The sequence below is a fragment of the Ornithinibacillus halotolerans genome (genome assembly GCF_014637405.1).
In the GTDB taxonomy this organism is placed as follows: Bacteria; Bacillota; Bacilli; order Bacillales; family Amphibacillaceae; genus Ornithinibacillus; species Ornithinibacillus halotolerans.
In genome coordinates, this window is record NZ_BMEY01000002.1 from 230,686 (window position 1) to 288,356 (window position 57,671).

The 57,671-nt window shown below is 36.0% G+C and carries 60 protein-coding genes (2 of these 60 only partly in view); 46 read left to right on the forward strand and 14 right to left on the reverse strand.

Translation table 11 applies throughout. The features are described from left to right. On the forward strand, window positions 1-622 hold the 3' portion of the coding sequence (locus tag IEV35_RS02905) for a hypothetical protein (RefSeq protein WP_188383191.1). The gene continues 140 nt to the left of window position 1, outside the view; 622 of the gene's 762 nt are visible here — the last part of the coding sequence; its start codon lies beyond the left edge, outside the window; it ends in the stop codon at window positions 620-622. A gap of 383 nt (window positions 623-1,005) precedes the next feature. Here IEV35_RS02905 and IEV35_RS02910 read toward each other — a convergent pair whose 3' ends face one another. The 3 genes from IEV35_RS02910 to tagD all read right to left on the reverse strand — a co-directional run bounded on the left by IEV35_RS02910 (window position 1,006) and on the right by tagD (window position 3,728). Beyond that, entirely contained in the window at window positions 1,006-1,980 is a 975-nt protein-coding gene (locus IEV35_RS02910; protein ID WP_188383192.1) for an LCP family protein, read from the reverse strand. 179 nt (window positions 1,981-2,159) lie between these two features. Further along, complete coding sequence (locus tag IEV35_RS02915) at window positions 2,160-3,200, reverse strand: LCP family protein (protein WP_188383193.1); 1,041 nt, start codon at window positions 3,198-3,200, stop codon at window positions 2,160-2,162. Window positions 3,201-3,335: 135 nt separating this feature from the next. Then, the gene (tagD, locus tag IEV35_RS02920) at window positions 3,336-3,728 is read right to left on the reverse strand and encodes a glycerol-3-phosphate cytidylyltransferase (RefSeq protein ID WP_188383194.1); all 393 of its coding nucleotides are present in this window, start codon (window positions 3,726-3,728) and stop codon (window positions 3,336-3,338) included. Window positions 3,729-3,927: 199 nt separating this feature from the next. Between tagD and IEV35_RS02925 the strand changes: the two genes are divergently transcribed. From IEV35_RS02925 to IEV35_RS02950, 6 genes are all read left to right on the forward strand, one after another. Continuing rightward, window positions 3,928-5,094 (forward strand): nucleotide sugar dehydrogenase, encoded by a 1,167-nt coding sequence (locus tag IEV35_RS02925; protein ID WP_188383195.1) that lies wholly within the window; start codon window positions 3,928-3,930, stop codon window positions 5,092-5,094. 147 nt (window positions 5,095-5,241) lie between these two features. Beyond that, complete coding sequence (locus IEV35_RS02930) at window positions 5,242-5,469, forward strand: DUF1659 domain-containing protein (RefSeq protein ID WP_188383196.1); 228 nt, start codon at window positions 5,242-5,244, stop codon at window positions 5,467-5,469. A gap of 87 nt (window positions 5,470-5,556) precedes the next feature. Continuing rightward, window positions 5,557-5,772, forward strand: a complete 216-nt coding sequence (locus IEV35_RS02935) for a DUF2922 domain-containing protein (protein ID WP_188383197.1) — start codon at window positions 5,557-5,559, stop codon at window positions 5,770-5,772. A 69-nt stretch (window positions 5,773-5,841) separates the two neighbouring features. Then, window positions 5,842-5,979 carry a YvrJ family protein gene (locus tag IEV35_RS02940; RefSeq protein WP_188383198.1) on the forward strand — a complete coding sequence of 46 codons (138 nt, stop codon included), beginning with the start codon at window positions 5,842-5,844 and terminating at the stop codon, window positions 5,977-5,979. Window positions 5,980-6,671: 692 nt separating this feature from the next. After that, on the forward strand, window positions 6,672-7,091 hold the full coding sequence (locus IEV35_RS02945) for a hypothetical protein (protein WP_188383199.1): 420 nt from the start codon (window positions 6,672-6,674) through the stop codon (window positions 7,089-7,091). 173 nt (window positions 7,092-7,264) lie between these two features. After that, the gene (locus tag IEV35_RS02950) at window positions 7,265-8,500 is read left to right on the forward strand and encodes a hypothetical protein (RefSeq protein WP_188383200.1); all 1,236 of its coding nucleotides are present in this window, start codon (window positions 7,265-7,267) and stop codon (window positions 8,498-8,500) included. Between the two features lie 67 nt (window positions 8,501-8,567). On the opposite strand, the gene IEV35_RS20050 is transcribed toward IEV35_RS02950, so the two are convergent. After that, the gene (locus IEV35_RS20050; protein WP_229740617.1) at window positions 8,568-9,638 is read right to left on the reverse strand and encodes a D-alanyl-D-alanine carboxypeptidase family protein; all 1,071 of its coding nucleotides are present in this window, start codon (window positions 9,636-9,638) and stop codon (window positions 8,568-8,570) included. A gap of 264 nt (window positions 9,639-9,902) precedes the next feature. On the opposite strand from IEV35_RS20050, the gene IEV35_RS02960 reads away from it, so the two are divergent. Together IEV35_RS02960 and IEV35_RS02965 are read left to right on the forward strand one after the other, a co-directional pair. Then, window positions 9,903-10,694 carry a CPBP family intramembrane glutamic endopeptidase gene (locus tag IEV35_RS02960; RefSeq protein WP_229740618.1) on the forward strand — a complete coding sequence of 264 codons (792 nt, stop codon included), beginning with the start codon at window positions 9,903-9,905 and terminating at the stop codon, window positions 10,692-10,694. Between the two features lie 39 nt (window positions 10,695-10,733). Further along, window positions 10,734-10,901: a hypothetical protein gene (locus tag IEV35_RS02965; RefSeq protein ID WP_188383202.1), complete on the forward strand. Its 168-nt coding sequence runs from the start codon at window positions 10,734-10,736 to the stop codon at window positions 10,899-10,901. A gap of 95 nt (window positions 10,902-10,996) precedes the next feature. Here the strand turns inward: IEV35_RS02965 and IEV35_RS02970 are convergent, their stop codons facing one another. Both IEV35_RS02970 and IEV35_RS02975 read right to left on the reverse strand, forming a co-directional pair. Further along, entirely contained in the window at window positions 10,997-11,974 is a 978-nt protein-coding gene (locus IEV35_RS02970; RefSeq protein WP_308419759.1) for an ABC transporter ATP-binding protein, read from the reverse strand. Beyond that, a complete protein-coding gene (locus tag IEV35_RS02975) occupies window positions 11,967-12,989 on the reverse strand; it encodes an ABC transporter ATP-binding protein (RefSeq protein WP_188383203.1) in 1,023 nt (340 codons plus the stop codon). Before IEV35_RS02975 ends, IEV35_RS02970 begins: the two co-directional genes overlap by 8 nt. Window positions 12,990-13,537: 548 nt before the next feature. Between IEV35_RS02975 and IEV35_RS02980 the strand changes: the two genes are divergently transcribed. The 3 genes from IEV35_RS02980 to IEV35_RS02990 are packed head-to-tail and all read left to right on the forward strand — an operon-like array spanning window position 13,538 to window position 16,868. Beyond that, complete coding sequence (locus tag IEV35_RS02980; RefSeq protein WP_188383204.1) at window positions 13,538-15,079, forward strand: ABC transporter substrate-binding protein; 1,542 nt, start codon at window positions 13,538-13,540, stop codon at window positions 15,077-15,079. A 15-nt stretch (window positions 15,080-15,094) separates the two neighbouring features. After that, a complete protein-coding gene (locus tag IEV35_RS02985; RefSeq protein ID WP_188383205.1) occupies window positions 15,095-16,036 on the forward strand; it encodes an ABC transporter permease in 942 nt (313 codons plus the stop codon). A gap of 10 nt (window positions 16,037-16,046) precedes the next feature. Continuing rightward, entirely contained in the window at window positions 16,047-16,868 is an 822-nt protein-coding gene (locus IEV35_RS02990) for an ABC transporter permease (protein WP_188383206.1), read from the forward strand. Between the two features lie 58 nt (window positions 16,869-16,926). On the opposite strand, the gene IEV35_RS02995 is transcribed toward IEV35_RS02990, so the two are convergent. Then, window positions 16,927-17,070: a hypothetical protein gene (locus tag IEV35_RS02995; protein WP_229740619.1), complete on the reverse strand. Its 144-nt coding sequence runs from the start codon at window positions 17,068-17,070 to the stop codon at window positions 16,927-16,929. Window positions 17,071-17,335: 265 nt separating this feature from the next. On the opposite strand from IEV35_RS02995, the gene IEV35_RS03000 reads away from it, so the two are divergent. The 25 genes from IEV35_RS03000 to IEV35_RS03120 all read left to right on the forward strand — a co-directional run bounded on the left by IEV35_RS03000 (window position 17,336) and on the right by IEV35_RS03120 (window position 43,452). Then, window positions 17,336-17,917 carry an REP-associated tyrosine transposase gene (locus IEV35_RS03000; protein ID WP_229740620.1) on the forward strand — a complete coding sequence of 194 codons (582 nt, stop codon included), beginning with the start codon at window positions 17,336-17,338 and terminating at the stop codon, window positions 17,915-17,917. Between the two features lie 252 nt (window positions 17,918-18,169). Continuing rightward, window positions 18,170-19,120 (forward strand): LCP family glycopolymer transferase, encoded by a 951-nt coding sequence (locus IEV35_RS03005; protein WP_188383208.1) that lies wholly within the window; start codon window positions 18,170-18,172, stop codon window positions 19,118-19,120. A gap of 184 nt (window positions 19,121-19,304) precedes the next feature. Beyond that, window positions 19,305-20,048 carry a YveK family protein gene (locus IEV35_RS03010; RefSeq protein ID WP_188383209.1) on the forward strand — a complete coding sequence of 248 codons (744 nt, stop codon included), beginning with the start codon at window positions 19,305-19,307 and terminating at the stop codon, window positions 20,046-20,048. A gap of 2 nt (window positions 20,049-20,050) precedes the next feature. After that, window positions 20,051-20,749 (forward strand): CpsD/CapB family tyrosine-protein kinase, encoded by a 699-nt coding sequence (locus tag IEV35_RS03015; protein ID WP_188383210.1) that lies wholly within the window; start codon window positions 20,051-20,053, stop codon window positions 20,747-20,749. A gap of 184 nt (window positions 20,750-20,933) precedes the next feature. Continuing rightward, window positions 20,934-21,710 carry a tyrosine-protein phosphatase gene (locus IEV35_RS03020; protein WP_188383211.1) on the forward strand — a complete coding sequence of 259 codons (777 nt, stop codon included), beginning with the start codon at window positions 20,934-20,936 and terminating at the stop codon, window positions 21,708-21,710. Window positions 21,711-21,953: 243 nt separating this feature from the next. Next, on the forward strand, window positions 21,954-22,721 hold the full coding sequence (locus IEV35_RS03025; protein WP_188383264.1) for a tyrosine-protein phosphatase: 768 nt from the start codon (window positions 21,954-21,956) through the stop codon (window positions 22,719-22,721). Window positions 22,722-23,050: 329 nt separating this feature from the next. Further along, complete coding sequence (locus IEV35_RS03030; protein ID WP_188383212.1) at window positions 23,051-23,713, forward strand: response regulator; 663 nt, start codon at window positions 23,051-23,053, stop codon at window positions 23,711-23,713. Window positions 23,714-23,859: 146 nt separating this feature from the next. Continuing rightward, window positions 23,860-24,477: a helix-turn-helix transcriptional regulator gene (locus IEV35_RS03035; RefSeq protein WP_188383213.1), complete on the forward strand. Its 618-nt coding sequence runs from the start codon at window positions 23,860-23,862 to the stop codon at window positions 24,475-24,477. 6 nt (window positions 24,478-24,483) lie between these two features. Further along, a complete protein-coding gene (locus IEV35_RS03040; RefSeq protein WP_188383214.1) occupies window positions 24,484-26,307 on the forward strand; it encodes a polysaccharide biosynthesis protein in 1,824 nt (607 codons plus the stop codon). Window positions 26,308-26,327: 20 nt separating this feature from the next. Beyond that, a complete protein-coding gene (galU, locus tag IEV35_RS03045; RefSeq protein WP_188383215.1) occupies window positions 26,328-27,209 on the forward strand; it encodes a UTP--glucose-1-phosphate uridylyltransferase GalU in 882 nt (293 codons plus the stop codon). 160 nt (window positions 27,210-27,369) lie between these two features. Next, the gene (locus IEV35_RS03050; RefSeq protein ID WP_188383216.1) at window positions 27,370-28,500 is read left to right on the forward strand and encodes a DegT/DnrJ/EryC1/StrS family aminotransferase; all 1,131 of its coding nucleotides are present in this window, start codon (window positions 27,370-27,372) and stop codon (window positions 28,498-28,500) included. 2 nt (window positions 28,501-28,502) lie between these two features. Continuing rightward, entirely contained in the window at window positions 28,503-29,147 is a 645-nt protein-coding gene (locus tag IEV35_RS03055) for a sugar transferase (RefSeq protein WP_188383217.1), read from the forward strand. After that, window positions 29,144-29,764 (forward strand): acetyltransferase, encoded by a 621-nt coding sequence (locus IEV35_RS03060; protein WP_188383218.1) that lies wholly within the window; start codon window positions 29,144-29,146, stop codon window positions 29,762-29,764. Before IEV35_RS03055 ends, IEV35_RS03060 begins: the two co-directional genes overlap by 4 nt. 24 nt (window positions 29,765-29,788) lie before the next feature. Beyond that, the gene (locus IEV35_RS03065) at window positions 29,789-30,898 is read left to right on the forward strand and encodes a glycosyltransferase family 4 protein (RefSeq protein WP_188383219.1); all 1,110 of its coding nucleotides are present in this window, start codon (window positions 29,789-29,791) and stop codon (window positions 30,896-30,898) included. 85 nt (window positions 30,899-30,983) lie between these two features. Further along, on the forward strand, window positions 30,984-32,126 hold the full coding sequence (locus IEV35_RS03070; RefSeq protein ID WP_188383220.1) for a glycosyltransferase family 4 protein: 1,143 nt from the start codon (window positions 30,984-30,986) through the stop codon (window positions 32,124-32,126). 140 nt (window positions 32,127-32,266) lie between these two features. Then, window positions 32,267-32,674 carry an acyltransferase gene (locus IEV35_RS03075; protein ID WP_188383221.1) on the forward strand — a complete coding sequence of 136 codons (408 nt, stop codon included), beginning with the start codon at window positions 32,267-32,269 and terminating at the stop codon, window positions 32,672-32,674. 1 nt (window position 32,675) lies between these two features. After that, window positions 32,676-33,746 carry a glycosyltransferase family 4 protein gene (locus tag IEV35_RS03080; protein ID WP_188383222.1) on the forward strand — a complete coding sequence of 357 codons (1,071 nt, stop codon included), beginning with the start codon at window positions 32,676-32,678 and terminating at the stop codon, window positions 33,744-33,746. A 33-nt stretch (window positions 33,747-33,779) separates the two neighbouring features. After that, complete coding sequence (locus IEV35_RS03085; protein WP_188383223.1) at window positions 33,780-35,168, forward strand: O-antigen polymerase; 1,389 nt, start codon at window positions 33,780-33,782, stop codon at window positions 35,166-35,168. Continuing rightward, on the forward strand, window positions 35,158-36,552 hold the full coding sequence (locus IEV35_RS03090; protein ID WP_188383224.1) for a lipopolysaccharide biosynthesis protein: 1,395 nt from the start codon (window positions 35,158-35,160) through the stop codon (window positions 36,550-36,552). The genes IEV35_RS03085 and IEV35_RS03090 overlap by 11 nt, the downstream gene beginning before the upstream one ends. 11 nt (window positions 36,553-36,563) lie before the next feature. Then, entirely contained in the window at window positions 36,564-37,106 is a 543-nt protein-coding gene (locus tag IEV35_RS20380; RefSeq protein WP_308419760.1) for an acyltransferase, read from the forward strand. Window positions 37,107-37,278: 172 nt separating this feature from the next. Then, complete coding sequence (locus IEV35_RS03100) at window positions 37,279-38,301, forward strand: GDP-mannose 4,6-dehydratase (protein WP_308419761.1); 1,023 nt, start codon at window positions 37,279-37,281, stop codon at window positions 38,299-38,301. Window positions 38,302-38,329: 28 nt separating this feature from the next. After that, on the forward strand, window positions 38,330-39,496 hold the full coding sequence (locus tag IEV35_RS03105; RefSeq protein WP_188383226.1) for a nucleotide sugar dehydrogenase: 1,167 nt from the start codon (window positions 38,330-38,332) through the stop codon (window positions 39,494-39,496). 206 nt (window positions 39,497-39,702) lie between these two features. Continuing rightward, on the forward strand, window positions 39,703-40,983 hold the full coding sequence (locus IEV35_RS03110; RefSeq protein ID WP_188383227.1) for a nucleotide sugar dehydrogenase: 1,281 nt from the start codon (window positions 39,703-39,705) through the stop codon (window positions 40,981-40,983). A 92-nt stretch (window positions 40,984-41,075) separates the two neighbouring features. Continuing rightward, a complete protein-coding gene (locus tag IEV35_RS03115) occupies window positions 41,076-42,800 on the forward strand; it encodes a phospho-sugar mutase (RefSeq protein ID WP_188383228.1) in 1,725 nt (574 codons plus the stop codon). Window positions 42,801-43,005: 205 nt separating this feature from the next. Continuing rightward, window positions 43,006-43,452, forward strand: coding sequence for a VanZ family protein (locus IEV35_RS03120; protein WP_188383229.1), 447 nt, complete (start codon window positions 43,006-43,008; stop codon window positions 43,450-43,452). Between the two features lie 399 nt (window positions 43,453-43,851). Here the strand turns inward: IEV35_RS03120 and IEV35_RS03125 are convergent, their stop codons facing one another. The 3 genes from IEV35_RS03125 to IEV35_RS20425 form a co-directional block, all read right to left on the reverse strand. Then, window positions 43,852-44,070, reverse strand: coding sequence for a hypothetical protein (locus tag IEV35_RS03125; RefSeq protein ID WP_308419762.1), 219 nt, complete (start codon window positions 44,068-44,070; stop codon window positions 43,852-43,854). Window positions 44,071-44,173: 103 nt separating this feature from the next. After that, window positions 44,174-44,554, reverse strand: a complete 381-nt coding sequence (locus IEV35_RS03130; protein WP_188383230.1) for a hypothetical protein — start codon at window positions 44,552-44,554, stop codon at window positions 44,174-44,176. Between the two features lie 153 nt (window positions 44,555-44,707). Further along, window positions 44,708-44,887, reverse strand: coding sequence for an SDR family oxidoreductase (locus IEV35_RS20425; RefSeq protein WP_188383266.1), 180 nt, complete (start codon window positions 44,885-44,887; stop codon window positions 44,708-44,710). 217 nt (window positions 44,888-45,104) lie between these two features. Here IEV35_RS20425 and IEV35_RS03140 point away from each other — a divergent pair, with 217 nt between their 5' ends. The 4 genes from IEV35_RS03140 (at window position 45,105) to IEV35_RS03155 (ending at window position 48,284) form a co-directional block, all read left to right on the forward strand. After that, complete coding sequence (locus tag IEV35_RS03140; RefSeq protein WP_188383231.1) at window positions 45,105-45,458, forward strand: hypothetical protein; 354 nt, start codon at window positions 45,105-45,107, stop codon at window positions 45,456-45,458. A gap of 95 nt (window positions 45,459-45,553) precedes the next feature. Then, window positions 45,554-46,018 (forward strand): GIY-YIG nuclease family protein, encoded by a 465-nt coding sequence (locus tag IEV35_RS03145; protein ID WP_188383232.1) that lies wholly within the window; start codon window positions 45,554-45,556, stop codon window positions 46,016-46,018. Between the two features lie 265 nt (window positions 46,019-46,283). Continuing rightward, window positions 46,284-46,565 carry an Asp23/Gls24 family envelope stress response protein gene (locus tag IEV35_RS03150; RefSeq protein WP_188383233.1) on the forward strand — a complete coding sequence of 94 codons (282 nt, stop codon included), beginning with the start codon at window positions 46,284-46,286 and terminating at the stop codon, window positions 46,563-46,565. Window positions 46,566-47,072: 507 nt separating this feature from the next. After that, window positions 47,073-48,284 carry a DUF3800 domain-containing protein gene (locus IEV35_RS03155; protein ID WP_188383234.1) on the forward strand — a complete coding sequence of 404 codons (1,212 nt, stop codon included), beginning with the start codon at window positions 47,073-47,075 and terminating at the stop codon, window positions 48,282-48,284. A gap of 248 nt (window positions 48,285-48,532) precedes the next feature. On the opposite strand, the gene IEV35_RS03160 is transcribed toward IEV35_RS03155, so the two are convergent. Continuing rightward, window positions 48,533-49,567, reverse strand: a complete 1,035-nt coding sequence (locus IEV35_RS03160; RefSeq protein ID WP_188383235.1) for a hypothetical protein — start codon at window positions 49,565-49,567, stop codon at window positions 48,533-48,535. Next, window positions 49,560-51,479 carry an AAA family ATPase gene (locus IEV35_RS03165; protein WP_188383236.1) on the reverse strand — a complete coding sequence of 640 codons (1,920 nt, stop codon included), beginning with the start codon at window positions 51,477-51,479 and terminating at the stop codon, window positions 49,560-49,562. The genes IEV35_RS03160 and IEV35_RS03165 overlap by 8 nt, the downstream gene beginning before the upstream one ends. A gap of 342 nt (window positions 51,480-51,821) precedes the next feature. Between IEV35_RS03165 and IEV35_RS20065 the strand changes: the two genes are divergently transcribed. The 3 genes from IEV35_RS20065 to IEV35_RS03175 all read left to right on the forward strand — a co-directional run bounded on the left by IEV35_RS20065 (window position 51,822) and on the right by IEV35_RS03175 (window position 55,059). Beyond that, window positions 51,822-52,019, forward strand: coding sequence for a hypothetical protein (locus tag IEV35_RS20065; RefSeq protein WP_229740621.1), 198 nt, complete (start codon window positions 51,822-51,824; stop codon window positions 52,017-52,019). Window positions 52,020-52,093: 74 nt separating this feature from the next. Continuing rightward, a complete protein-coding gene (locus tag IEV35_RS03170) occupies window positions 52,094-53,572 on the forward strand; it encodes a retron Ec67 family RNA-directed DNA polymerase/endonuclease (RefSeq protein ID WP_229740629.1) in 1,479 nt (492 codons plus the stop codon). Between the two features lie 159 nt (window positions 53,573-53,731). Then, window positions 53,732-55,059 (forward strand): IS3 family transposase gene (locus IEV35_RS03175; protein WP_188383237.1). Its coding sequence is split into 2 segments (ribosomal slippage): window positions 53,732-54,101 and window positions 54,101-55,059, totalling 1,329 coding nucleotides; the frame shifts between segments, so codons are not numbered across the junction. 307 nt (window positions 55,060-55,366) lie between these two features. Here the strand turns inward: IEV35_RS03175 and IEV35_RS03180 are convergent. Continuing rightward, window positions 55,367-55,840: a competence protein ComK gene (locus IEV35_RS03180; RefSeq protein WP_188383238.1), complete on the reverse strand. Its 474-nt coding sequence runs from the start codon at window positions 55,838-55,840 to the stop codon at window positions 55,367-55,369. 102 nt (window positions 55,841-55,942) lie between these two features. Then, window positions 55,943-56,203 (reverse strand): helix-turn-helix domain-containing protein, encoded by a 261-nt coding sequence (locus IEV35_RS03185; protein ID WP_188383239.1) that lies wholly within the window; start codon window positions 56,201-56,203, stop codon window positions 55,943-55,945. A 392-nt stretch (window positions 56,204-56,595) separates the two neighbouring features. On the opposite strand from IEV35_RS03185, the gene IEV35_RS03190 reads away from it, so the two are divergent. Next, the gene (locus IEV35_RS03190; RefSeq protein WP_188383240.1) at window positions 56,596-57,159 is read left to right on the forward strand and encodes a sigma-70 family RNA polymerase sigma factor; all 564 of its coding nucleotides are present in this window, start codon (window positions 56,596-56,598) and stop codon (window positions 57,157-57,159) included. A 52-nt stretch (window positions 57,160-57,211) separates the two neighbouring features. After that, on the forward strand, window positions 57,212-57,671 hold the 5' portion of the coding sequence (locus tag IEV35_RS03195; protein WP_188383241.1) for a DnaD domain-containing protein. It continues 449 nt past the right edge of the window; only the first 460 of its 909 coding nucleotides appear in the window; its start codon is at window positions 57,212-57,214; its stop codon lies off the right edge, out of view.

Here is a 57,671-nt window from a genome sequence, read left to right on the forward strand (position 1 = left end):
AAAAGAAAGTTCGAATGATAGTCAGGAACAAGATCCTGCATTAGATAATGAAGAGGAAAATAATCATGAAGATGCTGTTCTTGAAATAGAGGAAAAAGATGAACCAGCTACTATCGAGGAAGAAATTCAAGATGAAGATGATCCTTTAGAAGAAATGGAAGACGCTGATACAAAGGATACATCAATTCCAGCAACGACGATTCAACAGGATAACAATAAAAATCATAACGTAAATTCTACTATAAATTCTTCAAATGAAGCGTCAAATAAAGAACCAACTCAAACTGATTCAGAAAGTATGAGAACAACAGGACAAAATGAGCCAGAAAAGAAGACCGATAAAAATACGGGTAACACTTCTAATAAAAAGGAATCGTCTAATGATGGAACGAATGTTAAAGAAGATGACGGTAAGGGTAGCGAAAACAAAGGTGAAAATCCTTCGAATAAGCCCACGAAGCCAGATACGAACAAACCTGAAACACCACCAGTAGACAATACAGAACCGGAAGATGAAAAAGGTGAACAAAAACCCCCTGTTGAGGAAGAAGAGGAACAACAACCTCCATTAGAAGAAGAGAATAATTCATCTCCTGCTGAAACAGAGGATGGTTTGGATTAATAAAAAGTACATATATGATACAAGTACATGAGGTTGTGACATAATTTTAATAAAGGCAGTAAATTACGAACAATCACCACACTAGCCCCGGAAATATACGGAGACTCCTTGAAAAAGAAGAACGCTTTTTCTGCGTGCGATGTATCGCTGACGAAGCGTTCCTTGTCTTGTGGGAGGAAAGGCATCGGTGAGACCCCTCAAGAGCGACAGCTCTGAGGAGGCTCACCAGCCGCCTGCGGCAAGGTAGACACCGCGATGGTTCTTTCGAGCGGATGTCGCCCCTGTACTCGAAAGTGAAAGCGCAGTATATTTCCGGGGCGGGTTAGATGCGCTTACTTTAATATTCGAATTTATCCTTGTGAGAAATAGTTTTGTCCCGACCTCTATAACTCCAAATGCGCTCTCAACATCGCCTTTGTTTCCTCCAGCGCCGCCTGATCCAACATATAATAGAAAATACCTGCCGGCTGAGAATCGTAGCCAACTAATGTGTACGTTTCAATATCCAGTTCATTTCCTCCAATTCCATAAGAGACAAAGCTTTTCATTTCATCAAACGTCATGTTCGTTGTCATGTTGCCACCGACGGCTTGGATGACATTGTCTAATTTGAAAAATGACCCAAGAGAGACAGATTTTTTCACGATGGCTTTAATAATTTCCTGTTGTCTTTTTCCTCGTTCGATATCATTATCCAATTTTCTCGTACGAGCTAATGCTAATGCTTCTTCACCATTTAATGTTTGTTCACCTGGCATTAGATGAATGGCGCCTTTTACGTCTTGGGAATTTGATTCGTAAAACTCATATGGAACATTCACTTTTATTCCGTCGATTGCGTCCACGACATCGACAAATGCTTCAAAATTCATCTTCACGAAATAATCGACTGGAATATCAAATAAATTCTCCACCGTATCAATCGTTGCTTTTACGCCCCCATAGGCGTGGGCATGGTTAATTTTTGTTTCATATCCGACCTCTGGGATATAGACATAGGAGTCCCGTGGAATACTAACAAGCTTGACGCTTTTTTCCTTCTGATTTAATGTCGCTAACATTAATGTGTCTGATCGTGGGTTTCCTTGGTCTTTCCGATGTTCACTCGTGTCTACCCCAATAATTAAGACAGAAACATTGTGGATATTCGGGTCGACTGCTTGATCACGAAGATCCGATTTATCTCGCCCTGCATCTTCGTAGGAGTCGGTAACAATTTGATTGGCTGTGTTATAAAGAGAGACGAAGTAATACACACCAAAGAGGATGATGGCTAATAAAGGAATGAGTAGAAATCGCTTCTTGAATTTGCGTGTATGGCGTTTTTTTCGAGTTGGTGGTGTATCTTTGTCAGGCATAAAAGATTCCCTCCCTAAATGAGGTGTTTTTTATGTTGTATTTACATATACTACCGTTATGAATTAGTGAATGGTTAACTACAAATCCATGTCTTGTTATTCTTGGATTTAAAACGAATTCATATACATGACAACAAAAAAATCTGCCATCAAATGATAGCAGACTTAAGTTACATTATTTATTCTACGCCACTCGCTGTATCTAACGAGTGTGTACTAGAATCTGTTAAAGTCGTTTTCACTTCTAAATGTTCTTTTAATGTTTCTTTTGTTTCTTCTAATGCTAATTCATCTAATTTCCAATACCAAATACTTGCAGGCATGTAACTTTCACCAGCTAGAGTCATAGTTTCAAAGTCCAGATTTCCACCACTAGTTACATAGCTTACAAGACTTTTCATATCACTAAACGACATATTGGTTGTCATATTGGATCCAACGGCTTCGATCACATTATCTAGTTTTAAAATGTTGTTTGCTTGTAGTGATTTTTTAATCGTTGCTTTGACAATTTCCATTTGACGTTTTCCACGCTCAATGTCACTGTCATATTTTCTCGTACGAGCTAATGCTAGTGCTTGCTCACCGTTTAGTAATTGTTCACCAGGTAATAAGTGAATCGCATTTTTCTTATCATTAGAATCGGACTCCCATAATTCATATGGAACTTCAGCCGTAATTCCACCGATAACATCCACTACTTCAGTAAACGCATGGAAGTTTAATTTCACATAGTAATCAACGGGAACATCTAATAATTGTTCCACCGTTTCAATCGTTGCTTTCGGTCCACCGAATGCATGGGCATGGTTAATTTTATCGTTGTAACCAACCTCAGGAATATACACGTAAGAATCTCTCGGAATGCTTACTAATTTGACACTTTTATCCTTTTTATTCAATGTCGCAAGGATTAACGTATCCGAACGGGAATAACCATCATTCGCACGGTGTTCACTTTCATCGACACCGATGATTAAGATCGAAATATTATCTTCTTTCGGATTTACTCTTGTTTCCCTCAAGTTAGATTTTTCTCTACCATCATCTTCATATGCATTGGAGATGACTTCGTCTGCAGTTGTATAGAAGTTAATGAGAAATCCTCCACCAACTAGTAGTAAAATGATAAAAGGTGCTAAGATAAAATATATTTTTTTTGATTTTTTAGTTGTTTGTCTTTTTTCCATTCGGGTTCTCGCGTCTTTTTGCTTTTTCATTGCAAGTGTTCCCTTCCTTATCATAATTTGATAAACCTTTTTTATTCTACAACAGAACGTTTCATTTGAACATCCTATTTTCATAGAAATTTGATAGATTTCCCAACTACCATAATTAGACGAAATTCTTGGCCATTAAGTTTCACTTTTTAATGTATTCTTTATAATTGTTGTCGAAATTCCTTCTGTTCTTGGTAAGTAGATGACGGAACAATAGGCTTTTAACTCGTCAAACTTGCCTTCCCAGTCATCTCCCATGACGAAGGTGCTAATATTATATTTTTTAATATCTTCAATCTTCTGTTCCCAAGAGTATTCAGGGATGACTTGATCGACATAACGAATCGATTCGAGAATTACTTTGCGCTCTTCAAAGCTGTACTGTGCCTCTTTATTTTTCAACTGGTTGAATTCATCGGTTGAAACACCAACAATTAAATAATCTCCCAGTTCTTTCGCACGTCGAAGAATATTGACATGTCCAATATGGAGTAAATCGAAAGTGCCATATGTGATTACTTTCTTCATCGCCTCACCCCACAATTGGTAAAAAATTCTTCTTCATAGTGTATCATATTCCGTCGATTCTTACACCCTAATTTAGCGTGAAAATTGTGGATTTATGTTTCTTTTTACTTTTGGGATTAGGGCAACCATTTGTAGATTCGAAAGTTGTTTAATATAATGATGGTATTAGCTCATTTTTGGTAACGAAAGTAGGGAAAAGATGAAAATTACAATTGCTGGAACAGGGTATGTCGGCCTTTCCAATGCTGTTCTTTTAGCGCAACACCATGACGTTATGGCACTGGATATTATTCCAGAAAAAGTAGACATGATAAATAATAAGATTTCTCCAATTGAGGATAAAGAAATTCAAGTATACTTGAGAACGAAAAAACTGAATTTGCAAGCAACGACGGATGTCGAAGTAGCGTACAAAGATGCACAATATGTCGTAGTCGCAACACCAACGAATTATGATACGGAAAAAGACTTTTTTGATACGAGTAGTGTCGAAGGTGTTATTGCTGACGTCTTAAAAATTAATCCAAATGCAACCATTGTGATTAAATCAACGATTCCTGTTGGGTACACCGATGAAGTAAGCAAAAAATTTAACGCAGACAATATTATTTTCTCTCCGGAGTTTTTAAGAGAAGGGAAAGCATTATATGATAATCTATACCCATCTCGAATTATTGTCGGCGAGCAATCCGAACGGGCAAAAGTATTTGCGGATCTATTAGTCGAGGGAGCGTTAAAAGAGGATATTCCTGTCCTATTTACAAATGCGACAGAAGCGGAAGCCATTAAACTGTTTGCCAATACGTATCTAGCCATGCGCGTATCGTTCTTTAATGAACTCGACTCGTATGCAGAGTTGAAAGGATTAGACACGAAACAGATTATTGATGGGATTGGTCTTGACCCTCGAATCGGTGGTCATTATAATAATCCATCATTTGGTTATGGAGGCTACTGCCTGCCTAAAGATACGAAGCAGCTACGTGCCAACTTTGCGGATGTGCCGAATAACTTGATTCAAGCCATTGTCGATTCCAATGATACGAGAAAGAATCATATTGCAGCGCAAATTCTCGCCCGAAATCCGAAAGTCGTTGGATTATACCGATTAACGATGAAAGAAGGATCGGATAACTTCCGTGAATCGGCCATTATTGATGTGATGAAACAAATTAAAGCGAGCGGTGTAGAAGTGGTCATTTATGAACCAACTTTAACAGACGACACATTCCTAGATTCACGGGTCGTACATGAATTTGAAGCGTTTAAGGGAATCAGTGATGTCATCGTAGCGAATCGTTTGTCAGATGAATTAAAAGCAGTGAAAGAAAAAGTGTATACACGTGATGTGTTTAGTAGAGATTAATATGTTTAAATTGGAGACTCCCCAAAAGCGGTGATATCGTTTTTGGGGAGTTTTTTGGTGTGGGTGGAAATTTTATAAAAAATTTTAAATAAGATGCCCCCTTTTTGATCTCCCTTTCGATTGTATTAGTGAAAGGAGGTGATCAGGATGGCAGTAGCAGATATGACTAGCTCTACATTGCGTCTAGTGTTCCATAACGGGACAGATCCATTAAGCGGAAAGCCTGTTTATAAAGGAAAAAGCTTCAACAACGTGAAAACGGAAGCAACCGCAGATCAATTGTACGAAATCGCAACCGCATTTGCTGGATTGCAACAACTTCCACTTTTCAACATCGAACGCCGCGACAACTCAGATATTAGGGATGATAACTAAGTGGGGAGTGTAGGGGGACAGTCCCCCGCCGCATTAAAGCGTTAAAGTGAGGGCAGTCCCCATCATAAAAAGAAAGGAGGGAATACGTTGAAAGCTCTTGAACTGAAGTTTGAAAATGAAGATGGCAAAATTGTCACCTATTCGATTGAAAATCCAATCGAGCCTGTTGATCCAGCTGCAGTAACAGCAGCAATGGATGTCATCTTAGCACAAAATGCTTTCACATCTAGTGGAGGCGACTTAGTTGCTAAGCATAGCGCACGTGTCGTCGAGCGCTACTCAGAAGATATTGAATTAGTGTAGTCCGAGGAGGTTGCGGTGGAATCCATCGCAACCTTTTCTTATAACTTTAACTTTTAGGAGGTGAGAGGCATGGAAGAAAGTTGGATTTCACTCATCACAGAGCTTGGCTTCCCAATAGCGGTGACGTTTTACTTATTGCACCGGATCGAAGGAAAACTAAATGCGTTGATCGAGTCAATCCACGCATTGCCCGAGAGGATGAAGTAGAAGGAGGGGGCAGTCCTGGATTTAACGCTTTGAGTGAGGTGGGGGACTGTACTTTTTTTGTTTTTTATATTCTATGGTTCATTTTATGTGATGTATTAGGTTGAAATGATGAATGGGTGGCGCGTTAAACATCATTTTGGGTTGTAATCGTGGTTGAAATGAAGAATGGGAGTGGGCCAAACATCATTTTGGGTAGTAATCGTGGTTGAAATGAAGAATGGGCAAGCGCCAAACATCATTTTGTGTTGTAATCGTGGTTGAAATAAAGAATGGGAGTGGGCCAAACATCATTTTGTGTTGTAATCGTGGTTGAAATGAAGAATGGGGAAGTGCCAAATATCATTTTGCTTGTTAATTCGGGTTGAAATGAAGAATGGGCAAGCGCTAAACCTCATTTTACCTGTTAATCCAGGCCAAAATGAAGAATGGCCAAGTGCCAAACCTCATTTTACCTGTTAATCCAGGCCGAAATGAAAAATGGCCAAGCGCCAAACCTCATTTTACCTGTTAACCCCAGTTAAAATGAAGAATGGCCCAGCCCCAAACCTCATCTTACCCTGTATCCTATTTAAAAAGAAGAATAAAAAAGGCCCCCATCTGTCCCCCTCTTATTAGACTTCAACCCTCCATATGAATTACACTATTACCAGCAGTTCATAATGATCATAAAACCTTCAGAAAGGAATTAACCAATGAAAGTAAACTTCACTAAAAAACAAATGCAGCAATTAATTAGAATTGCAGAGGCGGGTAATTGGCTGGCTAACTCTCCCCGTGATGAGGCAATCGAATCTTATGACGAGATTTATCAGTATATCCTGGAGTCAGCATATAAAATGGGTCTCGAGGAAATTCAATATGATAAATTGCTTGATTTGTATTTCCTCAAACCGGAAGTGGAAGATGAGATCCATCAACTTGCAGAGGAATATGATAGTTATACGTTTTGGGAGACACTACCAATCAAGTTGGCAGAGAGGGATTATGAAAGAGAGAAGCATTTGCGCAATGATGACCCAGAAAGCAGATTCCTTAGAATAACGGAAATTGAAGAAAGTTATATTGAAGAATTTATGGAAGATGGGTTTGAGAAATTGGTAATTAAGAAGTAGAGGGAGGGGGACAGTCCCCGCTTTAACGCTTTAGCGTGGCGGGGGACTGTCCCCCTTTTTCTCCTTGTAATCCACGAAAAAAACGATTACTGTTAACATATGGAGTTCATTCAAAAATCTAAATTCCAAAGAAGGTGGAGATGATGGCTTTTTTTCGAAGTAAATTATTTCTTATGACAGGGTTGTTCTTGCTACTCATTGGGTGTGGGACAACGGAGGAAAATAACGAAGCGAACAATAATGAAAATTCTCAACCAGAAGAATCGAATCAACAAATAGATGAACCAGAAAAAGAAATAAAGGAATTTATCCCGAAGGAAACAGACGTTGTTTTTAAAGATGAAGCATTGTATAACGTGGAGATCTTGGAACAATTTGCTGAGAATTCCGGGGCAAATGGTGAAGATAATGAGAGCCAAATTCGGGTCGTAAAGTATGTGCCAGAAGGGGTACTCATTTATGAATTGCAATCAAGATATGATGAAAATGCGAACCAAGCTTGGATTGACGTCACCCCTGATTTAACGTATTTTGACGAGTCCAAATTGACTGTTCAGGAAGTGTTTTACAATGCACCACAACAATGTAGCTCGGTAGCGAAAACGGTTGAGCGGGGTCATTATACATTCAATGAATGCCGTACCCACTGGGAATTTCCACTGTTTCCGATTGTAGAGAAAACATTAGCCTACGAGGACATTATCAATCCGAATCCACAAGAGGAAACAGAAGTTATTGCCGGGCATTATTATAACTTAACCGATTTCACCGAGGAGCTATTTTTATCGAAAAAAGATGCATTAGAATGGAAGCAATCTGCTGATGAAAATAATCAAGAGAAGCTGGATGATATCTCCTTGAGAAACTTCGCTAAATTAACGAAGTATAATATTAATATCGAAGAAATTTCCAATCATGAAGTGCGTGTGATCGGGTGTGAAGACGGGTTATGTGAGATTTACACGGATCATCCACTTGTTTTCCGAGGATTTATCATTCCTGAGGAAAAAATTGATAAGGATACCGGAACGGCTGTAAGAGAAAATGAAGCGGAAGTGAACAAACGAGATGCGGAGGATTACCATAGTAAAATCCAGTCTGTCGTCGGGAACTTGTTAACTGATTCTGCGGAGTTAATCGCTATTTATGAAGGTAATTCTACGGAAGATGCTAAATTATATTACGATAAAGTAAATGGTGGAGTGAATCTCTTGCGCCGGATTATACCGGAAGATAAGGAACTAGAAGCGAGCTATTATGAGTTGTTAATGGCAGCGGAAATGTTATTTAATAGTGCTCATCAAGGGAAAATTTATTTTGAGGACGAAAACCCAGCATTAGACATGATTGTGGAGGATGAGATGAAGCCTTTGCGAGAGAAACTGGAGGCATTATTTGCTGAACAGTAGACTTGCGACAAAATAAAAGGGACCTTCCCACTCTAGCAATTTCACATAGAGAAGGAAGGTCCCTCAATTATTGTATCCCTAAATATTCTTCTAATGTCAAACCACTATTAAAAACTTTCGTAGCGATATCTACGCCAAGATAACGCAAATGCCATGGTTCGTACATATAGCCGGTAATATGTTCTTTTCCTTTTGGATAGCGAACGATAAATCCGAATGTATGGGCGTTTTCCGCCATCCACCTCGTCCCATCTGATTCCTCGAAGCGGGTGTCATATTTCCCTGTTTCATGAATGTCAAACGCTAATCCAGTTTGATGTTCCGATGTCCCTGGTTTAGCACTATAGCGGTCTGCTGCTGATTGACCATCTTTGCTTACCCAATAATCATAGGTCGATTGTTGCGTCGCATAAGAACGGTATGTGCTAAAAGCCACTAAACCAATCCCATCTTTCTTGGCAGCTGCTGCCATTTTATTGAATGCGTTGCGCGCTTCCTTGCTCTCCCCTGGTGCATAATTAGCTGGGAGGGGATACTTTTTATTCGCAATTAAAATCCCTTGCACATAGGTCGCTTTAGTCGGTTGCTTTGCTTCTGAATTCGTTGATTTGGAAGACTTCTCTTTTGACGTATCAACTGTTCCTACTTCTTCTAGATAACCACTATTTACATACCCAGTGTGTTTGCCATACTGCACTTTATACCAGTGCCCAGAAGTTGCAATATGGGTCACGTTTTTCCCTTTTGGAATGGCCACAATTTTTTTATTATCTGGAGAAGGACCTGTTCGTAAGTTCAATTCAGTTGTTGTTTGATAATCTTTATGTGTAACTGGTGTTTCGTTAATTTTTGGTTTCTCGCTTTCTTCTTTTTTCGGATTATTATCTTTTGGAGTTTTCTTTTCCTCGTCGTCTGCTTTGTCATCTTTTTCTTCAGTTGAAGTTTTTTTCTCTTTTTCAATAGGACTTTCTTCTTTTCCCTTTTCTGGTTGTTCTTCTTTTTCAAGTGGGGTGTCAATAACCCCAGAAGCCTCTAAATTGCTAGCGTCTTTAAGTGAAAAAATAGTAATTCCTGCCCCAACAAGTAATGCTACGAAGACAACTAGTAAATTGGATTTCTTTTTGAAAAATTGATTCATGATGTTTTCCCCCATAGTTAGTCCACTCGTAAACTTGGACCTTTGTTTATTTGATCATTACACTTCATATGCCAATCTCATAATTTATAGGATAAGTATATATTGCAAAAAAGGAGCTGTCACTGGGAAATTTTAAATGGTGGGAAGAAGGGGGGACTGTCCCCCCTAAGAGGTACTTATTTTAATAATTTAGAATTTGATAAGTGTTATAATATTTATGAAGTAAGAAAAAATCCCCATTAATTGGGAGAGAGCACCATACATATGTACATTAGTAAGAAATGGGGAATTTGTTTGTTGTTGACTATGCTTGCGACTTTATTTTTTGTAGGGATTATTTCTATATCCTACCAACAAGTAGTTTTTTCCATATTTGTCTTTATAGGTTTATTGATATTTTTATTTGTTAATAAAGAGAAACGATTCGTTATATCACTACCTTTAGCGTTTCTAACCGGTTTTGTCCTATTTATGGTTGCTAATGATTTCGTTGAAACGATGAATGTTTCAAAGGAAATTGAAGTCATTCTTAATCGCCTTTTCCTTGTTTTTATCATTATAGGAATCGCACTTAACCATCACTTCTTTAATAAAAAAGTTTATTGGTACAACGAAAAACCGAATTGGAAAAATCCGATTGTCTTACCGTTTCATAAAATTAATACATTTTGGTTTTGGCTGATTGGAATCGTAGTTAATGTAATTATCTATATGTCTTTTATTGTCCAAAAGGATGTGGAGTATCTTCAGCAACTATTATTGTTCTGTATCGCTTTTTCACTTATTAATGCGGTATTCGAGGAAGTGATTTGGCGAGGGATTTTACTTTCGGCTCTTAAAGAACACACATCTACTGGCTATGCAGTAATCACAACAAGTGTTGGTTTTGGACTTCTCCATCTCGTAATTGGTTTTTCCATTTCGCTTAGTTTGTTAATTTCAGTTGCAGGAGTAATTTACGCATTAATTACACTGAAAACAAATAGTATCTATCCGAGTATTATTTTTCATATCGTCATTAATATTGGAATGGTATATAGTGGATTTATTATTTAGGGGGGACAGTCCCTTAAAACCACTGAAAGGAGAGATAAGATGGACCGTTGGTATTCTTCTTTTATCGTAGGAGCTATTGTATTTATATTTATAACGTTTACAACACAAGATTTGCGTCAAGCCACCTTAATGGGGATTGGTATTTTCATAGCCTTTTTCCTTATATATCTGTTTTTAAAAAAGACAAAAGAGAAAAAGAGAAATTAATAGTCTTATCATTATTGAAAATTAGCTCTTATCAAGGGGACAGTCCCCACTTTAACGCTTTAGCGTAGTGGGGGACTGTCCCCCTTTTAAAAAAATCACTCATACAAATGACAAGCAACATAATGCCCATTACCTTGATCCACTAATTCTGGACGTTCTACCATACAACGCTCGTGTGCTAGTGGGCACCGGGTGTGGAATGGACAGCCTGTTGGTGGATTTGCTGGGTTTGGTGGCTCGCCTTTTAATACAATCCGTTCACGCTTTGCATCGACGTTTGTACTTGGAACTGCGGACAACAGTGCTCGTGTATACGGATGAAGCGGCTCTTCGTAAATCGCTTTTTTCGGCCCAATCTCAACTAGTCTTCCGAGATACATAACTCCAACTCGGTCACTAATATGCTTCACAACACTTAAGTCGTGTGCGATAAACAAGTAAGTGAGCCCAAATTCATCCTGTAAATCCTTCATCAAATTGAGCACCTGTGCCTGTACAGAAACGTCCAGGGCAGAAACTGGCTCATCGCCAATAATGAACTTCGGATTCATAGCGAGTGCTCGGGCGATACCGATACGTTGTCGTTGACCACCGGAAAATTCATGTGGGAATTTGTCCAATGCATCAGCACCAAGTCCAACTTTTTTGAGTAAGGAAACTACTTTTTCACGCCGCTCTGCTTTTGAAAAATTCCCCTGTGCGACTAATGGTTCTTCAATAATTTTACTAACCTTGAACCGTGGGTTGAGGGAGGAAAACGGATCTTGGAACACCATTTGCATGTTCTTGCGGGCAGCACGTAATTCACTCTTCGTCATCCCAACTAAATCTTCCCCGTCAAAAAGGATATTTCCTTCTGTAGGCTCTATTAAACGAAGTAATGTCCGCGCCATCGTGGATTTCCCTGAACCAGATTCTCCGACAATCCCAAGGGTTTCTCCTTTGTACACAGAAAAAGAAACATCGTCTACTGCCTTTACATAGCCGGTAGGCCTTTTCAACACACCGCCCCGAACCGGGAAATATTTCTTCAATCTACAAACTTCAACTAATGTTTCCCGTTCCTCAGGCATCGTCATGACCTCCTTCATATAAATGGCAGCGGACGTAATGCCCGTCCTCTAGTTCTAACAGTTCTGGATTTTCTCGCTTACAAATATCCATCGCAAATGGGCAGCGATCACGAAAACGACATCCATCCGGAAACGCATGGGCAGGGGGGACTGTCCCCGCTATGGCGTCGAGCCGATCGACATCTTTGTCGATATCGGGAATGCTCGCTAAAAGCCCTTTCGTATATGGATGTTTCGTTTCTTTAAAAATCTTCCGCATCGGTGCTTCTTCGACGATTTGCCCGCCGTACATAACAAGCACCCGGTCCGCGACCTCAGCTACGACGCCCATATCATGGGTAATGAGCAAAACGGAGGATCCGAATTTTTCTTTCATATCTTTCATCACATCAAGAATTTGCGCTTGGATCGTTACGTCGAGAGCTGTCGTCGGTTCATCGGCAATGAGTAACTTAGGCTCACAAGCCATGGCAATCGCAATCATGACACGTTGGCGCATCCCGCCAGATAGTTGATGGGGGTATTCTTTCATCATTTCTTCCGCACGGGAAAAGCCGACCATTTTCAGTAAATTAACGCCAATGTTATGCGCTTCTTTTTTGCTTGTTTTTTTATGTTTTCGAATGGATTCGATTAATTGACTTCCTATTGTAAAGACGGGGTCTAAGGATGTCATCGGTTCTTGAAAGATCATCCCGATATCCTTGCCGCGTACGTTGTTCATTTCTTTTGTCGTTAACGTTAATAGTTCTTTGCCCTCAAGTTTAATCGATCCTTCGATAATTTCCCCAGGTGGTGAGGGGATGAGTTGCATGATCGATAAGGAGGTGACACTTTTTCCACTTCCAGATTCGCCAACGAGTGCGACGGTTTCTCCTTTATGGATGGTGAAAGAGACGTCATCGACTGCTTTGGCGACTTTGTTTTTAGATGGAAAAAAATATGTTTTTAGTCCTTTAACTTCTAGTAGTTTTTCAGTATTATCGTTAGTGGAAGGTTGTGTTAGGTTGCTCATGGTGAACCTCCTTGTTTTGCCTGCTAGTAATCTAGTATTTTTAGGCATTGATAATAACATTATAACGAATTTAGGGTATAATGAGGAATAGCTTTGTTTGTTTTTGTTGGAAACGGTGTCAAAATGTTAAGCAAGTTGTTTTTTCTTGCCGGGTCCGCGGCCAGAATACATTCCGCTTTCCATGGGCGGCCGGTGAGCCAGGCTACTACTTGGACTTGCTTCTTTGCTGCCTTGCACCGAGGAATATACTCCGTAGCGATACTAGAAGACGCAGGTGCATCATGGGGTCTCACCTGTGCCTATCCTCCCATTGGAGTCTCCATGTATTCTGGCCGCTCAGTGGAATAAACATATTTCTGCATCATATTAGGGGAGGACATTGCTAAAATTTTTATTAGATTATTACTAAATTCTTAGTTAGTCACCACACATGACTTTACATTTGTAAATTTTTAAATATTTATGCTAACGTTTCATTAGGTGAAATATACTTGTAGTGGTAGTAGGGGTTACATATTGATTAGAAACTTTTGTGAAGGAGTTTTGATATGAATAGTTGGTTTAAGTTTTTGATGGGGGTTTCCTTTTTAATAATTGTTGCGATTGGGTTGAGCGCTTGCTCGGACAAGGATAATGATAATAATAATGGTGCTGCGAGTGATGGGGGGAGTCAGGAGATTAGTGTGCGGATTAATAATGATCCGGATTTCCTTGACCCACATATGGCTGAGGCATCGATCACGTATCAAGTGATCCTCAATATTTTTGATGGCTTACTTGTTGGTGATACGGATGGTTCCTTGAAGCCCGCGCTTGCGGAGGAGTATGATATCTCGGAAGATGGGCTGACGTATACGTTTGACATTCGTGAAGGGGTGACGTTCCATAACGGGGACCCGCTGACGGTCGAAGATATTCAGTATAGTTTTGAGCGATTGATGGGGACTCATACAGGGGAGCCATTATCGTCGAATTTTGAAAATATTGACGCGTTAGAAACACCAGATGAAAATACATTTGTGATTAAATTGAAAGAACCAAACTCAGCTTTTCTTACGTATTTAACAGCGTTAAACTCGGCAATCTTGCCAAAAAGTAATGATGGGAAACATAATGAGAATCCAATTGGGACGGGGCCTTTCCAATATGAAAACTATAGCCCAGAGAACAATATGGTTGTCGTGAAAAACGAAAATTATTGGAAAGAAGGTCTTCCTTATTTAGATAAGGTAACATTCGTATTCCAACCAGATGATCAAACGGCTCTACTTTCGTTACAGTCTGGACAAATTGATTTAGTTGCGGTTGGGGCACATCGTGTGCCTGAGGTAGAAGATCAATTTAACTTAACATATCAAGATAGTAACTCGGTATTACTCGTTGGATTCAACCATGACCGCGAGCCATTTAACGACATTCGTGTTCGTCAAGCGATAAATTATGCGGTGAATAAAGACGATATCATCGAGGCAACTTTTTCTGGCTATGCGACGAAAATTGGTTCGAATATGAGTCCAGCGATGGCGGATGTATATAAGGAAGGTTTGGAAGATGCATATGCACGCGATGTCGCTAAAGCGAAGGATTTATTAGCGGAAGCGGGTTATCCGAACGGTTTCCAAACGACATTATCGATTTCTTCCCATGCGGGCATGTACACGAATGTGGCGCAAGTTATTGTGGAGAACTTAAAAGATATTGGTATTGATGTAGAGATTGAAGTTGTGGAGTGGGGTGTTTGGCTCGAGCGTATTTATCAAGGCCGAGACTATGATATGACGGTCATTGACTTTACTGGAGAGCTATCACCTTATGAAACGATCAAACGTTACATTAGTGGTGCAGGGAATAACTTCTTCAACTTTGAAAATGCAGAATTTGATGAACTAATGCAAGATGTGATTGTCGAGCAAGATGCAGACCGTCAAAACGAATTGTATGGCCGTGCGCAGGAAATTTTGAGTGAAGAAGCAGCGGCGGTGTACTTGGCGGATTATCAAATTATTTGGGCGCTCAATCCAGAACTTGAAGGATATAAAACATATCCATATTTCTTCCATGACTTAGAGGAAGTGCGTTACACCGAGTAGAAGGGACTTGTCGTCATGGCATATTTTATTCGCAGGTTTATATTGCTGTTGGTCACCTTAGTACTGGTGTCGCTCATTACGTTCGCAGTTTTCCAAGTGATTCCAGGTGATCCAATTCGGATTATGCTTGGACCAGAGGCAGACGAGGCGCGAGTTCAAGCATTGGAAAAAGAACTCGGGCTCGACCGACCATTACATGAGCAATATTTCAGTTGGGTGCAAGGCGTCGTGACAGGTGACATGGGACAATCGATTCGCTTCTCCCGGCCGGTAGCAGAATTAATTACCGACCGGCTCCCTGTCACCTTAAGTCTTGCGGTGCTTTCCGTCATCATTGTCGTACTCATCGCGATTCCACTCGGGATTTTCGTCGCGAGAAGGCAAAATAGTTTTAGTGACTTAATGTTTTCATCCTTAACCCAAGTGGGCATGGCAATTCCATCCTTCTGGCTTGGAATGCTACTTATGCTTTATCTCGGCATGACGTTTTCGTTTTTCTCGGTGACAGGATATGTCCCATGGTCGGAAAGTATCACCGGTGCACTCGGCTCATTAATCTTGCCAGCACTCACGATTGCAATTCCACAAATCGCTGTGTCGTTCCGGTATATCCGCAACACGATTTTGGAGCAGTTGCAACTTGATTACGTGCGGACTCTCCGGAGTAAAGGGATTCTCGAGCGAGCGGTGATGTACAAACATGTGCTGAGAAACGCAATGATTCCGATTCTTACTGTGTTCGGTCTTATCTTTGCCGAGGTTGTTGCAGGAACAATTATTGTCGAACAAGTTTTTGGCCTGCCAGGGTTCGGAAGCTTGCTCGTTACTTCGATTAGTTACCGGGATTTCCCGCTCGTGCAAGGGATTATTATGTACATAACGATTGTGGTTGTCCTTATTAATTTTATTATCGACATGCTTTATGCGGTGCTCGATCCTCGCATTCGGTTAGGTTAGGGGAAGGCGTATGAGAGTTCGAAACTATGGAAAAAATATTAACCTTTTGCTTGGCAGTCTCATCCTATTGGCGTTTCTCGTCATCATGGTGGTGAGCTTCTTCTATACCCCATATGACGTGAATGAAATGGAAGTAGCCAACAAACTACAACCCCCAAGTTCTGCGCATTGGTTCGGGACTGATGAATTTGGCCGTGATATTTTCAGTCGCATCATGGTCGGAACGCAAACCGCCTTCTTCGTTGGAGTCGTATCCGTCAGCATCGGAATGACATTCGGCATAATTATCGGCGGAGTTGCTGGTTACTTCGGAGGCTGGATTGATGAAATTATAATGCGAGTGATTGATGCACTCATGGCATTTCCAGGAATTATATTGGCATTGATGCTTGTCGCAGTGTTTGGAACAGGTATGCTGAACACCTCCATTGCACTAGGGTTAATGGCGATACCGGGAATTGCGCGTATTGCCAGGAGTGGATTCTTGCAAAGTAAGGACCTAGAGTATGTGCAAGCTGCAAGGCTGACGGGATTGTCCTCGTGGAAGATAATGTTCAAACATATATTGCCAAATGTGGCATCGCCATTAATAGTTGCCGCATCAATTGCCTTTGCGGTTGCAATGCTTGCGGAAGCGGGGCTTAGCTATCTTGGTTTGGGTGTGCAACCACCTGATCCGAGTTGGGGAAGGATGCTGAAGGATTCGCAGTCATATATGGTGAGTGCGCCGTGGTATACGTATGCGCCAGGGGTAGTTATTACATTGTTGGTACTTGGGTTTTATATGTTGAGTAATGCGGTGCGGGATTTACAGGATCCGCGGATGCGGTGAGGAATAGTGGGGGACAGTCCCTCTGTGAAGCAATTCACAGAGGGACTGTCCCCCAAACTCACTTATCCTCACACATTTTCTTTATATCTTCTAAGACTGTCTGACCATCAATTAATTCTTTCCCGTTTTTTATTTGGGCTTCACCTTCAGCTAGTTTTTGGTATAACTCTAACTTCCCTAAATTATTCTCATAAGACTCCATGTTCATAATAACTTAATCCCCCCTACTATTACTTAATTATGACATAATTATAGCGTTTTAGTGTTCTGTTTGCGAAGGGGGACTGTCCCCACACACACTTATAAAACACTATTACCACCATCATCTCCCCCACCAAAACCACCAAATCCTGCATCCACATTCGCACTTTCCCATCTCATCAACACCCCAAAACAAAATTTCCCCAACTTGCAATAAACCTCAAACCATCATAAACTAGCCGCAAAAACATTAGGAGGTCTTAACTGTGGCAAGAAAACATCGCAACTGGATACCAGGCGCAACTTATCATATTACTGCGAGAGGAAATCGGAAAGATACATTATTCTACGAGAATAAAGATTATGAAACATACCTCGAATTACTCACGGACATAAAGGAGAGGGAGCAATTTCATCTCCATGCGTACTGCCTCATGCCAAACCACATTCATCTGTTACTAGAACCAATAAAGACAACCCCAACGAAAATTATCAAGTTCATCCACACAAATTATGCCATTACCTTTAATCGCAAATATGATCTATCTGGTCATGTCTTTCAAGGGAGGTTTCATGCGAAGCATGTACTAGATGATGAATACTTCTTGAAAGCCAGTCAATATATTCACTTAAACCCATTGGAAGCCAATATAGTAAAAAGCCCAGAAGCATATAAATGGAGTAGCTACCCAGCCTACTTAGGACAAACACAAATCCCATTCCTTACAGTTGAAAAGACATTAAGTTACTTTAAAGACCAAGCAGAGCTTATAAAATATACAGTAGAGAAACAAGACCCAAAAAAGGTGTTGAGTAAAAGAGGGACAGTCCCCACTTTAACACTTTAGCGTAGTGGGGGACAGTCCCCCACTAAACACCCCCACACTAGCAATCCCTCCCAACAACCGCTACAATAAAAGTCATAACCCGACAAAAAAATTCACAAAAAGTCACTTTCAATATGACTGAGAAACTAGTATGATTATGTGGTTAGGAATTATAGGTCTTATCGACTAGGCCAGACTATAATGACATAAACTATAGACAACAACTAGAAAAGAAACCTATGCTTCATATTATAAATAGGGTGGGGAAGTTGAATGACTACAGAAAAGCGTTCTAGAAGACAGGACAAACCGAAGAAAAACAGAAAAGGCTTAAAGATTACGCTAATCGTAATCGGAATCATCATCATTGGGGTAGGGGCTTACGGATTATCGATTTATAACAACTTAAAAGAAACAGTAAATGTGAAAATGCATAAACCAGTTGAGGCGATTGATGTCGATATTAGTAAAGGAAAAATTGGCAGTAATGAGCCACTCAACATTCTGTTAATGGGAATTGATAAACGGGAATATGACAGTGGTCGATCGGATACGTTAATCGTGCTGTCGGTCAATCCGAAAAATGACACGATGCAAATGATCAGTATTCCACGTGATACGTATGTGGAAATCGTTGGTCGTGGCCATCACGATAAGGTCAACCATGCCTATGCATTTGGTGGCGCAGATATGGCGATTAATACAGTGGAAAACTTCCTAGACATCGAGCTTGATTACTATGTGTCCATGAATATGGAAGGATTAGCTGACATGGTTGATGCGATCGGTGGAATTACCGTACAGAATAAGCTGGATTGGGAAGCTTCTGGTTTTCACTATGCTCCAGGTGACTTACAGTTAGATGGGGAGCATACGATGGGTTACGTGCGCATGCGTAAACAAGACCCAAGAGGTGACTTCGGTCGTACCGAAAGACAGCGCCAAGTGATTCAAGCCATTATTAAAAAAGGTGCAAGCCTCGCATCTGTGAATAAAATTGGTGACATGGTCGATGTATTAGGAAACAATATGGAAACAAATATGGACTTTGATGTGATGAAAGACCTAGTCCTCAACTATAAAAATGTAACGAAAAACTCCGTCAGCTATATGATGGAGGGACAAGGAACATCGATTGGTGGCATCTACTACTACGTTGTACCAGAAGAAGAAATCGCCAAAGTTCATGACATGATCGAAAAAGGGGGACAGTCCCCACTTTAACGCTTTTAGCGTAGTGGGGGACTGTCCCCTTTCACTCCATTTTCTACAAAACTTTACAAAATTCGTGTTTATGAAACTATATTTATGATATAATGTCGTTTGTATGTAAATAACTTGACAGGACCATTTTACTTATAACAACAGAAGATATAGAAACTATATACAACTTATTGGAGGTAACCAAATGGAGGAAACGATCTCCCTAAAAGAGATATTCGAAGTCATTAAAAAACGGATGAAACTAATCATCTCGTTAGTCGTTATTGCTGCAATTATTAGTGCTATTATCAGTTTTTTCGTCTTAACACCCAACTACCAATCAGGTACACAGTTTATCGTTAACCAACAAAATACGGATCCAAATGCACAGTACAGTGTGAACGATGTCCGTTTAAACGTGGAACTTATTAATACGTATAGCGAAATTATCCGCAGTCCAAGAATTCTTGATGCGGTCATCAAAGAATTAAACCTTGATTTAACCGTTGGCGCATTAAAAGAAAAAATTAATGTAGCTAGCCCAGATTCTTCTCAAGTCGTTAACGTAACCGTAACAGACCCAGACCCAGAATTAGCAACTAAGATTGCAAACACCACGGTAGCAGTATTCCAAAAAGAAGTTCCAGTCTTAATGAACGTCGATAATGTACAAGTATTATCACCAGCCGTAACACCAGCGAACCCATCTCCAGTAAGTCCGAACAAACAACTAAACATTGCAATTGCGATTGTACTTGGTGCAATGGTCGGTGTTGGACTAGCATTTTTACTAGAATACTTGGATAATACATTGAAATCAGAAGAAGATATCTTGAAACGCTTAAACGTTCCAGTCCTTGGTACTATCAGCCATATGGACGAGTCCGATGTAATTAGACAAGGACAAGCGAACCAAGCAGTAGCAACTAGAAGGCAAAAGGGGGTATAAGGATGGCACGACGCAAAAGACAACAAGCAACCGTATCAAAAATGCGACACCTGATAACAAAACTAAATCCAAAGTCGCCAATCTCTGAGCAGTACCGTACATTACGTACGAACATGCAATTCGCATCCGTCGATGATAATGTGCAAACATTACTCGTGACATCATCTGGCCCATCCGAAGGAAAAACATCTACTATCTCGAATCTTGCCGTTGTTTATGCACAACAAGGGAAAAAAGTTCTCTTAGTTGATGGAGATTTAAGAAAACCAACCCTTCATTACACATTCCGTTTTGATAATTTAAAAGGTCTGAGTAATATTCTTGTTGGTGATACATCGATTCCCGATGCGATTAACAATACCGATGTTGAAGGATTAGATGTAATCGGTAGTGGACCAATTCCACCGAATCCGTCTGAATTACTTGGTTCGAAAAAGATGGAAAAATTCATCGAAGACGTCAAACAGTTCTATGATATAGTGTTATTCGATGCACCACCAGTACTTGCGGTAACAGATGCACAAATCCTAGCGAATCAATGTGATGCATCATTCCTAGTCGTTCGTAGTAAAGCAACAGAATACGAAGCAGCACAAAAAGCAATTGAATTATTAAAACCAGCCCGCGCAAGATTCTTAGGCGCAGTACTCAATGACCGAGATAAAAAAGCAGCTAACTATTATTATTACTATGGATCATAAAGAAGAGAGCATTCCTCAGGAGTGCTCTCTTTTTTATGTGTAAATGTGTAAAAGGGGCAGTCCCCCCACCACGCTAAAGCGTGAAAGTGGGGACTGTCCCCATAAAATTGTAAAATTGTCACACAAATTCTAAATTATCTGTTATAATGAGTTAAAAGTCCTAGTGGAAAAGGGGGAGGAAGTCTTGATTGACGTTCATTGCCACATTCTACCGAACATAGATGATGGGCCTTCTACATTAACAGAATCGATTCAGATGGCACGACAAGCAGCAAGACTGGGGATTAAACGAATCGTTGCTACACCCCATCAGCGTCATGGGAACTATATCAATGATACAAGCACTATTACTAAAGCTGTTACACAATTAAATGAAGAACTTCAAAATGAAAATATTCCTGTGCGTATATTACCAGGGCAGGAAGTTACGATATATGCAGACTTAATTGATGATATAAAAAGTGGGAGAATCTTACCGTTAAATGAGCAGACGAAATATGTGATGATTGAACTGCCTCAAGACGAAGTCCAAATTATTAATATCGACCATATCATTTATCAGATCCAAATGGCTGGGTATATTCCAATCATTACGAGCCCGGAAACCCATCCAATGATGGAAGATAATCCGAACCTCCTCTATCGTATGGTGAAAAATGGTGCGCTAGCCCAAGTTGCTGCACCAAGTATCGTTGGTGCCAATGGGAAAAAGGTTCAAAAGTTAGCTCAGAAATTAATCAATGCCAATCTTATTCATTGCATCGGTTCCAATGCACATAATAGTACGAAGCGAGGCTCTCTACTCAAAGAAGCAATCGAGCAATTGAAAAAGATTGATACGCCAAAAGCATTTCAACTCATACATAATAATGAAGTACTCGTTCATGGGGATGATATTACGAAAAATGAACCATATCGGATTACGACCAAAAGATGGTTGTTCAGCAAACAACCAAAATGATTAGCGTATAACGAAGGAAATCAATCACGCGCTTTTACATGGTGTATTTGATTTCTTTTTATTATTTGAAATCTATCATTTGTTACTAAAAAAAGGTATAAATCTATGATTGCTATTCATAAATCGTTCTGCTATTCTAAGGAAATATTTTTTCGAAATAAATTTCTAGTAATCTTATATTCTACGTGACAAGATGTTATAATAAAGTCATTATTTGTTGAAAACTAGGACGTGAACAAGAAAATGATCGATATCCATAGTCATATTTTACCAGGTATCGATGATGGGGCGAAGTTTATTACGGATAGTATCGAGATGGCAAAAGCTGCGACAAAGCAGGGAATTCATACGATGATTGCCACACCCCACCATCGCAATGGACAATATATTAATGAAAAAGAAACAATCGAAGAACATGTAAAAACATTAAATGACATCCTTGAGGAAGCGAATATCCCACTCACTGTCCTTGTCGGGCAGGAAACGAGACTTCATGGGGATATGATTTATGAATTACAATCAGGGATTATTGCCACACTAAATAACACCAATTATGTATTTGTCGAATTTCCATCTGGGAATGTGCCACGGTTTGCGGAGCAGATGTTGTTTGATATCCAAGTGAATGGATATACACCAATTATTGTGCATCCGGAACGTAACCGACAAATTGCAGAAAATCCACAAATTTTATTCGACTTCGTGCAGCGCGGTGTGTTAACGCAAATAACGGCTGCGAGCCTTGCTGGGAAGTTCGGGAAAAACATTCAAAAATTATCCAATACGTTAATCGACCATAGTTTAACTCATTTTATTGCATCTGATGCACATAATACGACGACAAGAGGTTTTGTGATGCAGGAGGCGTATAAGGTGTTGAAGAATGTGCATGGTTCGGAGCATTTTTATATGTTTATGGAGAATGCGCAGTTGCTTGTTGATGGTCAGCATGTGCATCGGAATGAGCCGGTGCCTATTACGAAGAAGAAGAAGTTATTTGGTTTATTTTAAAATATTTTGAGGTTGGAAATTGCTTACTAAATGGTTTAGGGTTAATACTTTTGTTAGTGCGTCTAACCCGCTCCGGGAATATACTGCGCTTTCCGCGGGCGGCTGGTGAGCCTCCTCGTGCTTCGCACTGTGGGGTCTCACCTATGCCTTTCCTCCCGCAGGAGTCTCCGTATATTCCCGGAGCTGATGTGGTCAATGTAACCAAACCTCAAAAAATATTAATTAACTATTCTTAATTCCTGGGTCAAATTAACCATATTTACTATCTTGGGATAATTACCTATTTAACCAATAATCATTAACTACTCTAAAAAGGAGTTTTTATTATTATGATTACTGTGATTGTTGTTGATCCGACTCGGCTTTTTCGGGAAGTGGTTCGTTCTTATTTGGAGCGGGAAGCGGATGTGGATGTTGTTGGAACGGCGGATCATGCGGAAGAGGCGATTGCACTTATTGAAGAGAAACAGGCAAATGTTGTGCTTATAGAAGCGGATATGCCGAAATTTGGTGCGATTAAAGCTGCAAGAATAATAAAAAAGGTAAGTCCCTCGACTAGTGTCATATACCTTACCGAAAATAAAGATTTGGAAACAATCTACCGTGCACTAGCAAATGGGGCAGATGGCTACTTGCTAAAAGACATGTACCCGGACATGCTTATCCAATCGATTCGGAATGCGGCACGTGGCGAGCATGTGCTGTCTGGTGAAGTGGCTAAAATTATCGTTGATCAAGTGCGGAAGGATCATCTAAAAGTCGGGGATATTCTTGCACGACGATTAGAAATGAAGGGAATTTCATTACGACATCGGGAAAAAGATGTAGTTGGATTGCTGTATAAAAACTACACAAACCAACAAATTTCGAAAGAACTTCATCTAAGTGAAGGAACGATTAAAAATTATATAAGCGAAATATATGTGAAATTAGGCATCAATCAACGGGATAAAGTAATTCATTATTTACACAACTTGCTACAACGGAACTGATTCGACATCTTCCTACAATATCATGACTTTTTTCTTATAAAGTCACTTTATATATGACTAGTTATTTAGTAGTATTAATGTGGTTAAGAAACATAGGACTTTCAGTTAAGAAATATAGGACTTTCGGTTAAGAAAGCAGGATGAAGATGAGAATTTGTTTACTACAAGATAGCAAGTTTTTTTTATTAGTGAGAGAATTTTTTTCACGAATGGATGGCTTTCACATCGTAACTAGTTTACCTGCTGATTTCGTACTAATTGACGATGAAAACATAACAATGGATGAAGTCATACATATCATCCATTCGGTTGAACATGAAAAAACAGTCCTATTCACGGACAAGCAGAATGAACATCCTGTGACAGACTTACTTGATACAGGAGTGGCCAGTATATTGTATAAGGAAGATATTCAAACAGACTCATTACCAAACATCCTAGAACGAATTAACAACAACGAATTCTTTCTTCCGCCAGCAATGACAAAGAGTTTTTTAAACCGAACGATTAAAATGATGCGTGTCGCTCATGATCGATTTATCCAACGGGTACAAGAAAGAGATTTGAATTTTACGATGAGACAGGCTGAAGTTGCGTCACTCATGAAGATAAATTACCCGAATAAGGAGATTGCTAGAATAGTAGGGATTTCCGAGGGTAGTGTGAAGGTGCATGTGAGTGATGTGTATAAGAAGCTTGGCACGAATGACCGTACTGAGGCAATGAAGAAATTATTAGAAATAAATATATACGAGAAAGAGTGATGGGGATTGTCATATCGTAGACGGTTATTATTACTTATTTTATTAGATTCTATTATTGTTGCATTTGCTATTTTCCTAGCAGCTTGGATTGCGTATCCAAACTCGGAAGCAGAAGGTATGCATGTATTAATCCTTACATCGGTGTCCTTACTTGTATTTCATCATATTTTTGCATTTATTTATAAGTTGTACAACAAAGTATGGTCTTATGCGAGTGTTGGGGAATTACTGGCAATTATTAAAGCAGTGACATTTTCTATTATTGCAGCCGGTATCGTTCAATTTATTGTCAATGACTTTACGTTATTCCGCCGTGCGTTAATCGTTACATGGTTATTACACATTGTCTTAATTGGAGGTTCTCGTTTCATGTGGCGTATTGTTCGTGACCACTACATTGTGAATGATGAAGGGAAAAAACGTACGCTAATTGTTGGTGCTGGTTCTGCTGGTTCAATGATTGCTCGTCAGTTCCATTACAACCATGATGAAAGTGAACTGCTTCCAGTTGCCTTTGTTGATGATGATCCAAGTAAGCAAAAGATGGAAGTGTACGGAATTCCGGTACTTGGTAAAATTGATGACATTGCAAGGATTGTAGAAAATCACAATATCGAACATGTTGTAATTGCAATTCCTTCCTTAAAGAATGGGGAACTACAGCGTATCGTTGATTTATGTAACCAAACAAAAGCCAAAGTACAAATGATCCCGAAATTAGAGGATTTAATGAGTGGGAAAATTACAGTTAGCAATTTACGAAATGTAGATGTTGAAGATGTACTTGGAAGAAAACCAGTAGAACTGGATATTAACAAAATTGCCGAATATGTAACTGGCAATACGGTTATGGTTACTGGTGCTGGTGGTTCGATTGGTTCGGAGATTTGTCGTCAGTTAATGAAATTCTCACCAGGAAAAATCTTACTAGTAGGCCATGGAGAATACAGCATTTATAACATTGATATGGAATTACGTGAAAAATATGGTCATACTGACATTGAGATTTTACCAGTGATTGCAGATGTACAAGATAGACAGCGCATTTTTGATTTAGTTGAAGAACATCGTCCATATATTATGTACCATGCGGCAGCACATAAGCATGTGCCACTTATGGAATATAATCCACATGAAGCTGTGAAGAATAATGTGCTTGGAACAAGAAATGTAGCAGAAGCAGCTGATACGTTTGGTGTGAATACGTTTGTGCTTGTATCTACGGATAAAGCAGTTAACCCAACGAATGTGATGGGTGCAACGAAGCGTGTGGCCGAAATGATTGTTCAGTCTTTAGCACAGAAAAGTGAAACGAAATTTGTAGCGGTTCGATTCGGAAATGTGCTTGGTAGTCGTGGTAGTGTTATTCCACTATTTAAGAAGCAGATTGAAAGAGGCGGCCCTGTGACGGTAACGCATCCTGAAATGACTCGTTATTTTATGACGATTCCAGAAGCTTCTCGACTTGTGATTCAAGCTGGTACACTAGCGCGCGGTGGAGAGATATTTGTGCTTGATATGGGTGAGCCGGTTAAGATAGTTGATTTAGCTCGTAACCTTATTAAACTATCAGGTTATACCGAAGAAGAGATTCCAATTGAGTTTTCTGGGATTCGACCAGGGGAGAAAATGTATGAAGAGCTTCTTAATGAAAATGAGATACATCCTGAGGCGGTTTATGAGAAGATTTATATTGGGAAAACGGTTGATGTGGATCGATTTGCGGTAGAGAAGTTTATTAATAGTTTTAAAGAGCTTGATGCAGTTGAGTTGAAGAATGAAATTATGGAGATTGTGTTTGAAGAGAGAAGAATGGCTGTTTCAAATTAATAGTATATGGGGGAAAAAATATGAGAACTGTAAAAAAAGCAATTATACCTGCGGCTGGTCTAGGTACTAGATTCTTACCAGTAACTAAGGCAATGCCAAAGGAAATGCTTCCTATCGTTGATAAACCAACGATTCAATATATTATCGAAGAAGCTCTTGAGTCTGGTATTGAGGACATTATTATTGTAACTGGTAAAGGTAAGCGTGCGATTGAAGATCACTTTGATCATAACTTTGAGTTAGAAGATAACCTAGTTAATAAAGAAAAATTCGATTTACTTGAGAAAGTAAAAGCTTCAACAAATGTGGATATTCATTATATTCGTCAAAAAGAACCAAAAGGCTTAGGGCATGCTGTTTGGGTAGCACGTAAGTTCATTGGGAATGAACCTTTTGCAGTCATGCTCGGTGATGATATTGTACAAGCTGAAACACCTGGTTTGAGACAGTTAATTCAACAATTTGAGGAAATCCAAAGTTCGGTAGTAGGTGTGCAACAAGTTCCTGATAATGAAACAAGTCGTTACGGGATTGTAGACCCAAGTACGATTGAAGGACGACGATATCAAGTAAATAACTTTGTAGAGAAGCCTGCACCAGGTACTGCACCTTCTAATCTAGCTATTATGGGTCGTTATGTATTTACTCCTGAAATTTTTGAATTTCTTGATAAACAGCAAGTTGGTGCCGGTGGAGAGATACAGTTAACTGATGCGATTCAAATGTTGAATGAGGTTCAGAAGGTTTATGCTTATGATTTTGAAGGTAAACGATTTGATGTTGGAGAAAAACTTGGATTTTTGACTACTAATATTGAGTTTGGTTTGAAGAATGAAGAGATTCGTGATGAGCTGTTTGCATATATGGTTGAGAAAGTTAACAAGGTTGCCTTAAATAAATAGAAGAAATCAAGTAGGTAATATTAACTTGATAAAAGTGCCTTCTTAAAATCTATAAGAAGGCACTCCATTTGATTTAGTGGATTAGTAGTTGGTTGAAATGCTTCAATTAAGTCCTAGCTTACTAAAAACATTTATCAATACGAAAGGGAGTTTACTAATAATGGCAGGAAGTCTTACAGCAACTAAAGAAAGAATATATCTTTCATCTCCACATATGAGTGAGGAAGGCTATGAACAGCTATATGTACAAGAAGCGTTTGATACGAATTGGATTGCACCACTAGGGGCAAATGTAGATGGGTTTGAAAGGGAGCTAGCAGAAAAGGTTGGATCTAAAGCAGCTGCAGCACTTTCTTCTGGTACAGCTGCAATTCATATGGCTCTTAGAGCGGCTGGTGTTGGGAAAGATGATATTGTTTTTTGTCCAACACTTACTTTTTCTGCAACAGCAAATCCAATTATCTATCAAAATGCAATTCCTGTTTTTATTGATAGTGATTATGAGACTTGGAATATGAGTCCAAAAGCTTTAGAGGATGCTTTTCAGAAATATCCTGAAGTGAAAGCAGTAATTGTTGTTCATTTATATGGTCTTTCTGCTGATATGGATAAGATTATGGATATTTGTAGAAAACATGATGTTGTTATAATAGAGGATGCGGCTGAATCACTAGGTACTTATTATAAAGGAAAACATACAGGGACTATAGGTGATTATGGGATATTTTCTTTTAATGGGAACAAGATAATTACTACTTCCGGTGGAGGAATGTTAGTATCTGATAACGAGGAAAGAATTGTAAAGGTAAGATTTTGGGCAACTCAATCTAGAGATCAGGCAAGACATTATCAACATAGTGAATTAGGGTTTAACTATCGGATGAGTAATGTAGTTGCTGGGATTGGTAGAGGACAACTGAAGGTATTGGATCAAAGAGTGGAGAAAAAGAGATACATTTTTGAGTTTTATAGAAGGGAACTTGGTTTACTTGACGGAGTTGAATTTATGCCTAGTAATGAGTGGGATAAGCCGAATTATTGGTTGAGTTCTATGTTATTAACTGGGAAAGTAAAACCTATTGATGTTATGGAAGCTTTGGAGAAGGAGAATATTGAATCTAGGCCTGTATGGAAGCCGATGCATATGCAACCTTTCTTTAAAGAATATGATTTTATTGGTGAAGGTGTGTCAGAGAAGTTGTTTCAAAATGGAATATGTTTGCCTAGTGATACAAAGATGACAGATGAAGATCTGGAAAGAGTTTGTAGCACAATTAAGGAGCTATGGTAGAGATGAAACACAATAAAGGTAGTATTTATAGGAGTACTTTTAAAAGACCAATGGATTTTATACTATCCTTGCTTGCTATAATTATTTTGAGTCCAATGCTTATTACTGTTTCATTACTAGTCAGAGTTAAACTAGGAAGTCCGATTTTGTTTAAGCAAGAAAGACCAGGATTAAATGAAAAAATATTTACGATGTACAAATTTAGAACTATGACAGATGAAAGAGATAGTAACGGAGAACTTCTACCAGATGAAGTTAGATTAACTAGATTCGGGAAGTTTTTGCGATCTACTTCTTTAGATGAATTGCCAGAGTTATTCAATATTTTAAAAGGTGATATGTCTATTATTGGACCTAGGCCATTATTAGTACAGTATTTACCGTTATATAACGATTATCAAAAACGACGTCATGAGGTTAGGCCAGGGCTATCTGGTTTAGCTCAGGTTAGTGGAAGAAATGCAATTAGTTGGGAAGAGAAATTTAGTCTTGATGTTGCATATGTGGATAATGTGGGATTCTTTGAGGACTTTAAAATAATCTTACTAACAATAAAAAAGGTGTTCGCTAGAGAAGGCATAAATTCAGCAACTGCTGCTACTATTGAACCTTTTGAAGGAAACAAAAAGGAAAGTATGGAAATATGAAAAAAAAACTGCTAATTATTGGTGCTAGTGGTCATGGCAAAGTAGTTGCCGATATCGCATTACAAATGAATAAATGGGAGAACGTATCATTTTTAGATGATAATACCAGCTTAAAAGAAACAATGGGACTTGAAGTAATTGGAACTATAAAAGATTTAACTGATTTTATTGATGAATATGAGGTTGTAGTAGGTATCGGCTCAAATATTATTAGAAAAAATATTTATGAACTAGTCGAAAAAATGGGTGCCACAATACCTACTATAATTCACCCAAGCGCAGTGATTGGAAAACATGTTCATATCGGGCCAGGTACAGTTATTATGGCAGGAACTATCATAAACTGTTGTACTAGAATCGGAATGGGCTGCATTATTAATACCGGAGCCACTATTGATCATGATAATCTCATTGAAGATTTTGTACACATATCTCCTGGTGTGCATATTGCAGGGACTGTTAAGATTGGATATTGCTCTTGGTTAGGTATTGGAAGTGTGGTTAGCAATAATATAGAAATCACCAGTGAATGTCAAGTGGGTGCTGGTTCAGTTATAATAAGGAATTTAACTGAATCTGGTGTTTACTTTGGTATCCCTGCAAAGAAAAGAGATTAATTTATAGGATGTGGATATTTTCATATGAAAATTTTTATTTTAGGAAGTTATGGACCTTCATTAGTTAACTTTAGGGGAGATATGATTAAGGCTATGGTCGACAGTGGTCATGAAGTAGTAGCCTGTGCACCGGATGATGAAGGTAACATAAAAGAAAAATTAATTAATCTCGGTGCGAGATATGTATCTATAAAAATGAATAGAACAGGTATGAACCCTTTGAAAGACTTGATGTTAACATTGGAGATAATAAGGAAAGTAAAAGAAGAAAGTCCTGATGTCTTCTTGTCCTATACAATCAAACCTAATATATATGGATCTATAGCGGCTTATTTTGCTGGAGTGAAAAATATTTATGGACTTATGACCGGTGCAGGTTCTGTTATTCGTGGTAATACATTAAAATTAAAATTTATACAAAGGATAATAGTACCTTTGTATAAATTTTCATTTAAGAAATGTAAAGTTATTTTTTTCTTAAACAGTGATGATTTAGAATTATTTAAAAAGAAAAAGATAGTTGATAAGCAAAAAATAACTGTAATTGGAAGTTCGGGGATAAACATTAATTTGTTCAACAAGAGACCTTTAAGGAATCTTGATTCCTTTTTATTTATTGCGAGACTAATAAAAGATAAAGGTATCTATGATTTCCTAAATGCAGCTAAGATTGCAAAAGAAAAGAGACCCAACATGCAATTTAAAATATTAGGACCTTTTGATACGAATCCTACGGCAATTAAACCTGAAGAGCTAAAAAAATGGACTGATTCAGGAGTAGTAGAATATCTAGGTAAAACTGAAGATGTACGACCTTATATTGAAGAAAGTTTCGTGGTGACTCTTCCTTCATATCATGAAGGACAAGGTAGAGTCTTGGTTGAGGCCATGGCTATGGGGCGTGCTGTAATAGCAACTGATGTTTCTGGGTGTAGACAAACTGTTGCGAATGGACAAACAGGTTTTCTAGTACCATTAAGAAATCCATTAAAGTTAGCTGAAAAAATGATAGAGATGTATGATAATCCTGAAATGACTTTTGAAATGGCAGAAGAAGGTCATAAAAGGGCTATTGAAAAGTACGATGTTAATAAGATAAATAATATACTCTTGGAACAGATGGAATTAAAATAGGATTACCTAAAAGCAAATACAAAAAGAAAACATAGGTATCATTATTTTTAAATGGTATGTTGGGTGTGAAAAAGGAGAAAAATTTATGAAGGCATTATTTGTTCATGATCATATATTCCCAAAGAATAATACTGATTATTATGAATCATACGGATTTGAGAAAGAGTTTTTTGATAGATATTTAAATATATTTGGAGAGTTATCTATAATAGGTCGAGAAAAAGATCATATTTTTGTTAATAAGAATCGATTTAACAAAGTAGATTCTAATATTGACTTCTTAACATTCAAAAACCTAAAGGAACTAAAAAATAAGGAAAATAGAAAAAAAATTGATGATCAAATACACCGAAGTGACTATGTTATAATACGTCTTCCTAGTATATTAGGAACTTATGCAGTCCAGAGTGCAAAAAGACAAAAAAAACCATACATTATAGAAGTTGTAGGGTGCCCATGGGATGCAATAGTAAACAAAGGATTAAAATATGTCCTTCCAGCTTTGGCTATTACCCTATTAACAAAGAGGGCAGTAAGTGGCTCTATGCATACTATTTATGTAACAGAAGAATTTCTTGAAAGAAGATATCCCACTTCTGGTAAATATATAGCTTGTTCAAATGTCACATTGAACTCTGTAAATGAACAAGATATTAGGAATCGTTTAGAAAAAATAGATATGATGAGTAGGGATAAAAAAGTAATATTTGGAACTTGTGCTACAATTGATGTTATTTATAAAGGACAACAAGATGTGATAGCGGCATTGGCCAAGTTAGTAAAGGAAGGACATGATATAGAGTATCAATTAGTTGGTGGAGGCGATTCATCATATCTGAAATTAATAGCTGAAAAGTATGGTGTATTAGATAGAGTTAAATTTATCGGTACATTGAAACACGAAGATGTATTTAAGTGGTTAGATAATGTTGATGTATACATTCATCCTAGTAAGCAGGAAGGATTATCTAGAGCAATTATTGAAGCAATGAGTAAAGGATGTCCAATAATTGGTGCTGATGCTGGTGGAATACATGAACAAATTGATGCAAAATATATATTTAAAAAGGGAAATGTTAGTCAAATCTGTGAAAAATATAAAGAAATGACCAGAGAAGTGATGAAAGAACAAGCAATTAAAAATCATAATGAGTCGAAGAAGTATCTAAAGTCAATTTTATACAAACGCAGAGAAAACTTTTTTAAAGAGTTTATTAATGCAAACTAGAAGGGAAAGTGTTAAATATCATGAGGAATGTGAGAACTATTATTAATTTTATTATTCGTGATATTCCAATCCACTTAATTAACTTGTTTACTGCCCTTCTGCCTAATCACTTAGTTACCAATAGAATAAGAGGAATCTTAATGAAACCTTTTTTGGGGAAATGTGGAAAAAGACTTCAAATTGGAAAAGGTGTAGTTATTAATAATCCCGGAAGACTAATTATTGGGGATAATTGTTACATCTCTCATTATTGTTATGTACAGGCAAAAGGTGAAGTTATCTTAGAAGATAATGTAATTATTGGGCCAATGTCAGTAATAGCAAGTAGTAATCATGTTATTGAAGATGGAATAGTTACAAACAAAGGATATAGTGACTCAATTAAAATTGGCAAAGGTACTTGGTGTGGAGGTCATGTTGTAATAACTTCTGGTGTTAATATTGGTGATAGTGTAATAGTAGCAGCTGGAGCGGTAGTAACTAAAAGTGTTCAAGCCAATACCAAAGTTGCAGGAGTTCCTGCAAAAGCTATTGGTATAGGAGGGTAATATGCGAGAAAAGATTGTTATTGTTACCAATTCTCTTTCTTTAGGTGGTGCTGAGAGAATTTCGTTGATGTTGGCTGAATGGATGAAAGTAAAGAATATTGATATAACACTTGTAACTTTAAAAAAGGATAGAGAAAAAGGATATGATGCAAATATAGATATAAAAAGAGTTGCTATAAATAAAGAAACTGAGAGCATATCATTAATAGGCACTATAAGAAAACTAAGAGAATTTCTTAAGAGTTATAAACCATCACATATATTAGTTATGGGTGTACCGTTAGGGATCTATGTCGTACCAGCAGCTTTAGGTTTAAGGGTATCTGTTATTATATCTGAAAGAAATGATCCGTTAAATTTTGCGGGGAAAAGACTCACCAAATTCATCTCAAGAAAGTTAATGTATCTTGCTGACGGCTTTGTATTTCAAACAAAAGAGGCATTGAGTTTCTACCCGAAAGTAATTCAAAACAAGGCTAAGGTTATACCTAATCCATTAAATCTTGAGAATCTACCTGAACCTTATGAAGGTAAGAGACAAAAAAAAATAGTTAGTGTTGGGAGATTGGTGCCCCAAAAAAATCATAAATTGTTAATCCAGGCATTTAATAAGGTAGTGAGCGATTACCCCAATTATACTCTAAATATTTATGGAAATGGTAGCGAGCGGGAAAAACTCGAACAATTTATAGATGAATTAAATCTCTCTGACAAGGTGTTTTTGCCAGGAGCGAAAAGAGATGTTTTTCAATTTATAAAAGATGCATCTGTATTTGTACTTTCATCTGATTTTGAAGGAATGCCGAATGCATTAATTGAAGCAATGGCATTAGGTCTTCCAGTAGTATCCACTGACTGCTCAGGGGGGGGAGCAAAATCTCTAATAAAAGATCAGTATAATGGTTTACTAGTTCCTGTAGGAGATTTAGATGAAATGGTAAAAGCAATTATTCTCTTAATTAAAGATGATAATCTATCTGAAAAGGTAAGTATAAATGCTAAGGATATTAGAAAAAAATTAGAAATAAATGAGGTAGGCAATAAATGGTTAGATTTTATACGAGGAGTATAGTTAGAAAAAATATTTTTTGCAAGGTTGATAGTAATGAGTATATCTACTAATAACGGAAATACTTTAACGTTAAAAAAATTGACAATAATTTTAATGGATTTGGCACTTATAAATCTCTATATTTATTGTCTTTTAGCATTTTTTCAAATATTACCTGCACTAAGTAACTTTAATGTCACCTTACTTTCGATTATTTCTATAACAATTGCAATGATAATATTTTTTAATAGCGGGAGACGTAATGGTCTAAGTTTAGCATTATTAGCTTATACGATTGTGACCCAGTTTGGGATAAGTACAATATATTACCTCTTAGGCCCGGAATATTTAACCTCATTTAGTAATACAACACTAAGTTTTCTGACCAGCCCCCAGTATAATAAAGCTATATTATTAGGAATTATAGGGGTTATTTCTTATGTATATGGTACTCGAATTGCGCAATATCTTAATAGGGGTACTGTTAATAAGGTTAATGAAAATAAGAATGAGAATAATGTTGTCTTTTTTGCTGGTTTAATGATGTTATTCTTAGTATTTTTATACTTATCATATTATTTGGCAACAGGGAGAATATACTTCGGAATGTCCTATCATTCATATATAAATAGTGGTATTATGAATGGTTTATATTCATGGATTTTACTTATGTATGCAGCAGGTATTAGTTTTGTAGTCGCTGTTGGAGATAAGAAACAAATCCAGATAGGATTTTTTGTATTTATTCTTTCAGCATTTATTTTCTTCTCAACAGGTAATAGAGGGGAAGTATTGTACGCTGTTCTAGGAGTACTTGGCATACTATACTATAAGACAGGAAGAATTAAATTAAAATATATAGTAGTTGTGTTTTTTATTCTTTTTATCTTAATACCTTTTATAAGAGTTGCACGACACTCAGGTACGATTAGTTCCTTAGATATGTTATCGGTAGATCTAATCAATCCTTTCGCAGAAATGGGAGTACAATTAAGGTTAAGTGTATTAATACTAGAAGAATTTGCTTACGGTATTAGAGAAATGTTATATGGTTTTTCTTACTATAGTCCAATAATAAATATATTAGACAATGTCTTTCCTGGAAACATTAGATTAAATATGCCTGATGATTTCAACTTCATTGAAAGATTTGAAGGATTTGGTTTTTCCCAGATTGCTGAGAGTTATGCCAATTTTGGGCTTATAGGAGTAGTTATATTTTATGTTTTACTAGGTTTTATTATCAGGAAAGCAGAATGTAAACAACTAAGTGGAATCTCTTTAGCTTTTTGGGGAGGAATATTAGCTGTTCTAATTAATGCTACAAGAAATCGTTTTGCTTTTGTTCCAGGACAAGTGCTAATTCTTTTCATTGTAGTTTTCATTATACTATTTATTACACGATCAAGAGTAACTAGGAGCAAAAGTCAAAATGCTAAGTAAAAATCTATTAAAGAAAACTGGAATTTATGCTGTTGGAAACTTATCGTCAAAAATAATGTCTGCTCTATTAATACCAATATATGCTTTTTATATCAGTACTAATGATTTAGGTTATTTTGACTTTTCACAAACTCTCATGAGTGTGACTTCTCCAATAATTGTATTGGCAATTTGGGAAGCAATATTAAAGTTTGTCCTATCGGAAGATAAGCTGCATATAAAAACTAAAATGTTGACTACTGCGTTTGTTTTCAGTTTGATTATGTCTTTAGTTCTTATTCTTACTGTACTAATAATTAATTCAATATTCGACTTATCGATAAAGTATCTAGGGTTAATATCTGCAATGATTGTTGTCCATTCACTTGTTTATGTCTGGCAATATTCGGCAAGGGCACTTGAAAGGAACAAACTTTTTGTCGTTGCGGGTATTTTGTCTACTATAGTTAACTTTATTTTAGTCTTAATATTAATTGTATATCTTCGATTAGGTTTATTAGGTCTATTGCTATCATATATATTTAGCCAACTATCAATAATATTTTTTATTGAAAGAAAAATAAGCATTTTATCTGGGTTGAGGCTTAAGAATTTTGAGATAAAAATACTTAGGGATATGCTTGTTTTTTCATCTCCTTTAGTCTTAAACTTAATATCTGCGTGGCTAATATCTGGATTTGGTAGATTTCTTATTACAGTTCAATTAGGTAATGAAGCAAATGGGCTTTACTCATTTTCAAATAGGTTTTCGCTTCTAATTAGTATGCTTGGAACAGTTGTAACAATGGCCATAATAGAGGAAGCTATATTATCAGCTAAAGAAAAAAGGATAGACAAGGAATTTGGTAGAACATTAGAGTCGTTGTTTAAGATTTTTCAATTATTCGCTTTAGTTTCAGTTCCGATAATTGTAATGTTTTATAACTTTATTTCTGACACAGCCTATTATAATTCTTTGGTTTTTGTACCATGGTTATTATTGTATGCTATTTCAAACACTATGGCCTCAAATCTTGGGTCAGCCTTTCAAGCAATAAGTAAAACTAAATATCAGTTCATAACAACACTTTTGGGAGCAGCTATAACCGTCGTTATTTCCATATTCTTAATTAATTCTTTTGGAATTTCTGCTGTTATTTTTGGACAATTATTAGGGGCTCTTACTATGCTAACATCTAGGTATGTCTTAATAAATAAATTTATAAGTTTAAAAATTAATTGGAAACCTATAGTTTTAAGATATATTATTTTCATAGTAGTTACAATGATATGTCTAAACACGGCTTTTTATTACAATTTAGCTATCGCAGTGTTAATGGTTTCTATAATTGCATTTCAAAATAAAAAGCTGATAAAGATGAGTATAAATAAAATTAAGAGATGAGGGCTAGAAAATTGAAACTTAAAGATTTATATTTCAAATTAAAATTAAAGTTTTCAACTCCCACGGTTAGGGCTGAAGCCATAAGGAAGATGAACAGAGTCAAAATGGGATATGGTTGTTCCGTATACGATAATGTTTCCTTCGGTAGTGAGCCATACTTAATAGAAATAGGGAATAATGTAAGAATAACTAAAGGAGTAAATTTTATTACACACGATGGTGGCGTATGGGTATTAAGAAATAATGGTTTGCTCGAAAATGCAGATATATTTGGAAAAATAAAAATAGGGTCAAATGTTCATATAGGGATTAACTCTGTAATAATGCCCAATGTTACGATTGGGGATAATGTAATAATAGGTGTCGGAGCAGTTGTTACTAAAGATATTCCTTCTAATAGTGTTGCAGTGGGGGTGCCTGCACGAGTTATAAAGTCAGTTAATGATTATTATGAAAAGAATAAAAATAATGTAGATTATACTAAAAATCTAGATCAACTTGAGAAAGAAAAATATTTATTGGAAAAGTATAGTATTAGAGATACAAACATGTAAAGATTTTTCTAATGCTTTTAGGAGTTATGTGCATTAAATAAATACACTTGACTGTGTATAAATTTTAAAAGTATTTTTTTTCGACAGGCAAGGTGAACATATTAATATATTTCATTTGTAACTAAGTAACTAAAATAGATATTTTCTAATCTATAAGTAATGGAGGATGAATATGAGTATAACTTCAATTGGAGAAAAAACATATTTAATTACCGGGTCTGCAGGATTTATTGGATTTTATTTATCAAGTGATCTTTTAAAGAAAGGCCATAAGGTAATCGGTATAGACAATATAAATGATTATTATGAGGTAAAGCTGAAACATGATCGATTAGCACAATTAAAAGAATACGATAATTTTCTGTTTTTAGAAGGAGATATCTCAGATAAAGATTTTATATTAGATTCATTTATTAAAACTAAACCAAATGTTGTAATTAATCTCGCAGCTCAAGCTGGCGTCCGCTATTCCATTGAAAATCCAGACGCGTATATACAAAGTAATATTAATGGTTTTTTTAATATCCTAGAAGCTTGTAGAAATTATCCAGTAGACCATCTATTATACGCATCCTCTAGTTCAGTCTACGGTGCAAACAAAAAAGTCCCATTTGAAGAAACAGACTTCGTGGACAACCCTGTTTCATTATATGCTGCAACAAAAAAATCAAATGAACTTATGGCTCACACATATAGCCATTTATATAAAATCCCAGCAACTGGATTACGTTTCTTTACTGTATATGGCCCTATGGGTAGACCAGACATGGCATATTTCGGATTTGCAAATAAATACTTTACTGGTGAACCAGTAAAGATTTTCAATAATGGTGATTTTGAAAATGATCTTTACCGTGATTTCACATATATTGATGACATCGTAGAAGGAATAGAAAGATTAATTAGTAATCCACCAACTGATTCAGTGCCACATAAGGTATATAACATTGGAAATAACAGTCCAGTAAAACTTATGACGTTTATTACAACATTAGAGAAAGCATTAAGCAATTCTTTAGGAAGAGAAGTAGAATTCGAGAAAATATTTGAGCCAATTAAACCTGGAGATGTTCCAGCGACCTATGCTTCCACTGAAAGATTACAAGAAGCAGTAGGATTTAAACCTAAAACTTCAATCGAAGAAGGATTACAGAAATTCGCAGATTGGTATGTCGATTACTATAATGTGAAGTAATAAACTCGTAATGAAAGAAGGATTAATAATGAAAATAACAATAGCGGGGACAGGTTATGTTGGGTTATCGAACGCTGTTCTACTATCCCAGCATAATGAAGTAGTAGCATTAGATATCATTCAAGAAAAGGTAGACTTGATTAACAACAAAAAGTCTCCAATAGAAGATAAAGAAATAGAAGAATATCTTGCAACAAAAGAATTAAACTTAACAGCAACTACTGATAATAAACTTGCATTTCAAGATGCAGAATATGTAATTGTCTCTACACCAACAAACTATGATCCTGAAAAAGATTATTTTGATACAAGCAGTGTAGAAACAGTAATTGAAAATGTACTAGCATTTAATCCAAATGCAGTTATTGTTATTAAGTCTACAATTCCTGTAGGTTATACAGAAAGTGTTAGAAAAAAATTTAATACGGATAACATTATCTTCTCACCAGAATTTTTAAGAGAAGGACGAGCTTTGTATGATAACTTATATCCATCTCGTATTATCGTAGGAGAACAGTCCGAACGAGCGAAAGTATTTGCTGACCTACTAGCACAAGGTGCAATTAAAGAAGATATTCCTGTATTATTTACGAATTCAACAGAAGCGGAAGCGATTAAGCTATTTGCTAACACTTATTTAGCAATGCGTGTATCTTTCTTTAATGAGTTAGATACTTATGCAGAGTTAAAAGGACTAAATGCGCAACAGATTATTGAAGGTATTGGTCTTGATCCACGTATTGGTGGACATTATAATAACCCATCATTTGGTTATGGTGGTTACTGCCTACCTAAGGATACGAAGCAGCTATTAGCAAACTATGCAGATGTTCCAAATAACATTATTAAAGCAATTGTAGATTCGAATGATACAAGAAAAGGACATATAGCAACTATGATCCTAAAGAGAAATCCTAAAGTAGTAGGTATCTATAGACTTACTATGAAATCAGGTTCTGATAACTTTAGACAGTCAGCTATTCAAGATGTTATGAGTCAACTAAAAGATAATGGTGTCGAAGTAGTAATTTATGAACCTACACTAACTGACGATGTTTTCTTTGGTTCACGTGTAATCCATGATTTTGAAGAGTTTAAGTCTAATAGTGATGTAATTGTTGCTAATAGAATGTCTGAAGAATTAATAGATGTAAAAGATAAAGTTTATACTAGGGATGTATTTAGTAGGGATTAAAAAGTAAAATTCTTTTATTTTGGTTTAATCCTAGGAGAAAATACCCATTAAGTACTAATGCTTGGTGGTTAATTTGACGAAAGGTAGAAAGATATATATGAAAGTTAGAGAATTATTTTAATTGCTTTAATAATCTTCAAACCTTATTAATGGAAATTATAAGTATATAAATATGTTTACTAGTATAACATCAGAGGTGAATCTAAATGGAACAAAATATAGCAGTAGTTGGATTAGGATACGTTGGATTACCATTGGCAGTATCCTTTGGGAAAAAACATAGAGTAATAGCTTTTGATATAAATGACAATAGAATTGAAGAATTAAAACAAGGATTCGATCGTACAAATGAGGTTGAAACAGAAGACCTTAAAAGTTCTGATTTAGAATTCACTTCCAATCCAAAAGATTTAAGTAAAGCTGACTTCATTATTGTTGCGGTACCAACACCAATTACAGAGAATAAACAACCTAATCTAATTCCTTTACTTAAAGCATCCGAAACAATTGGACAAAACATATCAAAAGGTACGATTGTAGTATTTGAATCAACTGTATACCCAGGAACAACAGAAGAGGAATGTGTTCCTGCACTTGAAAAAGCATCTGGATTAAAATGTGGAAAAGACTTCTTCGTTGGATATTCACCAGAAAGAATTAACCCAGGAGATAAAGAGCATACGTTTACAAAGATTACTAAAGTAGTCTCTGGACAAACTCCAGAATTATTAGAAACAGTTGCTGAAGTATATGGTTCGGTTGTTGAAGCAGGAGTTCATAAAGCTAGCTCTATTAAAGTTGCAGAAGCTGCAAAAGTAATTGAAAATACACAACGTGATCTAAACATTGCTCTAATGAATGAGCTGGCTGTAATCTTTGAAAAGTTGAATATTGATACAGCTGAAGTACTAGAAGCTGCGGGTACAAAGTGGAACTTCTTAAAGTTCTCGCCAGGTTTAGTTGGAGGCCACTGTATTGGTGTAGATCCCTATTATCTAACATATAAAGCCAAACAAATTGGGCATCATCCAGAAGTAATCTTAGCTGGAAGAAAGACTAACGATAATGTTGGTAACTTTGTTGTGACTTCTTTAGTTAAGCAAATGATACAGAATAATTTGCAAGTTAATGGTTCTGCAGTTACAGTTCTTGGATTTACATTTAAAGAAAATGTACCAGATATACGTAATACACGCGTAATTGATATCGTGGAAGAATTAAAAGAGTATGGTGTGAATGTTCAGATTACTGATGCATATGCAGATCCTATTGAAGCTTACGATGAGTATGGCGTTGATTTAATTTCCTATAAAGAATTAAATCCAGCTGATGCTGTAGTATTTGCAGTACCACATGCTGATTATCTAGAAGAAGCATGGGGCATGTTTGACCATCTATTAAAGGGTGGTAAGGGTATTGTGATGGATGTGAAAAGTAAGTTGGATAAGGATGAGTGTCCGGAAGCAGTTACTTTGTGGAGATTGTAATTTAATAGTAAGTTTTTTATTTTGCTTCAATTATAGGAAAAATTGCCCATTGAGTAGTAGTGCTTAGTGGGTATTTTTATAGGAGGATGAAAATGACTTGGAGAGAGAGTTTTAATAAATGGAATGAGTATTCTAATTTGGACTTAGAATTAAAAGGACAATTAGATGAAATTGTTAGTGATGAGAAATTACTAGAAGATTGTTTTTATAAGAATCTGGAGTTTGGTACAGGTGGTATCCGTGGAGAAATCGGACCTGGTACAAATCGAATGAATATCTATACGATTAGAAAGGCTTCGGAAGGATTAGCTCGATACATAGAAGAACATGGTGATGTGGCGAAGAGTCGTGGTGTAGTAATTGCTTATGATTGTCGTCATAAATCACCTGAATTTGCAATGGAAGCTGCAAAGACATTAGGGAAACATGGTATTCAAACCTATGTATTTGAATCACTTCGTCCAACTCCGGAATTGTCCTTCGCGGTGCGATATTTACATGCATTTAGTGGGATTGTTATTACGGCTAGTCATAATCCTCCTGAATATAATGGGTATAAAGTTTATGGAGAAGATGGGGCACAATATCCACCTGCGATTGCAGAAGAGATAATCAAGCGTGTGAATGAAGTAGAGGATGAATTATCTGTAGAGGTTGTGGATGAAACAGAATTGAAGGAAGCTGGATTACTATCGATTATTGGTGATACGGTAGATAGAGCGTATTTGAAGCAATTAGAATCAATTGTTATTAATAAGGATATTATTGATTCTGTGTCTGATGACCTTGGAATTGTTTATACGCCATTACATGGAACAGGGAATACTTTTGTTCGTGAGGGACTTCATGCGATTGGTTTTAATCGAGTTGAGGTTGTTAAAGAACAAGAGATGCCAGATCCTAACTTCTCGACAGTGAAGTCTCCGAATCCTGAAGAGCATGCTGCATTCGAATTGGCGATAGAGTATGGGAAGAAGAGTAATGCGGATATTTTATTGGGGACTGACCCCGATGCGGATCGTGTTGGTGTAGCTGCGCTTGATAAGGATGGCGAGTATCAGGTGTTATCTGGTAATCAGACAGGTGCGTTGTTGCTGCATTATTTAATTACCGAGAAGAAAAAGAAAGGGTTAATTCCAGAGAATGCTGTGATGCTGAAGACGATTGTTACTTCTGAGATGGGACGAGACATTGCTAGTGCTTATGACGTGGAGACAATTGATACGTTAACTGGATTTAAGTTTATTGGAGAGAAGATTCGTGAGTTTGAAGCAAGTGGAGAGAAGAGCTTCCTATTCGGTTATGAAGAAAGTTACGGCTGTCTAGTCAGTGATTTTGTTCGAGATAAGGATGCTGTGCAGGCTTGTCTGATGATTGCTGAAGTTGCGGCATATTATAAGGCGAAGAATATGACATTGTTTGATGCTTTGGATGAGATTTATAAGGAATTTGGTTATTATCAGGAAGCTTTGGAATCTTTGACACTTAAGGGGAAAGATGGAGTGGAGAAGATTAGTGAGATCATGGATGCGTTTCGTGTGAATCCACCTTCGGAGATTGCTGGGAAGAAAGTGTTGGTTGTTGAGGATTATAAGGTTGGAGAGCGAACTATTGTTGAAGATGGTTCTGTTGAAGTGATTGAGTTGCCGAAGTCTAATGTGTTGAAGTTTAAGCTTGAAGATGGGGCTTGGGTTTGTTTGAGACCTTCTGGGACGGAGCCGAAGATTAAGTTTTATTTTGGGGTGAGAGAAGGAAGTGCTGATGAGAGTAAGCAGGTATTAGTACTTCTAAAGGAAGCTGTTATGGAGTTAGTCTAATTACACTTTTATAATTTTATATAAATTAAGTTACCTTATGAAAGTGTTGAGGTAGTGATGCTTAGATACTGAAAAGGCCATTTATTTTAGCAAGGGGTACAGGAACTGTCCTCCTTGCTTCTCATTTTGCTTAAGTAATAAACTACTTAAATTATATAGTACTTTAAATAATTGGATACAAAAATTTAGAGAAGGATATTTTCTTATGTATAAAGTTGTTTCGGTTTTAGTAGTTACTTTATGGATGATGTTAATCTTTCACTTTTCTAGTCAGCCAGCAATTGTATCAAGTGAACTGAGTGCTGGTATAACAAGTACTATAGTTGAAAATTTAGATGAATCAATCCCAAACATAGGCAGTGTAATCACGGATCATATTATTCGAAAGAATGCTCACTTTTTTATCTATTTAATTCTAGGTATCTTAACTATTAATCTATTTAATTGTATAGGTTTACATAAGGTTAAGGCATTAGTATTTAGTATAATATTTTGTGTTTTGTATGCTATCTCCGATGAAATTCACCAGCTTTTTGTTCCAGGGAGAGGTGCTCAAATTAAGGATATAGTAATTGATAGTGCCGGTGCAATTGTTGGGATATGTTTTTATTTAGTGGTTGGTAGGATAATAAGAAAGAAAAATAGTATATGATTTATTCTATTAAGTAGACAGATTATAAACTTATTTCAATAGACTAGTAACATAATTTGGGAGCTCTAGTATTTAGATTTCATTTATTGAAGATGCAGTTGGAGTTTGTGAGGTAGGGATTTAGGTAGAAAGATTGGATAAAGCATGATGGTGGCTATGCAGATTGGCTAGTTGCTATTGTGCTTTTTTTGTATTGATTGAACAGACACAATCAGAATAAAAGGACGCAAGGAAATGCAAAAAGTGCAGCACATAGCATTCATTCTTATGCTAAGTTCTGCACATTTTGCAATACATAAAGATAGTACTACCTAACCTATATATGTGTAAGAATTTAGTCTTATTTATCATAATTCGCTGTTTGAAAATTCTAGTTGTGAAAAAGGAATAGAGCACTTATTATTGCTCAATTTTATCAATAATTACACTCGGAATTGTTATATTTCCACCCATAGTAGATTCATAAGTCATTAAGCCTGCTGAAACTCCCATGATAGTGATATAGTCATCTTCTAAAATTCTAGATTCAACAATAGATGCATCAAATTCTGCAAAAATAACTGTATCATAGTTATCATTGACGGCAAATCTTATTTGAGTGTATCCGTCACCTTCCATAACTTGAATTACTTTACCACTAAATTTGACTTTTTCAAAGATGAAATCGTCAGGAGTTCGAGCTAATTGGTCATAAGATATATGTTAATAGTTAAGCAAATTTCTAAAATTCCTTTGTAAATTTATATCCTTCAATAAATCCTTGGATAAAATGTTCTTGACTGCTAATGCCCTCTAGTGAATTAAAACCTGCTTCAAGGTCAGAAAGTAACGAAAGATTATTATTGTTTTGCATCTGTTCTTGAATCAGATTGAAATTAAGGTAAACTTCTTTCTCTACCTCTTTATACTCTTTTGTTTCCGTGTTGAAAGATCCATCTATTTCACAATTAAGTAATGTTCTATAAGCTATTTGTCTTAAAACATTTTTCATTCCGGCTTCATAAATATTAGTGAAAAAGTCTAAATTTTCTCCAATGCCTTTTGAATTCTCCTTTGCTACTTCAACAATATTTTCTAAGGGCGCAATCGATATTCTATACATAAAATTGAAGCTCCTCTCACTTTTTTATTATTGGTATTATTCCCAGTATAGATGGCAATTATACTAGATTAATAGAGATAAAATGACAGGAGAAGGGGGACAGGGATGCTGGGGCCAGCCCCCCACTACAAGATATGAACAATGCAACTTTATTTAATAGCTATGGGTTCTAATTCCGGCTTCAGCAATTTCTACTAGTTCACCTAAACGGCTTTGTGGAGTTCTCTTAATGATATCATTCTTAAATTCTTCATCTAATCCACCTACCAATGGTGTATTAATCCAACCTGGAGCAACAGCATTTACTCGAATGTTATCTTCAGCAAAGTCAATTGCATTTGTTTTAGAAAGTTAATCAATTGCTCCCTGTCCACTTTTATACCCCTCACCTATGTCCTGATTACAACCCACATCATTAATTAGAAACGATTAAACATACCATTGAAGTGAAAAATTCATGTTATGGTATGCCCCTTTTTCCCAGGTACGTTCGATTATATAAATGAAAGGAGGAAAATTGTTTAAACATGACTGAAATGGAGGTGATCTTTTGAGAAAGGAAATGGAGAGTGATGCATTGTATGATGTCATCGAGCAAAACCCAATCCCAGCTTCAGCAATCGCCCTTTGGTATGCACTTCTACATATTAATAAGAAGGCAGGGTGGAAAGAAGAATTTACAGTAACAGGTCCAGCGCTACGTTTAAAGGCTGGATTAAGTAGTAGTAGTTTTAAACGAGCGAGAGCTACGCTTGTGGCAAGTGGTTATATTGAACATCGAACAAGAGGAAACCTTCCGTCAGCATACCGGATGAAGCGGTTGGCTAAGGTCGATGATTCCAAGCTTGATCGTTGTGATGGAAAAGCTAATTTGGATAGAGTGAATGAAGAATTAAATTTATAGTTAACAGTCGAGAAAGTAATAGAAAAGTATGAGGGGGGCAGTTGTAATGGGGACTGTCCCCACCATAAATTATGAAGGGAGGAGAACTAACTAGTATGGCTGATGAAATCGTAGCAGAGAAGATTGGGACTGATACTAAAGGAAGCGGTGATGAAGTTACAGATAAAGTGCAGCCTGAGGATGGGAAGGTAGGATGGGTCTATGTTTTATATAACCCATCCATGCCTTCACTGGTGAAAATAGGATATTCGACGAGAGATCCTAAACTAAGAGCAAACGAACTTTCCAAACACGCTGGTGTACCAACCAAGTTTATCTTAGTTTATAAAGAAAAATTTGATGACTGTAAGAAAGCCGAGGAAATAATCCATCAGAAGCTAGTGGAGAGAGGACTTCGGGTTTCTGAGAATCGGGAGTTTTTTAGGATGACGGTGGAGGAGGCTGTGAGGGTTTTGGTTGGGGAGAAGGGGAGGGGGAGTAGTATAAGGGACATGGGAGACACCATGTCCCATTACAATTTTAATTGGAAACCAAACTCTACCCAAAAAATTACAAGATGAGTGTACAGAGACATTATTTGTAAAGAGTCTAGGAAAATAGAAATATATTATTTGCACGTTGGAGACTGAATCTTTAGGTTTTACAGTCCTCGTGCTTTTTTATTTGCAGAATATATTACTTTGATTGCAATATTTGGAGGTGAATTTTGGAAAATACCAGTACACTTCTTTTAAGTCGTAATATAAGCTACTACCTAAGCAATTCACTATTATATAGCAGGAGAAATCCCTATTTTTGTCGAATATACTCGATGGAGGGAAGACGATGAAAACTATAAAAAAACTATTTTATATCGTGTATATTATTGTAACGCTACTCATTGTAGGAATTTTGGGAGTTGTTATTTATGGGGCAATATATAGTGATTTTAAACATCCCGACCTTATAAATAGTATTTCACTGTATATAGCATTTTTCTCATTACCAGGAATAGTTATTACACTTTTAAGCCTTGTTCCTGAGAATAAAAGAAAAGCCAAAATTCATTTAAAAGGTCAATGTCCTAAGTGCTATAGTGAAATGAATTATTATCTTGATGAACAATAGAAGGAATTGTTTTTACGAGTAAAAGAAGTAAGAAAATGTATGATTTGAGGTCTTGCTTAATTTGTAAATCATTTGTTATCTTCTATTGAAGAATAGAGTATGGAATGGTGATCTCAAGATGAGTATTAATTATCAACTGGAAATTGTTGAAAAAGAGCAATATTTAAAACACCCCGAAGGTATTGGTGTCAGACCACAATGTTACAAGAACAGTTGTCGTGCTAAGTCATGAGGTTTTAGAAGAAGGCATTATGAGTAGAGTAATCTGCTTTTAATGCCTTCTTGTTTTTGCTTCACTATTTTTTCGAGTTTGTATTCTACCGGGAGTGAAAAAACTGTAGCGCCAGTGTGAACATGTGGAAGGTTCTCGTGCTTATTGTGTTACTGAAATTATTGCTAGTGTGAACCATTTAAATCGATTGTGGTAGAATTATTAGTATCAAGAATTTTTAGTTTTTTTTATTAACTCAACAAAAGATATGGGGAAACTAAAGGGAGGATGATTTTATGAGCGAGGAGAAAAATAAGGAAATACTGGACGAGATAGATGCTGAAATAATTCAAGAAATATTACAAGAAAGCGAAGAATCCACTGAATTTGAACAAGAATTTGACCCAGAAAAAGAAAAAAAACGTAGAGAACGTAGACAAGCTTTACAAATTGCCGTAGCAAATGGTAATACTGACACATTAATTAGAAAAGTTGCTTATATCCTAAATAAATTTCCTGAAACAAGAAACTCTGATATAGCTCTTCAAGTGCAGTATTGGAGAACCTTTGAAGGATTTACAGGGAACTCAGTGAGCACCGACAAACTATTCGAGTATGAAAGGCTTACATCGATAACTAGATCTCGACAAAAAATTCAAAATGAATATAAACTTTATCAAGCAGATAAACCTGTTCGTAAATGGAGAAGAAACCTGGATGAACTAGAGCGCGAAAAGCAAATAGCTAATAAACCCGAGATGCCTATCATATTTATATATGCCGATGAAACAGGAAAACAAGATAAGTATGTAATTGTTGCTAGTATATGGATATTAAACGAAAGGGCGCATGCAGATGTTTTTAATAACTTAAAGGAATGGAGAACTGCAAATAAGAATCTTGAGAATTTCCCTAAAGAGTTTCATTTCAAAGAAGTGGATAATAGAGGAAAAGATTTACATCATTACATCAACTTCTTTGATACCTTTATGGGAAATTCTGAGATGGTCAGTTTTAAAGCGGTTACTGTTAATAAACAAAAACTGGACAGAATGTCAGTGTCAGACATTATTAAAAACTTATACACTCAGTTGGTACGAACCGGAATTGAACATGAAAAATCTACTGGGCGTATTTCACCACCTAAACAGATAAGTTACACGAAAGATGATGAAGGAGAAAGCAGATATCAACTAATCCAGATACAGCAAGATTTATCTGATATGCTTAAAATCCAACATGACGAAGATTTTAAGTTAAATAGCTTTGCTTCCTTACCTTCAGATAGATTCGACCTGTTGCAAATAGCAGACTTATTTGCTGCTAGTCTTAATAGAAGATATAACCTTCAACCTAATAGTAATAACAGAAATGCAAAAGATGGTTTAACAAACCACATACTTAATGCTGTAGATTTAGTAGAGTTTAGGTTTAGTGCCGAGGATCTACTTCAAACGTTCGATGTAAATCTTGAAAATGATAGGTCAACACTCTTCATCTTCGATTAATAAAAATAGTGGTACATGGGGACAGGCCCATGTACCACTATTTGATACAAAGGAACACTAGTGTCAGCCATCACTTGTTGGAGCGTTTTCATAATGCCATTTCCCCTAAATTTCAAAAAATGCGAAAGTAATTTATACACACGAAACGTGATTTAAGGAAATCTAGTATAGTTTTTTATCCTATGAGGAGACATGGGAATAGGTACCATGTCCCTTCCAATGCATTTAGTTTCTATCTGGCCTATAAGTTAAAGCATAAAATCTTTTGTTTCATCTTCAATTATTTCTCTTGTTAGTTTACCTAAGATAGTTTTTTTATCTTCTTCAACTCTAGGTATTAAAGCATTTCGTAACTCATGGGAGTTATTAAAAAACACTTTATACGTATTTTTTAATTGTTGTCTATAAGCATAATTATAGATATATGATTTTAAAATTATATTTTGCACATGTTGTTTATGGTAAGTATTATATATTTCTTCTAAATGAAACATTTTTATGTTTGCCTCTATCTTTTTAGCTAATTTTTCTGTAGTATTTACAGGTTCCAGTTTAATGTTGTAACTATTTTGGTAACCAATAATTACTGAGACATAATCAATTTCTTCATCAAGTTCAACCCCTATAGGGAACTTGACTTCACTAGATTTTTCTACTAACTCTTTCCTGAAGCGTATATGTTCAGACACTCTTTTTTCATAAGGACTATAATGAGTATGTATACTAGTTTCTTTTTTTCCTTTAAAATCGGAATTACAAACCTTGCAACATGGAACTAAATTGTATATAGATATGGCCAAAAAAGGAAATCTGCCTTTATCATAAAAATGATCTAACACGGCTCGGGTTCTCCCTTTTTTGGATTCATAAATAAAGATAAACTGAGAATTACAATATGGACAAACTGTAATCCCTAATTCTTTTTGAAACTCATAGGCATTCCAATCTTTAAAGTAATAGAAATACTTGTATTCTTGAGTGAAAATCTCTAAGTGTTTGTAAAGTTCCTTTTTCTGTCTACTTTTCTTCTTTTTTGTAGGTAAACCTTCTAATTGATTTTCAAATTCAACTTTTATTTTATCTAATTTAGAAATATTTCCTACAATAATTAATTCTAGGTTATCAAATAAGTATTTAAGGATTTTTTTAACTTTCTCACTTCGTGCTTCTTTAACAGCCCGCTCTAAACTTTTATAGAGGCGGTTGGATTTTTTTTTGTTTTCACCAAATATAAAGTCCCTGTGCTTTTCTAAAATAGTTTTATTAAGTTTTAAGTCAATCATTCGTAATGTTTCTCCTTATATTTTTAAGGTTTTCTAACTCTCGTTCTAATACTTGTATTCTTTTACCAAGATCTTTGTGATTTTCATTATGAAGTTCGAGTTTGCCATGGTAAATCTGCAGTATTTTATTACGGATTAATGGTTCACCGATTAAATCTATAAATTTCTTTAATTCGTCTTGATTATTGTAAACATCTTCTGGTGATAGTTGCAAAAGACTTTGTATAAAGTTATTAACCTTTTCTTTCGCAAAACTACCTATCAAACCATCATTAATAAAAAAGGAATTAGAAAAAAGCTCTATTATATTTGAAGCAAATGTTTTTGGACTACCTTCAATAGAATCGGGCAGATAAGATGAATTATTATCTCTTTTTAGAAATACTACATTAGTGTTAGGAAAGTCTGATAATACAAATGGTGAGTGGGTAGTTAATATAATCTGAACTTCTCCCTCAAATAATAAATTTACAAGTTTAATAAAATAATTTAACCAATCCTTTTGCCATTGTGGATGAAAATATAAATCTCCTTCATCAATTAGAAGCAAAAATGAGGTTGGAAAGCTTACACTAACGTTTTCATATTTCAGTTTTCCTTCTTCAATAATAAATGGAAGTTTATTCTTGCTAAAATATTCGTCTTTGGATAATATCTCTTCATCCCTTTTTAAAGCTTCTAAGATAGAATGAAATCTACTAAAAAGACTCAGCATTCCATATTCACCACTACTCATATCGGACCAAGTAAATTCTAGACAATCAATTCCTGCAAATGCATTCTTGTATAGGCTAATAAATTCCTTTGTCTCCAGCGAATAAGTATAGATGTATAGGGAGTTGTCTGAAGAATTAAATTTCATATTCATAAAGTAATCAATAAATAACTCGAAACTTTCCTTTAATTCTTTCAAACTAGCTAGTAAAGATTCTATAGTTTTATTAGGAAGATCATTATAATAATACTCACTCAACTCTTCTTCTAATTGCCTATAGACCGCATCAAAAATATTATTGTGTTTTTCTTTACTAAACCCATATAATAGATCTTTATAATACGTTCCAATTAATGTAATATTATTTTTTTCAAATAAATTATCAATTTGTGCAAAGTAAGCAATTAGTGAATTTGATAACATATCACTGTAAAATTTATTTGATTTTTTGTAATCAAAAAAGTCATCAGTAAAATTCTTTGTTCTAATTAAATACATTACATCTTCTAATTCATCTGTGTATATGATAGAGTTCTCATTCAGCGATGCTTTAATGAATATCTTATCGGGAACGGTCATTAAATTTTGAATATTAAGTTGATCCTTATACTCATGTACAAAGTACACCTGTTTTTCTAGCTCGCTTATTAGGAATTGAGATAATTCATAAAATTGACTCATCAGAAAGTTTGTCGTTATATTTCTATAATGTATACCTTCTTCTTCTGAATGCATTCCTATGGATTTAGCATCAAACACATTTGAAAAAATAAGAGTTAAATGCCCATGCAAATTTATTGGGGTATTACAAAATATAATATATTTGGAAGAATTATTTCTAAATATTATTTTTTTATTTATGTTAGTAGAAAAGTGTAACCTTTCATCAATGGTATAAATTAATATATACTCTGAATCTATGTTTTCGTTGTTTTCGCTGTTCATTATCTCTGATAAAAATTCAAGAATAGTTGATTTACCTGAGCCGTTTTCACCAACAATAGCCGAAATATCTACTTTTGGATTTTTCGATTCTTTGCTCTTTATTTTGAAAAAATCTTTAATATAAACCTTATTATCTTCTACTGAAATAGTATGATTATTATACTCAAATCCAAATAAGTATTCACTTCCAAAGTTTGCTTCAAAATCCTTAACTTTTTTATATTCATTGAACCAAAAATACAATATTTTCAAAATCTGTCACCTCAATAAAAGTATATCATTTCTTATTACTTTAGTAGATTATTGGAATCGTACTGAGGTAAGTGGTACGGATTCTGAAAAAGTAAGGATAATATTGAACTCTATTAGTAATGAGAAGAGTTAGAACAACTTACTTTCGGTATCTATATAAATAATGTATAATTTTATAAGCGTGTGGCTAGATTTTTCGCTTGTGTTTCGCGAGTGTTGGCAATAATGGTTGGGAGATTAGCTTCTCCGTACTATCATGTATTATCATGTATGAGCAATGTTGATATATTGATCATGTTCGCCTAATGAGTAGCCACACGTATTAATAAAGGGAGGGGTTAAATGAGGCAATTTAATGAAATAAAAAACAGGAACGAACTTGCGGACTTTCTTAAAGTCCCTAGAAAACAACTTAGTTATTTATTGTATAAAAAAGGCATAGATAATTTATATACCTCATTTGATATTCCCAAAAAAACTGGTGGCGTACGTAAAATAAATGCACCGGTTGATGAACTAAAAGAAATTCAAAAAAACTAGCATACTCCTTATACAACCAAACAGAAAACATTCAAGGTAATCAAATTTCTCATGCTTTTGAAAAACATAAAAGTATTATTACAAATGCGAGAAGGCACAGAAATAAAAGGATAGTATATAATATAGATTTAGAGGATTTTTTTGAAACTATACATTTTGGGCGTGTTAGAGGTTTTTTTAACAAGAATAGAAATTTTCAATTGCCCATAGAAGTAGCAACTGTTCTTGCACAAATATCATGTTTTAAAGGGAAACTCCCTCAAGGTTCTCCTAGTTCTCCAATAATATCTAACTTAATATGTCAGATATTAGACAATAGATTACTAAAAGTTGCAAAAAAATATAAACTAGTGTATACACGCTATGCTGATGATTTAACTTTTTCAACTAATGATAATAAATTTTTGGATAACCAATTTAATTTTTATAAGGATTTATCAGAAGAAATAAATCGCTCAGGGTTCAAAATTAACGAAAATAAAAATAGAATACAATATAAAGAATCGCGCCAGGTTGTAACTGGAATTGTTGTTAATAAGAAACTAAATGTAAATAGAGATTACTACAAAGAAACTAGAGCTATGGCACATCAACTTTACAAAACTGGAAGCTTCGAAATAAGTGGTGAATCAGGTACAATTAATCAATTAGAAGGTAGATTTGCTTTTATAAATCAATTAACTAGGTATAACAATGAATTAGATAATCAGAAACATGATTTCCATAATTTAAGTTCTAGGGAATATCAATATCAAAAATTTCTATTTTACAAAACCTTCTATTATAACCCTAAGCCGGTAATTGTTACGGAAGGTAAAACAGATATACTGTATCTAAAAGCGGCCTTAAAAAATCTTTACGATGAATATCCTAAATTAATAACTAAAAATAATGATGGCACATTTAAGTACAATATCTCTTTTTTAAAGAGAACAAAAAGGTTAAAGCACTTTTTAAACATAAACATGGATGGAGCATCTGCACTTACTAATATATATGACTTTTTCAGCAATAGAAATAATAAAAAGGCTCCAAATTATCTAAAGTACTTTAAAAGTTTAAATAATTCATTACCAAAGAATCCAGTTATATTATTGTTTGATAATGAGCTAAACAATAACGAAAAACCGATATCGCATTTTTGTAGAAAGGTTGCGAAAATAGGTGATGAAAAAATTGAAGCTTTAAAAACTGAGTTCAAGGTAAATCTTACTGAAAATCTATACCTGTTAACTGTACCACTGATTGGAGAAAAGTCTGAATGTGAAATAGAAGATTTATTTGATGAAAGTACTCTTCTAGAAAGAATTGAAGGTAAGACATTTACAAAAGCAGCTAAGTATGATGTTACAAAATATTATGGGAAAGAAATATTCTCTAAGTATATTTTAAAAAATTATGCTGATGTTAACTTTAATGAATTTAGAGCAGTATTAGATAACATAAACGATATTATAGACCAATATAATGTTGACTTTGTCACTGTAGGTGATAAAGCTAAAGAAGTACAATTAAAAAGAAGCGACATCGATAAGGTTCCAGTAGAAATTTGATCTTTTATAATTATAGTGAATTGAAGGGACATGGAGATGGTGAACTACCACCCGAATAATGGACAAAAGTAAAAAAGGACATTATTCGGGTTTTCCTATACCTATAAAGTGAAAATCCGTTTATAATTAAAAATAACTAGATGAGCGGAGGATTTTATAGTGGCTAAAAAACATTACTCAGAAAATGAAATTAAACAACTAAAGCAAAACCCTAATATAGTTGATGTGAAAAAGAATCAAATAACCTATCTCCCTGAGTTTAAGGTAAGGGCTGTTAAAGATAATCTGGAAGGGAAAGCCCCTACTTTAATATTTTTAGAGAATGGTTTCGACCTTGATATTCTTGGAAAAGATATACCCAGGAAAAGGTTATACACTTGGCGAGAGATTTATGATAAGTCAGGTGAACTAGGATTGTTAACCAACTATAGAGGCAGGAAGGAATCTAGTAAAAATTCTAAAGAACTTTCTATTGAAGAACAGCTTAAAAAGGCTGAAGCAAAGATAAAGTTCTTAGAAATGGAAAATGAATTTTTAAAAAAGCTAGAAGAGATGGAAAGGATGGCGATGAAAAAGAAACGAAACTAACACCAGGCGAAAGATATCAACTAATCCATGAAACCATTCAACGTAATAATTTAAAGCGTGTATGTACTTATTTATGTGAACTTGCAGGTGTATGCAGAAGTGGTTATTATGCTTGGTTGGATGCGAAAGAACTCCGAGATTCACGAGAAAAAGAAGATGAATTATATACGGAATTAATTTCATACATCTTTCACCAAAAAAATCAAAAAACAGGCGTATTACAAATAAAAATGATCATGGAAAATGATTATTGTATCTGTATGAACCATAAAAAGATAAGAAGGTTAATGCGTAAGTATAATCTAGTAACAAAAGTGAGAAGAGCGAATCCTTATAAAAAAATGATAAAAGCAACACAAGAGCATCGCACATTACCAAACCTATTAAATCGCCAATTTGATCAAGAAGAACCAAATAAAGTACTATTGACAGATATAACTTATTTATATTATGAAAATGGGCAAAAAGCATACTTATCATGTGTTAAAGACGGGTGTACAAAGGAAATTATTGCACACTATTTATCTACTAATCTAGAAATGAGTATTGTTTATAAAACACTAGAACACCTAGCTCTAAATAGCGGTATTATCCAACCAAATACTATCTTACATTCAGATCAGGGGGTCCACTACACAAATCCAGAGTTTCAAAAGAAAGCGAAAGAATTGAAGTTAACACAATCCATGTCACGCAAGGGAAATTGTTGGGATAATGCCCCTATGGAATCATTTTTTGGACACTTTAAAGATGAAGTAGAGTATAAGCATTGTAAGAATTTTAATGAATTAAAACAAGTTGTGGATTCTTATATTGATGAATACAATAACCGACGATATCAATGGGGGTTAAAGAAAATGACTCCGGTACAATACCGGAATCATTTACTAGCTGCATAAGTGTCCCTTTTTTATACTGTCTATTTTTAGGGTAGCAGTTCATGGATACCATGTCCCATTTCTAGTATATAATAAAATTTAAATTCGTTTTCTAGTTTAGGGAATTTTACAAAATTATGGTTAAGAAGAAAAATCAAATATACTAAATACTTTATTTTTGAGTACAGATTTATTTTTTACATTAAAACTTGCGGATTTCCAGCTGCGTTTCCTGTGTGCTTAAGACCTCTTCAAGTTCATTACCTTTCAAAGTGTCAGTGCAGTACTCCCGCTAATTATTAACCCCAAACCCCCCCACTCCCAAACCTCACCCAATCATCTTCCCAAATCTCCTCACACAAATTGCTGTACGGCTCATCTGTTTTTCTAACACAAAAGTAGAGACGTCAACTTCCACTTCTTTTTCATTTATAAATGTAATAATTGATTTCCTCATGGGATTAGTTGTAGCAGTTTTTATATTTCTAATATGGTGGTAAAAAATCCAGGCACAGTTATAATTTTCAGGGGAGTATGTCGGGAAGGTGAATAAGTTTTGCTTCGGATCGATTGAAATGGGGACCTTACGTTTGTAACCAAATTCGTGAACGACAGCCTCTCTCCGACCTTCATAAGATGAAAAATAATAGAGGCAACTGAATTTGATGATTTCAAGTGGAGTCTGGGTGATATAGAGCGTTCGGTCTTGCTCGTACACAATTGTGTAGTAATCGGTATGTTTTGCTGGGAGTAATGCAAGGGTGTGATTGTTAACTTGGTAGGATGATAGAATTTCCTTCATCGTTATATTCTCCTTTGTAGTATTTTCGTGGATGGAATTGCAGAGGAATTTGCTCGCGCGTAGTATTAGGAGGTATTCATTCTGAGAGAAAGTGAGAATATATTATTTTTGGTCTAAGTCTAGATGATGTGTTTCTTTTTCAACCTTATCGAAAATTGCAGTTAGATCGAAGGGAACAATTCTCCTAATTTTATATAATGTAAAGCTTGAGGGAATAGATTCACCACGTTCAATTCTCTCTAACGTGCTCCTATCTATACCAGCAATTAAAGCTAATTTTAATATAGAAAATCCTGCCTTTTCTCTAGCTGCTCGGATAGTACTTCCAAGAATACGACCGAATACTTCTTCAATTTCTTTCATGCAATTCATCCTCTCAAGGCTATTATCTTAAGAGAATGAATGTCTCGCTACGGCGTCGACGCCGTATTTTGGGGAAGTTGAATAAATAATTAAATAAAATAAGCTAAATCTATTATGCAAAAGACAATTCCCTATTTAATTTAATAGTTTCAACTTCATTCGCCATATTTTTAAATTGTAGAAAATATAAAGCTTGAGAAAAACTTTTGATAAATGCAAGGTACTAGTCAAAATTTCTACCAAACTTCAAGTTCCTCTGGAGAAACGTTACATTTCTCCAGGTTTTTTTTGTTTTCCTTAGAGGAAAATGGAATTTTGGTTGGCCAAACGTTAAATTGTGTTTCTGCACGTTTATTTCCATTTGTCTATGATTTAGATGGAAAAGAAAGGAGGTGGCAAGGAACGAAGAGAAGAAGTTTACCTTCGAGGAGGTGTTCCAACAGAACGAAAGAAGAATTCATTATCATATCCACAAGTTAGGGATAAGAGATCCACATCGGGAATTTTACGTGGAAGGAATTTATGCGTTATGGACGGCGTATAAGAAATTCGACCCCAATAAAGGTCCCATGTCCACGTACTTCAACTTCACGATTCGTAATCGTCTCATCGATATGATTCGTAAAGAGCAGCGGGAACAGCGATTGAAAGAGAAGTTGATGGCGGATGCAGAGATAACCGGGTCATCTGGTAATCACTATGTAGGGAAGACGCTCGGGAAAAAGCATGATCTATTAGATAATCGGGGAAGTGAGATGGATGAAGTAGAACTGTCCGAGTTACTAGATATCATCTCATCCGTATTAACAACGAAACAGATGAAATGGTTCATCGGTCGTTATGTGCACGGGTTGAAATTAAGTGAAATTGCCGAACAAGAAGGGGTAACTGTAGATACCGTGAAAGGATGGGCCAAACAAGCCAGAAAGAAATTAAGGGGGACAGTCCCTCTGTGAGTTGCTTCACAGAGGGACTGACCCTACAAACAAAGAAAGGGAGTTGGAAGCGATGAATTATATTAAAGAAATCAATGCATTTTATGACTTAATGGAGTTAGAGCCACTATCGGCTTCTGGAGTGAGTTTATGGCATACGTTACTACATATTAACAACAAGGCAAGATGGGCAATGGAGTTTACCGTGTCCAGCACCGTGCTGAAATTGAAGAGTGGTTTATCGGAGAGCTCGTTTCAGCGGGCGAGGAAAGAGTTGGTGAAGCGGAACTTGATCGAATACCGCTCACGTGGGAAAAATCTTGCCCCAGCCTATCGAATGACACGACTACAGATTGGCTATATGGAAAGTGGGAATATGATGGTGGTGGAGTATGAGGAAGAAAGCAGTCAGCAGCAAGGGCAAGAGGATGTGGTAGGTCATCATGTGGAGGGGCAAAAGGAGGGGGAAGTGAAGGGGCAAGCGAGTGATAAGGCGGAGGGGCAGACGGATGCGAGCGTGGAGGTATTAAATA

Coding starts and splice junctions, on each gene's coding strand:
- IEV35_RS02910 (WP_188383192.1), bottom strand. CDS start 1,980: ATGCCTGACAAAGATACACCACCAACTCGAAAAAAACGCCATACACGC.
- IEV35_RS02915 (WP_188383193.1), bottom strand. CDS start 3,200: ATGAAAAAGCAAAAAGACGCGAGAACCCGAATGGAAAAAAGACAAACA.
- tagD (WP_188383194.1), bottom strand. CDS start 3,728: ATGAAGAAAGTAATCACATATGGCACTTTCGATTTACTCCATATTGGA.
- IEV35_RS02925 (WP_188383195.1), top strand. CDS start 3,928: ATGAAAATTACAATTGCTGGAACAGGGTATGTCGGCCTTTCCAATGCT.
- IEV35_RS02930 (WP_188383196.1), top strand. CDS start 5,242: ATGGCAGTAGCAGATATGACTAGCTCTACATTGCGTCTAGTGTTCCAT.
- IEV35_RS02940 (WP_188383198.1), top strand. CDS start 5,842: ATGGAAGAAAGTTGGATTTCACTCATCACAGAGCTTGGCTTCCCAATA.
- IEV35_RS02945 (WP_188383199.1), top strand. CDS start 6,672: ATGAAAGTAAACTTCACTAAAAAACAAATGCAGCAATTAATTAGAATT.
- IEV35_RS02950 (WP_188383200.1), top strand. CDS start 7,265: ATGACAGGGTTGTTCTTGCTACTCATTGGGTGTGGGACAACGGAGGAA.
- IEV35_RS20050 (WP_229740617.1), bottom strand. CDS start 9,638: ATGAATCAATTTTTCAAAAAGAAATCCAATTTACTAGTTGTCTTCGTA.
- IEV35_RS02960 (WP_229740618.1), top strand. CDS start 9,903: ATGTACATTAGTAAGAAATGGGGAATTTGTTTGTTGTTGACTATGCTT.
- IEV35_RS02965 (WP_188383202.1), top strand. CDS start 10,734: ATGGACCGTTGGTATTCTTCTTTTATCGTAGGAGCTATTGTATTTATA.
- IEV35_RS02970 (WP_308419759.1), bottom strand. CDS start 11,974: ATGCCTGAGGAACGGGAAACATTAGTTGAAGTTTGTAGATTGAAGAAA.
- IEV35_RS02975 (WP_188383203.1), bottom strand. CDS start 12,989: ATGAGCAACCTAACACAACCTTCCACTAACGATAATACTGAAAAACTA.
- IEV35_RS02980 (WP_188383204.1), top strand. CDS start 13,538: ATGAATAGTTGGTTTAAGTTTTTGATGGGGGTTTCCTTTTTAATAATT.
- IEV35_RS02985 (WP_188383205.1), top strand. CDS start 15,095: ATGGCATATTTTATTCGCAGGTTTATATTGCTGTTGGTCACCTTAGTA.
- IEV35_RS02990 (WP_188383206.1), top strand. CDS start 16,047: ATGAGAGTTCGAAACTATGGAAAAAATATTAACCTTTTGCTTGGCAGT.
- IEV35_RS02995 (WP_229740619.1), bottom strand. CDS start 17,070: ATGGAGTCTTATGAGAATAATTTAGGGAAGTTAGAGTTATACCAAAAA.
- IEV35_RS03005 (WP_188383208.1), top strand. CDS start 18,170: ATGACTACAGAAAAGCGTTCTAGAAGACAGGACAAACCGAAGAAAAAC.
- IEV35_RS03010 (WP_188383209.1), top strand. CDS start 19,305: ATGGAGGAAACGATCTCCCTAAAAGAGATATTCGAAGTCATTAAAAAA.
- IEV35_RS03015 (WP_188383210.1), top strand. CDS start 20,051: ATGGCACGACGCAAAAGACAACAAGCAACCGTATCAAAAATGCGACAC.
- IEV35_RS03025 (WP_188383264.1), top strand. CDS start 21,954: ATGATCGATATCCATAGTCATATTTTACCAGGTATCGATGATGGGGCG.
- IEV35_RS03030 (WP_188383212.1), top strand. CDS start 23,051: ATGATTACTGTGATTGTTGTTGATCCGACTCGGCTTTTTCGGGAAGTG.
- IEV35_RS03035 (WP_188383213.1), top strand. CDS start 23,860: ATGAGAATTTGTTTACTACAAGATAGCAAGTTTTTTTTATTAGTGAGA.
- galU (WP_188383215.1), top strand. CDS start 26,328: ATGAGAACTGTAAAAAAAGCAATTATACCTGCGGCTGGTCTAGGTACT.
- IEV35_RS03050 (WP_188383216.1), top strand. CDS start 27,370: ATGGCAGGAAGTCTTACAGCAACTAAAGAAAGAATATATCTTTCATCT.
- IEV35_RS03055 (WP_188383217.1), top strand. CDS start 28,503: ATGAAACACAATAAAGGTAGTATTTATAGGAGTACTTTTAAAAGACCA.
- IEV35_RS03060 (WP_188383218.1), top strand. CDS start 29,144: ATGAAAAAAAAACTGCTAATTATTGGTGCTAGTGGTCATGGCAAAGTA.
- IEV35_RS03065 (WP_188383219.1), top strand. CDS start 29,789: ATGAAAATTTTTATTTTAGGAAGTTATGGACCTTCATTAGTTAACTTT.
- IEV35_RS03070 (WP_188383220.1), top strand. CDS start 30,984: ATGAAGGCATTATTTGTTCATGATCATATATTCCCAAAGAATAATACT.
- IEV35_RS03075 (WP_188383221.1), top strand. CDS start 32,267: ATGAAACCTTTTTTGGGGAAATGTGGAAAAAGACTTCAAATTGGAAAA.
- IEV35_RS03080 (WP_188383222.1), top strand. CDS start 32,676: ATGCGAGAAAAGATTGTTATTGTTACCAATTCTCTTTCTTTAGGTGGT.
- IEV35_RS03085 (WP_188383223.1), top strand. CDS start 33,780: ATGAGTATATCTACTAATAACGGAAATACTTTAACGTTAAAAAAATTG.
- IEV35_RS03090 (WP_188383224.1), top strand. CDS start 35,158: ATGCTAAGTAAAAATCTATTAAAGAAAACTGGAATTTATGCTGTTGGA.
- IEV35_RS03100 (WP_308419761.1), top strand. CDS start 37,279: ATGAGTATAACTTCAATTGGAGAAAAAACATATTTAATTACCGGGTCT.
- IEV35_RS03105 (WP_188383226.1), top strand. CDS start 38,330: ATGAAAATAACAATAGCGGGGACAGGTTATGTTGGGTTATCGAACGCT.
- IEV35_RS03110 (WP_188383227.1), top strand. CDS start 39,703: ATGGAACAAAATATAGCAGTAGTTGGATTAGGATACGTTGGATTACCA.
- IEV35_RS03115 (WP_188383228.1), top strand. CDS start 41,076: ATGACTTGGAGAGAGAGTTTTAATAAATGGAATGAGTATTCTAATTTG.
- IEV35_RS03120 (WP_188383229.1), top strand. CDS start 43,006: ATGTATAAAGTTGTTTCGGTTTTAGTAGTTACTTTATGGATGATGTTA.
- IEV35_RS03125 (WP_308419762.1), bottom strand. CDS start 44,070: ATGGAAGGTGACGGATACACTCAAATAAGATTTGCCGTCAATGATAAC.
- IEV35_RS03130 (WP_188383230.1), bottom strand. CDS start 44,554: ATGTATAGAATATCGATTGCGCCCTTAGAAAATATTGTTGAAGTAGCA.
- IEV35_RS03145 (WP_188383232.1), top strand. CDS start 45,554: ATGGCTGATGAAATCGTAGCAGAGAAGATTGGGACTGATACTAAAGGA.
- IEV35_RS03150 (WP_188383233.1), top strand. CDS start 46,284: ATGAAAACTATAAAAAAACTATTTTATATCGTGTATATTATTGTAACG.
- IEV35_RS03155 (WP_188383234.1), top strand. CDS start 47,073: ATGAGCGAGGAGAAAAATAAGGAAATACTGGACGAGATAGATGCTGAA.
- IEV35_RS03160 (WP_188383235.1), bottom strand. CDS start 49,567: ATGATTGACTTAAAACTTAATAAAACTATTTTAGAAAAGCACAGGGAC.
- IEV35_RS20065 (WP_229740621.1), top strand. CDS start 51,822: ATGAGGCAATTTAATGAAATAAAAAACAGGAACGAACTTGCGGACTTT.
- IEV35_RS03180 (WP_188383238.1), bottom strand. CDS start 55,840: ATGAAGGAAATTCTATCATCCTACCAAGTTAACAATCACACCCTTGCA.
- IEV35_RS03185 (WP_188383239.1), bottom strand. CDS start 56,203: ATGAAAGAAATTGAAGAAGTATTCGGTCGTATTCTTGGAAGTACTATC.